This window comes from Mesorhizobium sp. YM1C-6-2 (assembly GCF_003666685.1).
Lineage (GTDB): Bacteria > Pseudomonadota > Alphaproteobacteria > Rhizobiales > Rhizobiaceae > Mesorhizobium_K.
Genome location: NZ_RCIZ01000009.1, coordinates 167,380 through 214,527, shown reverse-complemented (window position 1 = coordinate 214,527; position 47,148 = coordinate 167,380). Strand labels below are relative to the sequence as shown.

Below are 47,148 nucleotides of genomic sequence, written 5' to 3'. Positions count from 1 at the left end.
GTGCCTTCCCAGCCGGGACCGGTGATGGCGTATGTCTGCGCCCCGGTGCCGGTGGTGCGCTTTCCGGGAACGTCGAAGACCGTCGTCCAGCCGTCCAGCATCGGGAACAATGCATAGCGGTCGTTCAAGTCCGGAAGGCTGACGATCCAGGGCTCGTCGCCGACGTCGAGGAAGACGGTCGTATAAAGCGTATCCGCATTCGGGGCGGTGACATCCCGGAACTGGGCGTTCGGATATTCACGCAACTTGATGAGATGGCCCATCGGGGCCCTTGTTCCCTTGGGCTCTGCGACATTGGTGATGACGCGGCGGGTCATCTCCATCGTTACCAGTGGATAGCCGTAGATATAGGCTTCGAGCGCGGTCCCGAACTCGTCGGAGCCTTCCATCAGGTCTGTGATCAGCCCCTCGGCCAGCGCGGCCGACGAGCCGAACGAGGTCGCGGTCAGGAGGCCGGCGCCTCCGAGGGAAACGGTGCGACGTGAAATCTTCATCGTGCGATCCTTCATGATCCAGCGGCGTTCCTTGCCTGCGGTATGTTTGTTGCAGATCGGTTGACGCTAGGGAAGTGTGGAGGACGGCCTTTTTCAGCGACCCGCGAAAAATCGACAGCGTGCTTGCGGAAAAGACGCATCGACAACTCCAAAGCTGCCGATCTGGAACCAGCCTCCTCCACCAATCTGCGAATGTCTGCTATCCGGCGGGCTTGCACCGAAGCGGACTGACGGCTTTCCACCCCACGACGGTCGGAGCAACCCGGCATTCCGTGTAGCACGAGCGGCCATCCACGCTGCATCGGGTGGTGCCGACCGTTGCGCGTTGCGCCCAACATTCCGTTCGAATGATCGCCAAGGCAGGTTGTACATGATGAACGTGGGCGGGCTGGACGCGGTCGCGGAGCATGCCACCGGGCGCTGCAGGTGCCACTTGCTCTACTGCTCCCACTTTTCCATCCCGCCTCACTACCGCGAAGCAGATCACCACTAATCTAGCAGTTACCAAATCCTACCAGCTGGACTAATCACGAGGAGGAAGGCTGCCCTTCCGACTGCCGGCCGCTTGCCATTCAAGGAATAGGCTGTATCCAACAGCCAAGAGCACCGGGCCAAGGAACACACCTATAAAGCCGAAGGCTAAAATGCCGCCCAGAAAACCGAAGAAACTGAGCAGCACGGGCAAGCTATTCGCTTGCGTGAGGAGATAGGGTCTCAATACGTTGTCGATGCTGCTGACCAGCAGCAAACCCCAACCAGCAACGAAGATGCCCCAGCCAACCTCGCCCTGAAGAAACAACCAGAATGCGACGGCCCCCCAGACCAAGGGAGGAGCGGCGGGCACAAAGGACAGAAGGAATGTGAGGAACCCCAGCAGCAGGGTCTGAGGGACATCTGCGATCCAGAACCCAAGTCCAGCCAGCAGTCCTTGCGCAATTGCGGTCCCGATCACACCGTAAACCACCCCGGTGACTGTTGAGCCCACGACTGAGAGCAGATGCCGTGCACGAGTGCCACCGATCCGCTCGGAACTGCCGCGCACGGAAGCTGCCATCTGGCGGCCGTACCGATAAAAGAAGAACGCGATGAACACGCTTAGGGCCAGTTCGAGGAGTCCGACGCCGAGAACCGCACCGCTGGCCACCGCAATGTCTGTCGCAGGACCTATAAGCTTCGTCAGCTCGATAAGGAAAGCCGGTGCATTGTAGGCCAAGCCCTGCCAGTAAAGCGCCAGGCGCTCACCAATAAGGGGGATTTTGACTACCCAACCGGGTGGCGCAGGCGGGCCTTGCTCAAGCAGGCTGTTCACGGCCTGTGCGACGACCGCTACACTATCGGCCAGTGTTGCTACCAAGATCGCAAACGGCGCCACAACAACAGCTGCTACAACCAGGGTCATGAGAAGCGCGGCAAGCGTCCTCCTTCCTCCTAGAAGTCGCTCAAACCAAGTGTAGATTGGCCAAGTGGAAAAGCAGAGCACCGCTGCCCAGGTCAGGGCGGAGAGGAATGGCCAGAGCACGACAACGCAGCCGATGCCCAGAAGCACAAGTGCGCCAATTCCCAAGATCCGCTCGACCGATGGGTCAAATGCCATCATGTCCACCTCGCAGCCTCACTCACCATTCCACTCGGACTGACCAGATGTCGGTTACATACCTCGAAAGCGCATAGCTACTTGGCGCCTCCCGCGCCACACGGACTGTCACGTCCATGGTAATGAAATCTTCCGGCAGGCCTACATAACCCCCGGTGATTGGCATGATCTGTCGATTGCTGCGAGCCACAGCTACCGGAACGAGATTAGCGTTGCCTACATGGCGATGTGTCGGATCGAAGGCGATCCATCCCGAGCCAGGTAGATAAATCTCAGCCCACGCATGTGTCGAACCAACCCCCGGAGATGCATCGGCATCATAGAGGTAGCACGAAACTGCCCGAGCGCCCAGACCGAGAAGACGGACAGCCTCGATGAAGAGCGCGGCGATGTCCCTGCAAGAGCCGCTAGCAAGAGAAAGAGTCTCAAGTGGCGTCTGCGTGCCTTCCTCATCGCGAGTCCGGTAAGCCACTGCATCGAGCATGCCCGCATTGATATCCTTCAGCAGAGAGAGCGTATCTGTGGTGTGCCGTGAATGAAGGCCTGCGCCCACGCTCCCAGCCTGCCTTCAGGATCGTCACTTTCAAGGGCGACGAGGGTTCCAAGAGCGGCAAGATCGTCGGTTGAATATTCGAACGGAAATGAATGGGCTTCCGGCGCGATCCGAAAGACCGGCCATGCCGCGGCAGATTGCTCGACAGTCAGATCGTTGACGATCACGAGTTCGGCCGTAGCTGCGAGAACGTCGCCGTCGCGATCAGATTGCCGAAAACATCCTGGGTCCAGTCTAACTCCGCCTCTGGCGAGCAGCTAAGCGAGCTTGCCAGCACTGCAATTTCGTGGCTGCCGCGGGGCCGGAGCATCATGCGGTGAGGCTGGAGCAAGACGGGACGTGCGTAGCGGTACGTGGTTCTGTGATGCACCGTCAGCTTCATCTTTGTCTTCTAGCGTTTTGTCGACTCCCGTCGAGATTCTCGAACAGCGAATGGTTGGACGTGTTTGAACACTCGGGGCCGCTTTCGCGGCCCCGCTATCAAAATTACCTTACTATGTAGACGATTTGCCTGGTTTTCGCGTCGACGAGAACAGGCTGGCCGTTCACATAGACGTACCGGTACTCGTACTCAGGGATCTCGCGCAGTTCGACGGTATCCGGGAGCCCGGCACCAACCACGACTTCGCCATCCAAATAAACGGGATCGATTCTGTTAGTGGTGACGTAGCGGCGTACCTTTTCAGGGGGATCAATAGCAGTACCTGCTGCGCCGCCCGCCACGGCACCGGCCGCACCGCCAACCACAGCGCCGATGGGACCTGCGATCAGCGCACCCGCGACGACTCCGGTGACGCCACCGGCGACTGCTCCGGCATCGCCGCCGCCCTTGTCGGCAGGCGGCGTTAATACTTTGACCCCGGAATTGGCAGGCCGCTCGGTCAGCACGGCTTGAGTGCCCCCGAAATCCCCCGTCAGATAGTCGGAATATACCCATCCGTCGCCAGCGCTTGTTGCCACCAAGCACCATTTGCCACTTTCTAGGCAGCCATTCAGGGCGGTGGCCTGTCCTGCCCCGAGCACCCCAACCACAGGATATTGGGGGCCGGGACCCGCTCGAACATTGAGATCAGTTGTCGCCGCAACACTGGTTTGGGCGCTGGCTAAGCCAGACGACACCAAGACCGTTGCCGCAGTTGCGGCAATCGCCAAAAATATTCTCATCTTAATTCTCCGTTGGATGTCCCTCGCAACATGAACGGAGCAGAGTGGCTTCCGTTCCGAAGACGGGACCATCGTCCCCATGCAGAGTGAAACATACTTACCAGAATTAGCGCCGAATGGCCGCTCGTGGCGCAACCGCGACCTCCGGCATGGTCGCCCGAAATGTCCGCTTTAGGCGGTGTCAAAGCTGACCTCAACGGCCGAGATGAGGGCGCAACGCGGTCATTTGAATTTGGCTTCCCGACCTTTGTGAGCAGACTGCAAACGGTGGTTTGCAGTCTGAACACCTCGGGAGGTTTCATGTCGCAGTGCGCAATCGCCTACTACAGGGTCTCCACGCAACGACAGGGCCGGTCCGGTCTCGGCATCGAGGCGCAGCGGGCGCGTGTGGAGCACTTCGCAATAGCGGAGGGTTTCCATCTGATCGGCGAGCATGTCGACGTCGAGACCGGCAAGGGCTGCGACGCGCTGGACAGGCGCCCTCACCTCGCCCAGGCTCTGGCTGCGGCCCGAAAGGCCCGCTGTCCGGTAATCGTCGCCAAGCTCGATCGGCTGTCGCGCGATGTCGCCTTCATCTCCGGCCTTATGGCCAGCCGCGTCCCCTTCATCGTCGCGGAACTTGGCGCCGATGCCGACCCGTTCATGCTGCATCTCTACGCAGCACTCGCCGAGAAGGAACGCCTGCTGATCTCTGAGCGCACGAAGGCAGCCCTTGCCGCCCGCAAGGCCCAGGGCGCCCGGCTCGGCAACCGCCGGTCGCCAGCCGTTGCCGCAGCCAAGGGACGCGCGGCAAGTCTCGGACATGCCGATTGCTTCGCCGGCGAAATCATCCCGATCATCCGCGGCATCCAGCGGGCGGGTATCACGAGCTTGCGGGGGATAGCGGCAGCGCTGGAAGCACGCGGCGTCCGCACCGCCCGCAACGGCAGGTGGCAGGTGTCGAACGTTCGTAACATCCTGAAGCGCAGCGGTGCGGTTTTATAGACGGGAAATACGACTGGTAACCTTTTCGTCTGCCCCTAGCCTAGCAGCCTGTTGAAGAATTCAGTCCCGTTCGCAGATGAAGCCTGAATCGTCGCCGTTGTGAATGCAGAATTGCTCGATGAGGCGGCTGGCGGTGCCCATCATCGCCCCCCTCGACCGGACGGGTCATTCTCGTCGTGTCCCTCCCCGAGAGCTCCGCGCAGGCTGACCCGTCGCGGGCGCCGTATCGAACGTCGATGAAGTGGTTGTCCCAGACGTCCATTTCGACGATGCGCCAGCGCCTAGTGAAGGCCTTGGCGAACGCGCGAACCCCTTCCATCAGCCGGTCTCCGCCATGAGCTTGGGGGAAGGCCCCCCGACGCGGTCGCGGCCGTGAAACTTCTCCTGTCCGGCGACCGCCTTGATCCAGCCGAGGCTTCCTCGATGCGCTTGCGGACACGTTGGCTGACGGCGTAACCGCCGTGTCGGGTCGTGGCCGTCTATCGCTGAAGCTCGGCCCCTAGTGATCCGCCACGTCCGGCGTCACCCAGTGGGCCGGGCTGATCGTGGGGAGTGGATGGACAGCTCTCTGTGTCTCGGCGGACGCATACATTGCAACGACGCACAGGGTTTGTTAACGCACGCATGGGCAGCGACTGCAAGCGCGTCAGTCCATCGGCTGGCATCTAGAATGCATCTGCGCGCTTCGCGCGTTCGTGTTTCACACCTGTTGCGGTCGCTGCCTGATTGGTTAGAACGATATTTTGAGGTCGTCTTCGATGGCCCACGAGGAAACGGCGTTGACCGTATGATCTGCTATAGCTTCGCGTCGCTGTAGTTGCCTCATACGGTGCTTCAAGTTGTACAATTCTGGATCGTCGGGCGTGGTCCCTTGCCAATGCGCCAAATAACCCATGACACGTGGCGAATGCCGTTCCATGCGCTTTGGATAGGTTTCGCTCATCCTCACCAGCGCTGCCGCTTTTTTTCGAAAGCTGCGAGGTGGGCGGATAACCTCGCCGGAAACATCAAGACCCGTAACGATCTTACGACAATTTGGTCCAAAGCAACGTGTCTTCGCAGGATGTTGTGCAAGCCCCAGCTCGGCGAAACCTGAACGGATCGCACCCGCCGCTATGGACAACGCGTATTCGTCCTGAGCCGAAACAGTGACGTCATCTGCATAGCGCGTATAGCGAGCTCCGATTTCATTGCACAGTCGGGAAAGGCTGTCGTCGAAGTCATAGAGCGCGAGATTGGCCAAATGCGGACTGGTAGGCGCGCCTTGTGGCAGAGTTCCCTCGTGCGTAGTCAATCGGATGATTTCATCGATCGCGGATTGCGATAGATGCGGAAAATGACGTTCCAGCACGACCCGAACCATTCCGGTCGTTACTGATGGGAAGAAGTCGCTGATGTCAGTCTTGTACAGATACCGACAGCCATGATGTTGACGGGCATTCGAAACGATCGAGCGGCCCGCAAAGAATGCCGTCGCTGCGGGATGAGGCGAAACGTGGGATAGCAATTTTTCTAGAATTGCCCTCTGAATTGTTTTTAGTTCGTCAATCGGCGCTAAAATTTGGCGGGCCTTTCGGCCCCTTCTTTTCGGCTTGACATCAAATGAGTGGTAAAACATGGGACCATACCACCCCATGACAGGCTTAATCGCGGTTGAATCGAGACCAAGTACACTTGATAAGACGCTCTGCTCGCTGCTCAACTTTCCGCCCCTCTATTTCACGCGGCAATTCTCTGTCAGCGCGGCATACATTTTGCAAGCGCGCTACAGGCGGTTGTCTCAACTTTGGCAAGCGGCTAAGTCTTCAGAGTATGCCCCCCTCGCGGCACCATCCCAACCGCGCTGCGGGGGCTGGCCAAGCCGCTGACCAGCGCAGCATTATCGCAGCCTGAGCAAACCCCCGCGGTCGGCGGCGCTACCCAGTCGAAACACTTTGACCGAGCAGCCTTCGACAATACCATGGGACCACGATCCGGCCGCCTGCGTGGTGGCGGCGGGAAAGGCGAGTTCCTCGGCTTCGGCTGAGCGGCAGGGCTTCGTTGCAGGTAGATAGTGGCAGGCGCTATCATGCCGGCCGTGCCTGGCGATATCCGCGACTGCACCCACGTCACGCTCTGTTCCGGCGTCGCGGCTTCGAGACTGCAGACCTGCCACGGCTCAATATTCTCGCCTTCCCCAAGCAGGTCGGATAGCGGACGCAGCCAAGGAACTTTCCATAGCTGCCGCTGCGTTCGACCAACCAGCCATCTTCGCACTCCGGGCACGTCGGATAGTTGACACCGCACCCACATCGAACCTCGGCCGTTCCATCCGCGCGGCGTGGCAGAGCGGTTCCGCAGGATTGGCAGGCGGGCAGCAGGTTTCCGCAATGCTGGACATGCTCGCAGCGATACCAAGTGCGGCCATCCTTCCCTGTGACGCCCAGCAACCGCCCACCGCATTCGCCGCAGCCATGTTCCTCCAACTCTACGCCAGGTGGAGCGGCGATGCCGTAGGCGGGATCCTTCTTCAGCTCGGTGACGAAGGACGATGGCCGGGCGTTCGAGGCAAGGATTGTCAGTGTGTGTCGGGTGCGGGTCATCGCGACATACATGACGCGCCGCTCTTCGGCGTTCTGGTACGCCTCCTCCTCCGGCGACACTAGAGACAGCAGGGGGTCGTCGACGATCTCTGACGGGAACCCCGTGCGCCCGCTGTCGGCGTTCAGCAAGACGACGTGATCGGCCTCTAGACCCTTGGATGCATGGATGGTTTTGAAACTTATCTTCAGCCGCGGAAAGCGCCGCCTCAGATCCTGCAGGTCTGGTTCGACGAAGCGGTAACGGCCGAGAAGCAGCACCGTCGCAGGCTTCGTCTCCGGTGCCACAGAGGCTGACAAGCCGGCAAGAACCTCGGACAGTTTCGCCTCATCCTCGCCCTTGGACACGGTCACGACCCTGATGGCGGGTTCGGTCGCGGTCCCCGCCGGGACGATCTGCTTCTGGATCTGGGCCGGGTTCCGCAGAACGAAGGTTCGGGCCGCAAAGGCGATCTGGTCAACCGATCGGAAGGTGCGGCCGAGATCGACGGTCCGGTGCACGCCAGCCTCACCATTGAAGCTGCCCCCAAACTCCCGGCCGAAATGACGCATCAGATGGATGTCGGACCCGGCGAAGCGAAAGATCGACTGCCAGTCGTCACCAACGGCAAAGACGCGCACATCCGGATGCTGAGCCTTGAGCGCCTTGACCAACCGCGCTCGGCTTTGGGAGATGTCCTGGAATTCATCGACCAAGATGTGGCGGAACGGACTGATGTAACGTCCCGTCTCGGTATAGCCCGCGGCGCGCAGGATCATGTCCTCGAAGTCGATCCGGCCTTCCAGGCGCTTCTGGTATTCCTCGAAGACCGGCGCGAAGACGTCGAGGAACGCGCGGGCGCGCTTGCCTAGCTTCATCTGGTCGGACTTGATCTCGCAGTCCTGCAGGCTGTAACTGCCGCTCTTGAACTTGCGCAGGAAGGTTCCGAGCAGCTTCGAGAAGTCATCGACCTGCTTCAACTCAACGATCCTGTCGTAGATCGTGTCAGCTGGGCGCGGTTTCAGGGCGACATGCGGCGCTAGCTTTTCAGCAAGGCCGGTCAGCAGGCGCCCCTCCTGCCGCTCATAGCTGTAGGTTTCGATCAGGGTGGTTTCATGCTCGGCATGGACCTGCCGCTTCCATTCCATGCCAGCCAGATATTCGTGGCGGTCGATGAAGGGCGCCGTGACTAGCTGTTCACTGCCATCGGCCATCTTCTGACGGCGCACCCCAAAATGCTCGATGTAGATGCCGCTTTCGGTCAGGCGGAAATCCGGCTGGTAATCGCGCCTGCCAGTTTCTGCGATCTTGTGTTCGTAGACGGGCTCGTATTCATATTCGACGCCGTTTTCATACAGCCAGTTGGCGATCTGCAGCTCTTCGTAACTTTTGACCTTTTCGCCCTGCAGGGTGCGCAGGTCTTGCGCTTCCATGTGGGTGTAAAAGTCGTGCTTGGTCTGAAAGTCCCATTCGCTCTTCGGCTCAACCAGGAAATGCGCGAACCACCGGATGATCGCCTCCGACACATCAGAACGCCGGAGGACTAGGTCTTTTAGGATCTGTTTGATCAGATTGGTGAAGGCCATGTCATCGGTGGCGTGGTCGGCCAGCGCGGGCTTTGACCCTTCGACGATGCCGATGATGTCATAGGCAATCGCGTGGAAGGTCCGCGCGACAATGGGCACGCCGGATCGGGCCTCGACACGTTCCGACATCTCTTCCGCCGCATTCTTCGCAAAGGCGAGAAGCAGGATTTCTTCCGGCGACCGTATGCCCGCCTTGACCAGATAGGCGGCCTTGGCGGTGATCACGCTGGTCTTTCCCGATCCCGCCCCGGCTAGAACGAGCGTCGCGTCCTCATCGACCACGACCGAAAGGCGTTGTTCCGGCGTCAGCGGCTTGCTCTCAATGGTGTCGAAGAAATCCTTCCAGCGATCCAGTTCGGCGGCGACGAAGGCCGCTATGCCGTTTGCCCGCAATGTGCGCGGATCGCATGCAAACTTCCGGACAGGCGCAATGTGTGCGACGATCTCGCGACCGATGGCTTCGGCATTCAGCTTCGACAGGAGTGAAGCATCTAGAGCACGGGCTTTTTCGAGCAAGGGCGCGATCTGACAGACCGCAGGATATCGAGACGGCGCCACCAGCGACTTCACTTCAGCGAGAATCCTGTCCAGTTGCGCCGCTTCTTTCTTAAGGGCCGCGAGATTGAAGCGAGTCCACGCTTCCTTGATCCGTTCCGAGAATTCATGCGCATCTTGGTGGCCCGCGCCCTTCAGCGTGACATCGTCAAACTGGCCTGAACTGAGGGTCAGTGCGGTCCCGAGCATCCCCTTTCTAAGGGAAGGCGCGCTTGCCAGCGACTGCAACGACATGGACGAGACCAGGCCGCGGCGCGTTATCCGGATGTAATCCCCATCCAACTCCATGGCGCGGGCGGACCTGCCGAGGGGATCAGTCAGAAATTTGAACAATGGGCGTTGTTGTAGTCGAAACAATGAACCGGGCTTTCCGCTTGCCAATGTATCAAACTGCGCTTCGGCAGCTACGGACGGCAACTTTCATTCTGCGTCTACGACACTGTGCCGGAGAGCGAGTAAACGAATGTCACACTCCCTCTCTGAAGATCCGATCACGGCAAGGCATCGATGATAGTTCCCCTGTAGAGGCTGAAGTCGCTGTGGCGGGGGCACCCAGTCGTCAGTGTTGTCGGCGATCGACGGTATCCATGGTCATGACGTTGGCAAGGCGGCGTCCAGCGCCTCGGTTATCCGTTGTGCGGTGCGAGACCCTGGACTCGGCGCAGATGTCCTCAAGGCTGACGCCGCCAAGCTGCGAGGGCTGCCTACTGGGCAAGCCGAAGCAGATCCTGAGCACTGGAGAGAGACTTTTGACCTCTGTGCCACAACTTGGCACCGTCAGAAACTATGATCGGCCGGCGGTCGCCGAGACGATTCCCTGCGGTGTGATCGCGGTTGCGGAGGATACTATAATGGCGGGACGAGTGATTACGATCGAACGTGCTGCTCCAAGGGACGGAATTATTGAAGAACCGGAATGGAGCGCGAAAGGGTATTGCCTCGGCGATCCGAAATTCGCTGAAAAGCACCACGCGAAGAACGCAATCTTCGTGAAGACGCTCGATGAGGCAGCAGACCTCGTATCCAAAGGATTTTCGCTGCGAATGGTGAGTCCGGGGAAGCGAGCCTCGCTGGTTTCACCCAAGAGCCTACGCATCGTTCGCAACTAGCGGCCTGGCGAAGCTGGTCATTGAGCGGAGCGGCAGATCCCGTCGCGAGTTTAAGGTGTCGGCAAATTCGGCAGGCGTCATCCTGCCGGTTGTGAACGCCACCCCCGAAGCGTCGATCGCGCCGATCCCATGGGATCATCTGCTTGGCTTCGCCGGTCCCCGGCTCTCCATCTATGGCGGCGGCCATACGATCAAGTCGCTTTTTTGGCACGCTAGCTGTGGAGCCAAGCGTGCCGGAGTGTTGTGGCTCATGCGGACTTGTCTGCAGCCGCCGTGCCGCGATCAACGATAACTGACTTCGCAGTCTCTTCCGACTGAACGCGCGCCGTATCAGGAAAGCTATACCCTCGCGCGCGCGCGCTAGGAGCTTGAATATTCGCCTTCAGGCCGGCTTGTCAATCGATATGACGCCAACGTACTCTCGACAGAGTAGCAGGGGGATAGTCATGAATGCGCCGTTAGCGAACGACGATCTGAGCAAGCGGCTCTTCCGCGATTTGGGGAACGCGGAGGCGGCTGTACTCGGGGCGCAGGAAGAACTCTCTAGATTTCGCGCGCCTGTGCTCTCAGATCAGGGTCTACACGGGCCCAGTGATCACGATCTTGCTCGTATCGCTCATGCAGAGAAGCGGTTCGCTGCACTGGAGGCAATCATAGCCGATCCATTCCAGGTGATGGTCGAAGTTTATACTGAGGTGATTGGGGACGGTGGCAAGCTCGTAGAGAAGGAGCAACTTTGGTACGCAAATGTGGACTCTTCAGCCAATGAAGTGTTTCGCAACGGCTCCTCGAACGTTGCCGTGCTTGCATGGACCCATCCCGGCATTCAAATTGCTCTCTCCACCGACATTGGTGACTGCCGGGATGTGCGAGCGAGCGGTCTGAAGCTGCGCAGTGTTGAGCCAGTAGCAAAGGCGCGCTTCGACTCCGCCATCCCGGCAATTTCTGCAGTTTATCAACCCGGCGGCGCGGTCAGACCCCGGCCGGCGGCACAGCAGAAGACCGGATTGAAGGCCGTCAAACTGCACATGACGAAGGATCAGGTGCAGGCTTTTGTTTCCCGAATGTCAGGCTTGATGGTTGTCACGGGCGCGCCGGGATCCGGCAAGACGACAGTGGCATTCCAGCGCATTCGCTTCTTGTTTGACCAACAGGATCAGCGCGATCCTGGAGGTCGCATGGTGCCGTACACGCCGAATGCGACGCGCGTGTTTCTCGCGAATGAGAACTTGGCCGGGCAGGCAAGAGACCTTCTGGTCAATCAACTCGCCATTCCGTCTTTCGTGGTGGAAGGCGTTGGTGATTTCCTGAGCGGTTATCTAGAGCAAACCTGGCTGTACAAGCACAACGCAAGGCCGCGCCAACGTAAGCTAGAAAGACTTGAATTAGCCGCTCGAACCGCGGTGCTCGGTCTGTCTGATCACCACGACTTACTTCGCCTCTGGGAGCATTACGAAAGTCAGATTGCAGATCGTTTGCAAAAGGCACCACAAGCGGACTGGGCTGTGAGAGCTGAATACGTCGAGGCCGGCGCTCCCAAGTTCGCATCAGCCCTGGTGCGGTCAGCGTTGGATGCCAAGATTGGACAGGATCCTGCCTCATCCAACTTGTCGATGGATGCCCTGTTCACGAAAGTGGAGCGCGCCTACACCCAGACACGCAGCAAAATGAACGCTGTTGCACGTCGTGAGTTCGATGAGGCGTTTCAGCAGTGGCTCTACTGGGCGTACGACCCGCTGACTGTCCTCGCCAATTACTTCGGCGCGAGAGAGTCCGAGGCAGCGCACCGGATAAGGCGCGGCACCGGCGGTCGTGTGACTGAGGCCAAGATCATCGAGGACGCTAGGAAGGAGTGGAGTGACCGCGGCTACGGACCAGAGGACGTTCCATGGCTCGCATGGCTCCTGCGCTTCGCCCTTCCCACGTCAACAGATCCACAGGACAGGTTCCGGGAAATGCCCTCTTCGTTGGCACCCGCCAAAACAGAAGGCATGCGCTGGACCCATATTGCGATCGATGAAGCTCAGGACCTTTCCGTTGCCGAGGCGTCTCTGTTGGGATCATTGGTTGACCCTGATGGTGCCCTGACCGTCTCCGCAGATTTCAGGCAGATCGTCAGTCCAGTCCACGGCATGCGAAATGCAGAAGCCTTCCATATCGGCCGATCCTTGCGCGGTAGAGGTGCTGAGCAGATTTACCCGTTCGCGCGCAACATGAGACAGAGCAAGCAGATCGGCAAATTCCTCCAAGGGTTCTACGAGGTCTCATTCCGGGAGCGCCCGACCTTTGACGTGAATTCTGACCTTGAAGACAAGAAGCCGCAGGTCATCATTGCACCACCGCAAGACCATGCTTTGCGAATTAAGCAGCTCGTCTCGGTGTTGCGGCGCTCGCATATAGTTTCCACCATCGCACTCTTGCAGATCAACGAGGATCAGCAGGCACTGAACACACTGCGCCAGGAGCTTGAGGCGATCAACGTTCCGCTCGCGCCTTTGTGGGCTGCTTCAGGTGAAGGTCTGCTCACTACTTCTGTCGAGCGCATCAAAGGACTCGAGTTCGACGCTTGCATCGTCTTGGGACTCGAAGGCGTGGAGAGCGCTGCGCTGAATTTCACACTGAATCGAGCGTACGTCGCGCTGTCTCGTCCCGCACGACGCTTGGCTCTGATTTGCAGCGAATACCCACCGCTGCTCCGCAAACTGGATAAGTCACTTTTCGATGTGACCCAGTCCTGATCGAAAGAAGGCATATGTCAGATACCGCGAACGCGCAGTTGTTTCCTGAGCTGGAGAAATACCTCGATCGGAGTGGCCTCCTTTCCAATGCGAAGGGAATACTTGCAGCGCGTCTTCCACGAATACTAGGGCAAGGCAAGACCCGCGCAGAGGGACTGGACATGCCTCCCGCCGCGATCGAGCGGCAGCAGGAGCTTCTGGCGCTCTCGTTACCAGAAGACGCATCCAGGGAACCGGGCGTTCAAAGGGAAATAGAGGCGGCTCGAAAAGCTGTTGATGCCCATGCGGAACACATGCGGCACCCAGAGAATCGCCGGCGCTTCGCGCTTCAGGTACTGCGCGAACTTGAGGGAGTGAGCACCGGAAACAAGGATAACCACTTTTATGCGGGTGATTTCGTACTCGTTCCGGACAAGAGCGGCCAAAGCTGGTCCTGGTCGATGACCCCCCATTACCCGATGATCCCAAAGATACCGGCCGACATCGAGTACGTGGTAAAGGCCTATGCCGCCTCCGAGCGGATAGTCGAAAAGTGGACGATGCCCGTTGAACGGTTTGTCGAGAGACTTTCTCTCGCCTGGAGCATCGCTCGACATCTTGGAGATAGCGAAAACGTCCTGATTGCGGATGTTGCACGTGTATTCAAAGTGGCTGTGCAGGATGATCGGTTCTGGGGAACCCCGGCACGGCGCAACTTCGAAGACGTCCCAGAGGCAGTTTTTATCATCAACCTCATCAATTGGCGGCGCAATCGTGACGCCGTCGCGAATGCTAACTTCGAACTTGTGCCGGCTACTCTAAACCAGGCGCATGGTTCTAAGTCTCGAGCGTTTTTCGTGCCGGGAAACGCCGAGGGCACCGTGGTTCGGCCAATGATTTACATTCGCCGTCTTTCAAAGTGATCGGAGACCACCTTGGACATTGCTATCTCTGCAATTGATGCGCGCCGCCTTGTCAGCACACTCCTCAACTCGCCGATCGCTCCCGGGCGCTACTCTCATTTCATTAACGTCGGTACCGAACACATAATTGATGCGTTGGATCAGAACTATTTCCGCGGTGAATTAGCTGATGGGATTGGATGCTTCAAATACCTTGAGGGCGATTATGGAAGCGGAAAAACCCAATTTATCAATAGTTTGGCACAGCGTGCAAGTGAGCAAGATGTAGTCACGGCGCTTGTTACTGTCGGAGCTGAATGCCCCTTCAATTCTCCTGCTGCGATCTTCCGCGCGATCATGGAGTCTTTTCAGCCACCGGCTGATGCGGAGGGGGCCGATAGGAAGGGCATTGAGGTGCTTATCGACAGCTGGATTAGCACCCGCATACGTCAACTCGGCGCTGAACCCGGCGAAGACGTTCCGGACCTTGTTCAACGCCAGATCGAGGAACAGCTGGGAGGGCTCTGGAAGGGAGCCCCGGATACTCAAATGGCCGGCGCGCTCACTGCGTTGAGCAAGCGACTCCTCAAGATCAATTGCGGGGCAAAGGAGTCCGTTGCTGACAGCGAACTAATTGCGTGGATACGGGGGGACAATCTCCGCTCCACGACGCTAAAATCGTTGGGGCTTTTCGAACCGGTTCGGGATGACAACGCCTTCCGTAGGCTCAAGACCGTTGTGGCCTTTCTTCGCACCCGCATGGCTTACCGCGGGTTCCTGATCGCTTTCGATGAGGGCACGCGGACATCCTCGTTCAGGCGAGGATCCGCCAAGCAAAAACAGGCAATCGAAAACCTCCTAACAATGATCAACCAGAACGCCGAGGGCGAGTTTGGTGGCGTGATGTTCGTGTACGCTGCTACTCCCGATTTTCGATCGGAGGTCATAAGCACCTATCGCGCGCTTCAGGATCGCATCGGAACTGTGGCGTTCTCGCGCGGAAGCCCGTTAGTTCCTCTTATCAACATCGAGGAGGCAAACTCGGAAGAGGTCATCTTTCGTATCGGAGAGCGGCTCCTTGATGTCTTCAGCAAAGCCTATAGCATTGATTGGCAGATGGCGCTTCAGAAGACCAATATGAAGGCCCTCGTTGAGGCGCAGAAGGACCGGCTGTTCGAAACTCCGAAGCCCCGCTTCTTTGTCTATCAATACTGCCGCTTTCTAAGCAGCCAGCGCGACGCGCAGCGCGCCATCAGCAGTGAACAGGCGAGTGATTTCGTAAACGATAACGAGCCGCCGCTCGAGGGTGAAAACGAGTGATCAAGCCGGGTGATCAGGTGGAGCACGCGGAATTTGGCATAGGCCAAGTCCTTGCGATGCTCGGCACAACGGCAACTGTCGAATTCTTCGGCGAAAGCTTCGATGTGGACGTGGGAGAGCTTCGATCTCGCTCGAACGGAAGCAGCCCTGTTCTTGGTGCTGCCTTGGTTCGAGGAAGTGCTGACCTGGCATTCCGTCGGTCCTTCGAGGCGGTGAACCTCGGGGTAGTGCCGTCGGACCCGGATCAGCTTATCTACCTGACGATCGGCGGAAACGAAATATCGCAGGAAGTGCGGGGCATCCTGGATAAGGCACCGCAAAGCGGTGCTTGTCGTATTTTCATGGGATACTATGGATCCGGGAAGTCGCACCACCTGAAGCTGGTCAAGGCTATTGCCCTACGTGAAGGGTGGGTGACTGCCTCCATTGAGCTGGATCCAAAAGCTGCCGACCCTGCGAAGCCCTCCTCGGTCTACCAGGAACTTATCAGCGGTCTTCAGTTCCCGATGCGCAGCGATGGAAGCCGGAACGAGGATTTCTTTGATTTGATCAAGGAAATCCGGGACCGGTGGCTGGAAGTCCGTAACCTGAAATATTTCAAAGCATCGGGGTGGTTTCGTAATGGGCTTGAGGCCCTTCAGCATCTAGCTCATCGGCGGGATGACCAAGAGTACGTTTCAGCAGTGAATTGGCTCGCGGGACAGGTAAAGCTCATCAGTGCCATCCGGCAGGTGACCTGGCGAGAAGGATACAGAGGCAAGATTCCAACGATGCCTCAGACCAAGGACACGGGTGCACTTTATGCATTCCATTTGGTCGTTCTGCACGAAGTCCTGCAAGCCCTCGGCTACCGAGGACTCGCTCTGATCATCGATGAGGCTGAGCACGTTCGGACGTATTCGATAAACCGATATTTGCGCGCCAATAACTTTTTCGACGTTCTCGCACGGTGTGCTCATCCACCGCGCAAAGGTCTCAAAGATCCTCATTGTGACTACGACATGACGGGCATCCCATCCTTCTGGCGCGAAGGTCCCCACTTCGGCCTTTTTGTGGGTTTGACCGAAGGCGAGGACACGCAGGACCTCAAGAGAAAGGCTGGAGAAATGAGCGTGCTCATTCACTCTGCTGACGAAGTTGTACATCTCGTGCCCCCAACCGCCTCCGATTACGAGGCGTGGGCGCTACAATTCTTGACCGAGGCTTCGAGCCATCTCGGACCGAAGGTCGACCTGCTTTCCGACCCGGAACTCCGCGCGCGGATTGCTGGCGTTCTGCGCGAACGGTTCGAGCAAATCCCGGATTCTGAAAAGTTGCTTCGAAACTGGACAAAGATGGCGGGTCTTCCCCCGGCAGTTCTCCTGAGCCAGTCGGCGAAGGTGGGCCACAACGAATTAATCGCGATCGTCGACGATGCGGCCAAGCAAATTTCAGGGGAGGTGATGCCCTGGGATGAGTAACAGCCGAGCCAACCTGGCGCGTATGTTGCCCGATGCCTTTCCGATCTTCTTCGCCGGACGGCAGCCATATCCGGGCCAAGCGTCCGTGATGCCGGAGATCGTTCGTGGTCAAAACGTGCTGTTCGCCGCGCCGACAGCTTCTGGCAAGACGGAAGCGGCCGTCGCGCCGCTCTATCAGCGGCATGTAAGTTTCCGACGCGGGGCTTTGTCCACTATCTACGTGGCGCCGACCAAGGCACTCGTAAATGACCTCTACGAGCGTCTGGTCACCTACTTGGGCATCAAGCACCCCGGGACGATCGCTCGCTACACTGGCGACCGCCATGAGTACTCACGCGCAGAAGGGGCCTTCTGCGTCGTGGTGACCCCGGAGGCGCTCGACTCCTTGCAGCTTAGGCACCCGGAACTTCTGCATTCGGCGCGATCGGTGGTAGTGGACGAAATTCATCTGCTCCATGGCCAGGCGCGTGGCCAGCAACTGCGGCACGTGATCTCTCGTATCCGGAGTGCGGCCAAGCCGCCACGGTCTCCGCGGGACAACTTTCAGATCGTTGGAATGACCGCAACGCTGGACGACATGCCGGCAGTTGCAGCGCTCTGGCTCGGCGAAGACGCGAAGGTATTGTCTCATGGTTCGCCGCGCGAAATCGATCTGGAGCTCGTCGATGTCGTCGTTGAGGAGCCCGGACAAGCAGACCGGGCTAAGGCCCGGCAGCTCGCTCGGTGGCTCGACAGGGCGGGCGCTGAGAAAGTGCTCGTCTTCACCAATTCCCGCAATGGTGCGCATGCCATGGCGGCGCATCTTCACGAGGAGCTCTCCGGCACCCGGTGGCCGGTTCATCTCCATTTCGGGGCCTTGCCTGCCAGTCAGCGGGAGCGAGTAGAGGAGCAGATGCGAAGCGATCGATTTGGCGTCTGTGTGGCCACATCGACGTTGGAAATCGGGATCGACATCGGAGACGTTGATACCGTCGTACTCGCTGAGATGCCGCGAAGCGTTAATGGCTTTCTACAGCGGATAGGTCGCGGAAACCGTCGAACTGGGACTTGCAGAGTGGTCAGTTTCCGGAGCTCAGACGACGACGAACAGCTCATGCAGGCGTTGCTGGACTGTGGTCGCCGTGGAGACCTTGACGACGTGTATGAGTACGATCGCCCATCAGTGCGGTTTCAGCAAGTGCTTAGCCTTGCCTGGCGCGCAACTCGTGAGGACCGCTCCTTAACGGAGAACCATTTGGCTGCAGAAGCCGGAACAGACGAGCACACTCGGGTCGTGCATGACATGCTGGCGACGGGCTGTCTTGTCGATTTGCGCGGAGCCCTCGTGCCGTCTGATCGGCTGATCGATGAGGGAGATGCGGGCCGGATCCATACAGTCATCGCCGGCGGTGTCAGCAGCTCTGTCGTCGATATGCGTACCGGCGACACGGCATTCCGCGACGCGGACGCAGCTACCACAGGTGGCGCCCTGTTCCACGCCGGTGCAATGCGACGGCTGCTGGCGGGGGGCGATGGGGCGGCTTACCTCGGAGATAACGCCAAAAGGTCTCATCCGCTTGCGAAGATCAAGGCTACTGGGCCTGCTCTGCCAACGAGCCGTAGTATTATATGGGCGCTGGCACGTCTCAATGGGTACGACCCGGCTCGTTGGCAATTGAACGGCGGAACGCTTTTGACTTGGGGCGGGCAGACACTGAATGCTCTGCTTGCTGCAGTTTTTCGAAGGTCAGCTCCTGACCGCAACTTCTCTCCGAGCCCAACCGCAGTTTCCGGGGACATGTTTGCCATCGATCTGTCGATTGAGTTTATCCGGGACTTGGCCAAGGGTATCGAGACGGCAAACGATCTCCCCCTTTCCGTCACTTCGAAATTCGTCGGCCCAAGCCGTTTCATCGGGGAGCTGTCAGACGCGCTTGTGGCAGAGGAGAAGCGACGTGCAGTCCCGTGGGCGCTCTTGCATCGCTGGCTTGATCGGGTCGAAGGCATCGACCTCGGAGGATCATTGCCCATGGAAAAGCGGAACTGAGTGCAGGTACTCTGACGCTGCGTACTAGGAATTTTCAATTGCGTTATAAAACAGAGGCTTAGACTAGAGAAGGTTGGATACCAGGCCCATCCCCTCCGCCAGCCCTGCCCGCGTCCTCAGCTCAAAGCAATGCGCCTGCCCCTTTCACGGCGGATTCCCCTTTGTCGTACCAATAAAATCAATCACTTAGCGTCCATTTGAAATCTCTGGTCCCGAAAACGGTCCCGAATTTCATTGGTGGGTTGTCGACGACCGCACCCGGGACCTGCGGGTGCACGCTCGATCAGCAAACTATCGAATCTCAGTTCGAGGGAGAGCGTCACCGGCTCGGCGCCGTTGCCACGCTCGTTCCATGCCTGGTACTTCGCCGGCCGGAAACAAAAGTGGTTGGCAATATTCACAGAGCGCGGGATTGGCTCAAGGCGATGATGCCGGCATGCATCGTCGCCAGCGACCAGGGGGCGCGACCGGCTCCTCCGGAACAGAGCCGGTCGACGCCCTACGTCATCCAGCAGTTCCGCGACGCCGCCGACATGCTCGAACGCGGGATCGTCATCAAGTACGAGAACGGGATGAATTGATGGCCGGCCACTGGTGCAACGACCGATTCGTTTTGTCGCATTCCACACGCAAGCTTGACGGGTCAGACTACCCCTCTACCTGGGAGGGGTAGTCATCGGACGTTTAGAGTTCTTCACTATCCGGCTGCTTCGGCATCTGCCGATTTCCAGCGCCTTTGACGCGCATCTCACCAGGTGCGCTTTTGCGTCCTCGCTGTTTGACGAGGATGTGACTCTTGGCAAACTGTTTGGATGGACCGCTCTGGAGAGCAGCATCGGCGAGACGGATGCGGGTAACGAGGCTGTTGAAACCGCCATGCTGCAGAGTGTAGCTTCCTCGGTGGGTGTAAGGATCGGTGTCGTCAACTCTTGCCCCTCGTTGCGACCGCGGGCCAGCATGCCGCCAGCACCGCGACGTATCTGAAGTCCTTGGCGTCTTCGCAATTCTGACTTAGCTCCGCTGCATCGATACCCCTGAGCCGGACCCTCTCGTGACCGATGACGAACGTATCGCCGTGTACAACCTTGGCTTGACCCGATACCGGACCTGGATTGCCGGTGCGCTGTTTGCGTGCGGCCTTCTGCTGCGACTTGGAACGCTCGCCAGGTACGATGACAGATTCCCCAACAGTTGGTTCAGAGCCAAAGAGGCGATGATAGGCCTCGTTCTGCTTCTTGAAACAATATTCGACCATGCGCCAATCTTGTTGCCATTGAGCCAGACACCGCGAAAGGATGCCCTGCTGGTCGTTGCCGCGCGCTTGGCGATTTATGGTCGCGACGCTCTGGAACGCCTAAATCTGCTTGTTGATGCAGTCTTCCTGCATTCGGTAGTCTTGCGGCCATTGCGCCCTGCAAGCTCGCCGAATGTCAGAAAGTGTGTCGGCTGTCGCATGTGGAATAGCGGCAGCAAGAAACAATGCGACCCAGAACGATCGCATTACCCCCCGTAGCTCTCCCGAGCACATGATTGTCCATTGCGTGAATAAGCACAAGCCTTCCCCCCGGAGGACGATACATGAGTTATCTTGGTCAATTGGGTAGCAGACCTTCACTATTCGCGTAAGCTGGAGTTCTTAGGGAGGAGCGCGGTGATGCAATTTTCGTTGGATGAACTCGAAGATTTTCACGCGCCTGGGCGCGGACGATCCGCCCAGGCTTCTGGTTCAGCCGAGCGTCCGCGTCTGCACCTGAAATCCACGAAGCCGAAAGCGTGACTGCCCGCCTACGCTTCATTACCGATCAGCTACAGGGTTGAGGAAAACACCCATCACACCGTCGACGAGAAGGCTTCGTCCGAGAGCGCACTTGCGTGGGTGCAGTTCGGCGGCCATTCGTTCTGCGCATGGAACGAATGACACTAAATTCGGTGTCTTTGAGTCTTCGTCGTTCAGTTCGGTCAGCCCGCCTCGCGCAGCTGTGGCAAATCCCTGAAGAGCTCCAGCGCCTCGGGGTTCGCCAGAGCTTCCTTGTTCTTGACCGGGCGGCCGTGGACGACCTCGCGCACGGCGATTTCGACGATCTTGCCGGACTTTGTGCGCGGGGTGTCCGAGACGGCGACGATCTTCGCCGGCACGTGACGCGGGCTGGCGCCTGACCGGATCACGCTCCGGATCCTCGCCTCCAGGGCGTTGTCCAGCACCACGTCCTTCGCCAGGCGCGCGAACAGCACCACACGCACGTCGCCGTCATGGTCCTGGCCGATGCAGAGAGCCTCCAGCACCTCCGGCAGCTTCTCGACCTGGCTGTAGATCTCCGCCGTGCCGATCCGCACGCCGCCGGGGTTCAGTGTGGCATCCGAGCGGCCGTGGATGATCAGGCCGTCATGCTGCGTCCACTCGGCGAAATCGCCATGGCACCAGACATTGTCGAAGCGCTCGAAATAGGCCGCGCGATACTTCGCGCCGCCCGGATCGCTCCAGAAGCCGACCGGCATCGAGGGGAACGCCCTGGTGCAGACGAGTTCCCCCTTCTCGCCGCGCACCGGCCGCCCCTCATCGTCCCAGACGTCAACGGCCATGCCCAGCCCCGGCGCCTGGATCTCGCCTTCGTAGACGGGCAGCGTCGGCACGCCCAGTACGAAGCAGGACACGATGTCCGTGCCGCCCGAGATCGAGGCGAGGTGAACGTCGCGCTTTATTCCCTCGTAGACGAAGGAGAACCCCTCCGGCGACAGCGGCGAGCCGGTCGAGAAGATCGAACGCAGGCTCGACAGATCGTGGCTCCGCGCTGGCTGCAAGCCGGCCTTGCGCACGGAATCGATGAACTTCGCCGAGGTGCCAAACTGCGTCATCCGCTCGGCCTCCGCGTAGTCGAACAACGTGCTGCCATCCGGGTGAAAGGGCGAGCCATCAAAGAGCAGCAGCGTCGCGCCGAAGGCCAGGCCGGAGACCAGCCAGTTCCACATCATCCAGCCGCAGGTCGTGAAATAGAACAGCCGGTCGCCGGGGCGCGCGTCGCCGTGCAGCCGGTGTTCCTTCAGGTGCTGCAGCAGCGTGCCGCCGGCGCCATGGACGATGCACTTCGGCACGCCCGTGGTGCCCGACGAGAACAGGATCGCCAGCGGGTGCGAGAAGGGCAGCCGCGTGAAGCTGACCGCGCCCGGCGCGAAGGGCGCCAGCGCCACCGACAGGGCTTGCGCGCCCGGCACCGTGGCGGCCACGGCCTCCGCGTCGCCGAGATAGTCGATCACGAGAACCCGCTCGAGGCTGGGCAGCCGGGCCGCGATGGAAGCTACCTTGCCCGCCACCTCGATCCGCTTGCCGCCATACCAATATCCGTCCGGCACGAGCAGCACCTTCGGCTCGATCTGGCCTAACCGGTCGAGCACGCCCTCCACGCCGAAGTCCGGCGAGCAGGACGACCACACCGCGCCGATGGCGCTGGCCGCCAGCAAGCCGGCGATGGCTTCCGGCATGTTGGGCATCATCGCTGCGACACGGCCGCCTTCGCGCACGCCTAGCGACACGAACAGCCGCTGCAGCCGGGAGACCAGGGCGTGCAACTCGTCCCAAGACAGGCGGCGCTCGATCTTGTCCTCGCCGCGAAACACCATTGCCTCGCCGGCGCCGCGCTGGCGCAGCAGGTTCTCGGCGAAGTTCAGCCGCGCCTCCGGGAAGAAGATCGCGCCCGGCATGCGGTCGGCGTTGTCCAGCAGGCGCCCGCCCTTGTCGCCGACCACGTCGCCGAAATCCCAGACGAGTGACCAGAACGCGCCGCGATCCTCGATCGACCAGCGGTGGAGGTCCGCATAGGAGCCGAGCGGCCGGCCTGCCACCTGTTCTGCCTGCCGCGCGAACGCGGTCAGCTGGCTTCGCGCCACATGCTCGGCGTCTGGCGCCCACAGCGGCACTGATGGATCACTCGACATCGGACCTCCCAGTCAGTCAATCAATCGAACTCGGCGTTCCAGGCACCAGCCGCGTCCACGGCTGGCTTAGGCCGCGCGACACTGAGAACGATATATCCGCGCGACGCAGCGGTCTGCCAATGTCGCCGTCAGGCGGATCGTGCGTGAGCCCGACGACTAGGCGCTTCTTGCCACGGAGTGCTGGACGTCGGCATCCTCGTCGCTGACGATATGCTCCTGATACCACAGTGCGGTGTCGGAGATGTCCCTGAGCAGCGCCTGCTTAGCCTGTTCGCCGTCGTTCTTCTGCAAGGCGTCGAGTATCTCCCTATGCCGTTCGATCCCGTTGCGGAAGACGATCGGATCGTAGGTCTCTGCCCGGAACGGCGTGCGCATCATCGGTCCAGCGCGCACCCACAGCGTTTCGATCATGCCGTAGAGCATCTCGCCGCCGGCAAGGCGATACAACATGAAGTGGAACTCCATGTTGGCGTCGGTGACCGCCTCCGCGTCACCCCGGTTTACGGCGAGTTCGAACTTGCGGTTGGCCAGTTCTAACGCGTCAAGCTGATCGGGCCGCGGTGGCAGCGGGATGGACCGCATCGCCTCGCCTTCCAGCATGATGCGGATGCGGGTCAGTTCGGCGAAGTGCTCACGGTCTATCACCGGCACGCAGGCGGACCGGTTGCCACGCAGTTCCAGGGACCGTTCGGCGACAAGTCGCTGTAGCGCGTCACGCACCGGCACGATAGATGTGCCCAAAGCTTTCGCCAGAACACGGATAGTCAGCTGCGCGCCGGGTTCGAAATGGCCGCGGATCAGCGCGTTGCGCAGGGTCAGATACACTTTGTCCTGAAGATTGACCTTGTTCATCAGGGACGTGTCGACGCCGAAAAATGCGTTCGAAGCCGCCAGCTCGCCTGCATGCCTACCCAAACTTCCACTCCTTCAAGTGTTCAATGCGTGACGGTCAGGCCGCCGTCCACGACCATCAGGTGACCGTTGACGAAAGACGAGGCGTCGGAAGACAACATCAAGAGAGGCCCGCGCAGATCATCCACGAGCCCCCATCGATTCAGCGGCACGCGGGCGTGAAGCTTGTCATTGAACGCCTGGTCCTGCTGAAGTACTACATTGATCTCCGTCCTGATATAACCTGGACACAACGCATTCACGCAAATCCCGTCTCCACCCAGCTCCGCGGCCATGCTGCGGGTCAGGCCGGCGACCGCATGCTTCGTCGCGGCATAAGAGTGCGCGTTCGGCTTGCCATGTAGGGCAAGGATCGAGGCCACGTTGACAATCCGGCCCCAGCCGCGCTGCCGCATCGCGGGCCCGAACGCCTGAGCCAGCAATAACGGCGCGGTCAGGTTGAGCGCGATCACGCGGTTCCAGTCGTTGAGCGCCACCTTCGCGAACGGGTTGCGGTCGATCGTGCCCGCACTGTTGATCAGGATGTCCGGCAGACTGTCGGCAGCCGCGAGGTCAGCGGCCAGTGCCGTGATTGCCGTTGGGTCGGAGACATCGCACGCATGCACGGAGGCACGCCCGCCAAGAGCCTCTATTTGCCCGCAAACGTCCTCCAGCCGCTCCTTACGGCGTGCGACCAGAACCAACTTCGCTCCCGCCTGCGCCAGCGTGTGCGCGGCATCCTTGCCGATCCCCGACGAAGCGCCGGTCACCAGGGCGGTGCGTCCCTCCAGCGAGAACAGCGAGCCCAGATCAGCCATGAGCGACCTCCTGGGTGACGAGGGGCGACCGATAGCTCTCGAAATTGCCGCAGATGCCGATCGACTGGCCGGAGATCGTCGCGCCCGTATCGGAGCCAAGGAAAACCGCCATTGCTGCGACATCGGCCGCGCTGACGGTTTTGTGCATGGACACGTTGTGCAGCAGCAGGTTCATGTAAGCCGCGCCATCCATGCCCTTTGACGCCGCCTGCTCGGCTATGACCCGGTCGAGCCGGGGTCCGGCCACCATGCCCGGCATCAGCGCGTTGACGCGAATGTTGTATTCGCCAAGCTCGATGGCCATCACATCCGTCAGGCCGCGAACCGCGTATTTCGAGGCCGAGTAAGGCCCGCGCAGCGGCATGCCCATCCGGCCGGCGGTCGACGACAGGTTGATGATGGCGCCGGATCGCTGGCCCTTCATCGTCGGGATCACCGCCTTCGCGCTGAGGAACTGGCCGGACAGGTTGACGGCCAGCGTCCGCTCCCATTCGTCCAGCGTCACATCCTCTAGCTTCTTCGTCGGCCCGGCGATGCCGGCATTGTTCACCAGCACATCGATCCCGCCCAATTCGGACAGGGCAAGCTGGAAGAAGGCCGCGACCTGCGCTTCATTGGCCACGTCGCACTGGCTGGCGATGTGGCGAGAGCGTGCGACGGCATCCGCGTCGGCATCGCAGATGGCCACGCGGGCACCGGCGTCGCGGAACGCGTCGGCAATGGCGAGGCCGATACCGGAGCCGCCGGCGGTCACCACCACGCGCTTGTCTGTGCAGTCGAGTCTCACCGGGCAGCCTCCACGATCTGGGTAGCCGCAAGCGGTGGCGACTTCCGCTTGCTGAAGGAAAGCTCGCGACCGCGCGTCAGGCCCTCCGGCCGCAGGATCAGCGCGAGCAGCATGCAGAAGCCGAGCAACACTTCACGGCTGCCGCCCGGCAGCACGAGCGTCTGGCCGAACACGTCGATGCCGATCTCGAGGCGGCGGAAGACCTCCGCCACGAGCGACAGCGCGAGCGTCCCGACCACCATGCCGGACAGGCTGCGCACCCCGCCCACGACCAGCATCGCGATGATGGTGAAGGACAGGTTCAGGTACACATTGTTCGCCGTCGTCAGCGCGCCATTGTAGTGACCCCACAGCGCGCCACCCAGGGCAGCCACGGCCGCGCTGAGGACGAAAGCGAGCAGGCGCAGGCGCTCGGCCGGGATGCCGGAGGCGCGCGCCGCCACGAGGTCCTCGCGCGTCGCCCGCAAAAGCAGTCCGTAGCTCGATCGCTGGAACAGCCAGGCGACCAGCAGCGCCACGCAGGCGGCGAGCAGCGCGACCTTCGGCCCGACATAGACCGGCAGTCCGACCAGGGAGGCCGTGCCTTTCGTCCACCCGGTCCAGTTGTTGTAGATCACCGAGATCACGACAAAGAAGGCGAAGGTGGCGATCGACGCGGCGATGCCGCTCAGCCGCATCAGCGGGATGCCGATCACCAGCGCGAGCAGCACCGCGAGCACGATCCCGCCGAGGAGCCCCAGCACCGGGTCCAGGTGGACGGTCTGCAAAAAGGCCGGCAGGCCCGGCAGGATCACCTTCTTCATCATCGGCGGAATGGTCAGCCAGGCCGAGGCATAGGCCGACACGATCAGGAACGCGCCGTGCCCGAAGGACAGGATCCCCGAATTGCCGATGAAGATGTAGAGCCCGGTGACCATCACGAGCTTGATCAGCGTGTCCGTCACGATGCGCGACATCGCGGGGCTGATGGACGACAGCGTGAAGGTCAGGACGACGAGGACGAGTATCCAGACCGCCAGCGGCGCCAGGAAGCGCAGGATCTCGCCCGGGGTCGAAGTCGGTTTGGCTGGCATCAGACACGCTCCCATGCGGACCGGACGGCGATCAGGCCCTGCGGCCGAACCAAAAGCACGATGATCACGGCGGCGAAGACGAAGGCTTCCCGGAAAGGCTGCAGGTGAGACGGCAGCATCATCTGAAGGAGCGTCGTCAGCGCCCCGACCAGGAAGCCGCCCAGTGCGCAGCCCGGCAGGCTTCCGAGCCCGCCGATGACCGTCGCGACGAAACCGATCATCGTCAGCGACACGCCGAAGAACGGCGTCATCGATCCGGTCTGCGCGACGAACAGCACGGTCACCGTCACCGCCAGCACCGCGCTGATCGCGAAGGCGGCCGCGACGATCCGGTTGCTGTTCACGCCCACCAGCCGTGCCATGCGCGGGTTCTCCGACACGGCGCGCATCTGGTAGCCGATCTTCGTGTAGTTGATCACCAGCGCCAGCGCCGTCGTCAAGATGATCGTGGCGGCGATCTGCAGGATGCTGACGCCCGCCACGCGCAGGCCACCGATCTCGATGCTGCGGTTGATCTCGGGCAGGAAGTTCACCGTCCGGGTCAGCGAGCCGAAAAGCACCACGTACAAGTGCTGGATCATGAAGCTCAGCCCGAAGGAAACGATCATCAACGTTTCCGGCTGGGCACGCCGAACCTGGCGGAACACGAGCCAGTCGCTCGCCAGCGCAAACAGGATGACGAAGATCAGCACCGCCAGGATCGCGAACGGCCAGTGCACGCCCGCGGTCAGCAGCAGCACGTAGGCACCCACCATAATGTACTCGCCATAGGCGAAGTTCACGAGGCCGATGACGCCGAAGATCAGCCCGAGACCAAGCGCGGTCAGCGCGTAGAGCCCGCCGACGCTGGCGGCGTCGATCAGCATCTGCAAGGCGTTCATGGGGTCACCTGTATATTGTTCGGGGTTCCGACGATGCGCGCTGCGGCGCGTCCGAACAGCGTCTGCTCGACAATTCCGTCCTGGGCGAGTTGCGCCGGCGCGCCCTCTGCGACCAGACGGCCGGCCTGCATCAGGTAGGCGCGGTCACTGACGGCAAAGGCGCGTTCTGAATTCTGCTCGACCAGCAGGATCGAGGTGCCGCCCTTCTTCAGTTCGCCGATCGCCTCGTAAACCTTGTCGGTGACCACCGGGGCAAGACCGAGCGACGGCTCGTCGAGCATGAGGAGTTTCGGATGGGCCATCAGCGCGCGGGCGATGGCCAGCATCTGCTGTTCGCCGCCGGAGAGGAAACCCGCCATGTGCTGCCGCCGCTCCGCGAGGCGAGGAAACAGCGTGTACATGCGATCGGTGTCGGCCTGGATCGCGGCCCGGTCCTTGCGCAGGCTGGCGCCGACCAGGAGGTTCTCGTGAACGTTGAGCTTCGTGAAGACCTCGCGGTTCTCCGGCACCACCGAGATACCATTGGCGACACGCGCCTCGGCGCTCATGCCAGCGAGGTCCCGGTCATTGACCTTAATCGTTCCGGATCGTGGCGCGACCACACCGGCGACCGTGAACAGCAGCGATGTCTTGCCCGCGCCGTTCGGGCCGATGAGCGCGACCGTCTCGCCCTGGCGGACATGGATGGAGATGCCGGCGATAGCGCGGACAGCGCCGTAGACGACGGTGAGGTTGTCGATCTGGAGATGGTTCACGCCGAGCTCCCCAGATAAGCTTCGCGCACCATCGAGTGGCTGCGGATTTCGTCGGGGGTGCCAACAGCAAGGGTCCGGCCGCTCTGCAGCACCTGGACGCGGTCGCAGAGCCGGAACACGACACCCATGTTGTGCTCGATCAGCAGCACGCCGGCGCCGGTCTCGCGGATGGCGCGGACGACCGCGAGGAAGGCCATGGCCTCTTCCTCGTTCATGCCTGCGGCCGGCTCGTCGAGCATGATGAAGGCGGGGTTGGAGACCATGGCGCGGGCGATGCCGACTCGGCGCTCGATGCCGTAGGGCAGTGCGCGGGCTTTGACGTCTACCCAGTCGCCGAGATCGAGCAGTTCGACCAGGCTGCGTTCGCGGTTGCGGACCTCGGCCCGCGAAAGGCCGATGGCGAGCCCGGCGGCAGCGATGTTTTCGGAAACGGTCATGGCCGAGAACAGCCGGACCGCCTGAAAGGTGCGGACGAGGCCCGAGCGGGCGCGATGTTCCGGCTTGGTGAAGGTGATGTCCGTGTCGCCGATACGGACGGAGCCGGATTTCGGCTTCTGGAACCCCGTGAGGACGTTGACGAAGGTGGTCTTTCCCGCCCCGTTCGGACCGATCAGGCCCAGCACCTCGGCCGGGCGGATGTGCAGGTCCACCTCGTGGATGACGGTCAGCCCGCCGAACCGAACGGTGATGTTGGTCGCGGCAAGAGTACGGTTCATGCGGCTGCCTCCGGTTGAAAGGGCTGCCGCGGGTTTCCCGCGGCAGCAGTGGGCTGCGGTCAGAACTGTGGCGGATAGACCGTCTGGGCCGCGCGGCGTCCGATCGACTCGAACTTGCCGCCAGTCGCCTTCATCATCAGCATGGGGCTGGTCAGGTTGATGTGAAGCTCGGGCGTGAAGGTGGCGCCACCAGTCAGCAACGGCTCGTTGTTGAACGTCTCCATGGCAGCCTTGATCGCCTCGGCATCCAGGCTGCCGGCCTTCTCGACGCCATGCGCCCAGGCTTCAACAGCGGTGTAGCCGGTGACGACGTGGCCCATCTTGGCGGGCTCGTTGAACTTTTCCTTGTAGCGCTCCATGAAGGTCTGGATTCTGGGCTCGGGGTCATTGCCCCAGATCGAAGCGTAGACCGCGATGTAGAAATCGGAAAGGTCCGGAACCGCCTCGATCCAGTGCGAGCCGTCCATCGATTCCGAGGCCAGGATCGGCAGGTCGATGCCGGCCGAACGCACCTGCCGCATCATCGAGCCATTGTTTGTAAAGCCGCACCACATGACGAACTTGGCGTCGCCGCCGGCCGACTTCATGCGCGAGATCTGGCCGGAAATCGCGTTGTCGTTGAGGCCGTTCCAAGTGTCTTCGCCGACGATGCTGTCTTCACCTTTCAAATCCACCCAGCGCTTGCGGAAGTTCTCGCAGAGCGACTTGGTGTACTCGATGGCCGTGTCCTGCATAATGTAGACCTTGTCCCATCCGGCCTGCTCCGCGGCGAACTCCGCCAGAAGCGCGCCCTGGCCGTTGGTCGCCAGCGCCATTGTGAAGGCGAGCGGACCGACGCCCTGGACGCCGAACTTGGGGTCGGCGGCGCAGCTCGCCATGGCGATCTTTCCAGCCGAGATCGTGGCCAGCGCGGCCGGCGCGCCGAAGTCATAGTCGCAGGCAACCAGCACCATCTCGGCGCCCTCGTCGAGCACTTCCAGCGCGGCCGTCGGGCCGAGCGACGGATCGGATTTGGTGTCGCGCACGACCAGCTTGAGGGGGCGTCCGAGCAGTCCGCCCTTGGCGTTGATGTCGTCGACAGCGAGCTCGGCACCGCGCGCCGCGCCCTGGTCCCACGGAGCGAGCGTGCCGGTCTGACCGGATGCGACGCCGATCACGATCGGATCGCCTTCAGCGACAGCACTGCCCGCGAGAGCGATCGACAGTGCCGCGGCTCCCACCGCTGCAAGAAGATGTTTCATGCGTAGTTCTCCTCTGTTGTCTATTCCCACTCTTCTTCTTCGATCAGGCCGAGCGGAGTTCCTCCGTCGCGGCCAGGTCAACGGCGAAGTCACCTTTCACGGTGACCCCGTAGACATCGCGAGCGCGCTGCTCGCTGATGAGCCCTTCGCGAAGGTCAGCGACGACCTTCTCCATGGCCCGGCTCTTAGGATCGCCGAACCCGCCGCCGCCGCACGAGTAGGAGACGACCCGCTCATCCGGAGCGATGGTCACCGACACGACAACTGGCAGTTCTTCCAGGGAGCCGTCCGCGCGCTTGCGGAACTGGCGGGCGCCTTGCGCCGCGCCGCCGCCGGCCGCGCCCTTGGCGGCGTTCACGGTGCCATCGCTGACGGCGTTTACCGTCATGCTGCAGCCGTGCGGCCCGTATTCACCCATCAGGCTCGGCGCGCCGGTGAACTCGCCGGCTCCCTCGGAGTCGGTCACGAGACGGCGCTGGTAGCAGCGGATCGGATAGGCGAGCTCGAGGATTTCGATGCTGTCGATGTAGAGCATGCCCGCATTGCCAGCGTGGGCGATGGTCATCCAGGAATCCTGCGTCGGCGTGCCGGCACCGCCGGTCGCGCCCAGGAAGATCTGGTTGACGAAGGGTCGGCCCTTGCGCGGATCCTTGCCGGAGATCACCGCCATGGTGGCAGGGCTGAGCGCGCCCGTCTCAGCCTGGCCGAAGCGGCTGTCCATCGAGGCGATCGCGGTCTGCACGGAGTTGCTGATGCGGTCCGCGACGTTGGTCGTCGCCACCGAGCAACTGGTTGGATGTTGCGGGATGCCGACCACCGCGCCTTCGCGAAGCTTCACGCGGACGCGGCTGAACGAGCCGGCATTGCGCGGGACGCGATGGTCGATCGAGTTGAACACCCCGATCAGCGCCGCGGTGCGCGTGCAGGCCTCGGACACGTTGATGCCGAGCTCGAGTGCGTCGATGTTGTCGGTGAGATCGATATCGATGTAGCCGTTCTCGGAATCGACCGCGACGGTGGCGTTGATCTTCACTCCTTCCTCCGGCGTGCCGGGCAGCGCGTCATGCGTGCTGGAGGCGGTCGCCGTCTTCTTCGGAAGCTGAGCGATGGCGGTGCGCATGCGCTCGGCGCTGTAGGAGAACCACTGCTCACCGAAACCGGCCAGCTCGTCCCAGCAGAACTCCTCGCCCATGGCGTGGATTTCGCGCTCGGCGATACGGCCGGCGCCCATCATGCCGAGATAGTCGCCCCACCATTGCTGCGGCACGCGGATGCGCATCTTGCACATCCGGATGATGTCATCGATGTCCTTGTAGTCACGCTGGACCTGCACGGCCGGGAAGATCAGCGCGCCCTCGTTGTAGACGTCGCGGGCGTGCCCGAAATAGGTCGTCGGGATCGAGTTGCCGATGTCGGCCTGGTGGGCCTTCACGATCGCAGTGTAGCGGTGCCGACCCGCCTGGTCGAATACGGGCACGAGCACGGACAGGTCCGCCGCGTGCGAACAGCCATGATAGGGCGAGTTGTGCAGGAAGGCGTCACCCGGGCGCAGATTGGGGTGAAGGTCGCACATGGATTGCGCCATCATGTCCGGCCCAACCAGAACGTGGATCGGAATGCTCTCCGCCGTCGCAAGCAGCCGGTTGTCTGCGGTCACAATGCAGCAGGAGAAGTCGCGGGCGGTCGCCAGCACGCCGGAGCGGCCGGTCCGCAGCAGGGTGTTCGCCATCTTGCGGGCGACCGCCTCCCACCGGTTGTTGAGGATCGCCAGCTTGACGCCGTCGATGGAGCCGCTCGAAGGCGCGCGATTGGCCGAGGTGCTCATGCGTTTTCTCCAGGGATATCGATGACGACCGAACCGGACGCGGCGCGCGAGGCGACGGAGCCAGGGAACACGACGATGGTCGTGAAGGGGGATTCCACAATCGCCGGGCCGGCGACCTTGAGGTGTTCCGACATGGCGGCGAAGCTCACCAGTGGCACGTCCGCCGTTTCGGTCTCACGGAAGTAGCAGCGCCGGGTCGTGGCGGTGTCGTCCGAGGCGATGTTGTGCATCTGGCCGATCTCGCCGGAGCGGATCTTGATCGCGATGTCGACGCGCCACCCGACGATCTCGACGGGTGAACCCTCGTCGCGCACCGCGAACAGCTTGTCGTGGACCTGGTGGAAGGCTTCCTCCAGCGCCACCACATCTTCGGCGGTGCTCAGCCGGTCCGCATCCAGCGGCACTTCGATGTCCCAGACCTGCGACGGATAGTGTCCCTCGATGCTGAACGAGACCTTGGTCTCGATCGCCTGTTCGCCGGTGTTGTTGAGGAAGGTCCTGGCCTTCCGGTTCAGCTCCGCGATGGCGTTGCGGGCAAGGTCGAAATCGAAGTGGTCGGTCCGCGTCGCCGCGATGACGCGGAAGTTGTTGGTCAGCTCCGAGATCAGGCCGCCGCCGGCCGAAAGCGCCGCGCCCACCTGCGGCATGATCAGCTTGCGGCAGCCGAGCCGCCGCGCGATCAGCACGCTGTTGAAGCCTGCCGCGCCGCCGCCGCCCACCAGCACCGCCTGCGCCGGGTCAAAGCCCTGCGCGACCGTGATATCGTCGATCGCATGGACCATGTTCTCGGTCACCACGTCGAGGATCGACGCCGCCGCTTCCTCGATTGACAGGCCGAGCGGCTTCGCGACCTTCTCCTCGACCGCGCGCTTGGCCGCGTCGAGATCGAGCGTAATCGCGCCGCCCAGGAAGTTTCCAGGGTTCAGATAGCCCAGAACCAGCGCCGCATCCGTCACGGTGGGTTCGGTTCCCCCATTGCCGTAGCACACCGGTCCGGGTACCGACCCCGCGCTTCGCGGGCCGACCGTCAGCAGGCCGCCTTCGTCCACCGAAGCGATGGAGCCGCCGCCGGCGCCGACGCTCTTCACGTCGATCGACGGGAAGCCGGTCATGTGGCCGCGGAACGGTTGTCCGATCCAGGTCTCCCTCGCCCACGGAATCGTCCCGCCGCGAATGAGGCTGACGTCGTAGGTCGTGCCGCCGGTATCCGCCACGATCGCGTCGGAGGTCGACGCGTCGCTGAGCGCGAAGTAGCGGCCTGCGACTGGCGCCATGGATGGTCCCGAATTGATGGAGTGGATCGGCTGCTTGGCAACGTCGGCGGCATCGAGCACGCCGCCCTGAGAGGTCAGCACGAGCACGCGCCCCTCGAAACCCGCATCCCGCAGACGCGATTCAAGCGTCTCCATGTAGGCGGTCATCAACGGCTTGAGCGAAGCGTCGATCGCGGCTGCCGAGGTCCGGCGGTATTCGCGCAGGATCGGGTTCACCTCATGCGACAGCGTGACCGGAACGCCGGGCAGATGCTTGGCGAGCAATTCGCCGACGCGCTCCTCATGCGCCGGATTGACGACCGACCACAGAAGGCTGACGGCGACCGCCTCAACCTTCTCGGCCTTCAGCCGCTCGATGATCTCCAGCACCGCCTCCTCGTCGAGCGCGACATCCACCGAGCCGTCGAACAGCACCCGTTCCGGAATCTCGAAGGTCAGGGCGCGCGGAATGTACGGCTTCGGATAGGGAACGGTGAAGTTGAACGGCTCGATGCGCCCCCCCTCGCGCAGCACCAGAACTTCGGAGTTACCCCAGGTCGTTAGCAGCGCGGTCTTGGCGACTGTGTTGGTGACGATCGCGTTGATCGCGCGGGTGGTGCCGTGAATGAAGAGGTCGCCCTTGCGCAGCATCTCTGCGCGGTCCAGACCGTACGCATCGGCTGCGACCTGCAGCACGTCAAGGACGCCGCGGATCGGATCGCCCGGGGTGGTCGAGGCCTTGAACATGCGCACATGGCCGTCGTCTCCTTCGACGACGAGGTCGGTGAACGTTCCTCCGGTGTCAGTGGCAAAACGCATGAACGCTCTTCTCCCTGCTTTCAGCTGTCTGCGGCCCTAGCGAGAGCCGAACTCGATCGGATGGCTTCAGATGGCGGTCTCAGATGAACCCTTGAGGTCGAGCATCGCCCGCGCTTCCGCCGGCGTAGCGACTTCGAGCGACAGCTCGCCCAGGATCCGCTTGATCTTCGCGACTTGTTCGGCGTTGGAGCGAGCGAGCTGGCCCTTGCCGAGGTACAGGCTGTCCTCCAGCCCGACACGCACGTTTCCACCCAGGATCGCGCCCATGGTGCAAAGGCTCATCTGGTGCCGGCCGGCGGCGAGGATCGACCACTCGTAGTGCGAGCCGAACAGCCGGTCCGCCGTGGCGCGCATGTGCATCACGTCCGCGGGTGTGGCGCCGATGCCACCCAGGATGCCGAAGATCGACTGCACGAACAGCGGCGCCTTCACCAGACCCCGGTCGAGAAAGTGCGCGAGAGTATATAGATGGCCGATATCGTAGCACTCGAACTCGAACCGCGTTCCGCAGTCCTCGCCGAGATGCTTGAGGATGTATTCGATATCCTTGAACGTGTTCCGGAAGATGAAATCGCGGGAATTCTCCAAGTACTTCGGTTCCCAGTCGTGCCGCCAGTTGGGATAGCGGGAGAGCATCGGGAACAGGCCGAAGTTCATTGAGCCCATGTTGAGTGAGCACATTTCCGGCTTGAAGCGCAGCGGCGCCGCGAGCCGATCCTGAACGGTCATGTTGTGGCCGCCGCCCGTCGTGATGTTCAGCACGGCATCGGTCTCCGACGCGATGCGCGGCAGGAACTCCTGGAAAACCTCCGGCGAGGGAGTCGGGCTGCCGTCATTCGGGTCGCGGGCATGAAGGTGCAGGATCGCCGCGCCGGCTTCTGCGGCGCCAATCGCGCCATCCGCGATTTCCGCCGGTGTGATCGGCAGATGTTCCGACATGGTTGGGGTGTGGATCGAGCCCGTCACCGCGCAGGTGATGATGACTTTGCGGTTCTTCTTGACTGTCTCGCTCATGACGTCTCCTGCCCAGGTATGCCGTTTTTTTCTTCCTTGAGCGCGCGCAGCGCCCTCAACCGCCCGACGAGCCATTGCTGCCGGGTCGGAATCTCGTTGATGTCGAGCAACTTCCGCCGGTGGTTCACCACCATCGACGGCGCCTCGCCGTTCCAGTTGCTGCTTTCCGGACCGCCGGGCGCGGATGCCGCCAGCGCTGGACCAAGTGTCTTGGCATAGGCGGCGAACCCGCCGGATGCGTTGAGGTCCATCGTCTCGAACGGGCCGGCAAAGGCCCAACGCAGCCCCAGCCCGGAGCGGACCGTGCGGTCGACGTCATCCGGATCGGCGATGCCACTGGCGACCAGCGCGAGCGCTTCCTCGACTAGGGCCGCCTGCAGGCGGTTCAGCACAAATCCCGGCGCGGCGCGCTTCACGCGCACCACGTCCTGTCCCAACGACGCCATCAGGTCGGCCGCGCGGTCGAGCGTCGTCTGCGATGTCGCGCTGCCGCCCACCAGCTCCACGATGGGAAGCACGTGTGGCGGGTTGGCCGGATGCGCGATCAGGCAGCGATTGGCCGCCGGCAACGCGCCGAAGATTGCATCAGGCAGCAGTGCGGAGGTTGATGAGGCGAAGAGGCAGTACGCTGGCGCGGCTTCGGCTAGCCGCACGAACAGGTCACGCTTCAGGGGAAGCTGCTCGGATGCGGACTCCTGCACGTAGTCCGCGCCCTCTAGCGCTTCCTCCAGCGAGGAAACGACGGAGATCAGGCGCATCGCCTCGGCCGGTAGTTCACGCTCCAACCAAGCCCGCGCTGCCGCGGCACTCGCCGGGGACCTCTGATGTAATGTTATGTCACTCATTTTCTGATGTTCGCGGGCTTGACTCGGAGTGACATGGAGTCGCGCAGATGACATCGTCCGAACGATGACAGATCACGGTGGAAACGTGGGGCGGCGCACGGTGGCCGTCCTCGGCGCCGGCTTAATCGGCCAGAGCTGGTCAGCACTGTTCGCCGCGTATGGCCATGACGTGATCGTCTGGGATCCGGCGGATGACTGGACTCCCGGGTTTCATGCCTTCGTCGACCGTGCTTTGCGCCAGATACGCGCGCTCGAATCCGGCGATATCCTTGAAGGAACCATCCGCTGTACGCCCACGATCGAGGAGGCCGTCGCCTCCGCGTCGTGGGTGCAGGAAAACGCGCCGGAATCGGTTCCGCTCAAGCATGAGCTCTACGCCCGGGTTGAAGCCGCGATCGGTCCCGAGACGATCATCGCCTCCAGCACATCCTCGCTGACCTGGTCGGTCCTGTCGGAGCCGCTCGCCCTCAAGGAGCGTTTCGTGACAGCGCATCCGTTCAATCCGCCGCATCTGATGCCGCTGGTGGAGATCTTCGCGCCGGACGCCCGGACCCGCGACGCGGCGCACCGGTTCTTCACCGGCCTCGAACGACGGCCCGTCTTCCTCGAAAAGGAGGCCGTCGGCCACATCGCCAACCGGCTCGCTTCGGCGCTGTGGCGGGAGGCGGTCCACATCGTCGACCAGGGCATCGCCAGCGTGGCGGATGTTGATGCCGCGCTCGTTCATGGGCCGGGCCTGCGCTGGTCGGTGCAGGGCGCACACATGGCCTATCATCTGGGCGGCGGCCCGGGCGGCCTCGACGCCTATCTGCGCCACCTCGGTCCCAGCCAGGTCCGGCGCTGGGCGACCCTCGGCACGCCGGACCTCACGGAGGCCTTGTGCCGACGCCTGGTGCAGGGCATCGAAGACGAGGCCGCAGGCCGCTCGGTCTCCGATCTCGAAAGCGAGCGGGACGCGGCCCTGATGCGCATCCTGCGCGCGCATCGGGGGGCAGGCCAGTGATCCCACCATCCGACTCACGCATCGCGCTTGTCCACGCGCTCGACGAGTCCGTCAGGCCGGCGCAGGAGGCCTTCGCGCGGCTGTGGCCCGAGGCCTGGTGCTTCGATCTCCTGGACACGTCGCTGTCCGCCGATCGCGCCCAAGCGGCGGGGAATCTGGCCGCCATTAATGGCCGCATCGCGGTGCTCGCCGACTATGCGCGCGACAGCGCAGGCGTTGGCGGCCGCACGGCCGGCATCCTGTTCACCTGCTCCGCCTTCGGCGATGCGATCGACGCCACAAAGCGGGGCAGCCCGATTCCGATCCTGCGGCCGAACGAGGCCGCGTTTTCGGCCGCGCTGGAACTCGGCGCTCGCTTCCTCATCGTGGTCAGTTTCGAGCCCTCCGCCGCAGTGCTGGAACAGGAACTACGTGCCATGGCCGATGACAAGGGCAGCGCCGTTTCGGTGGACTGCGTGGTCGCGCGTGGCGCGCTCGACGCGCTGCGGGCGGGCGACGGCGCTAGCCATGACGGGCTGGTCGCCGAGGCGGTCCGCGCGCATTGCGGGTCGCCGGACGCGATCCTGCTCGGTCAATTCTCCATGGCGCGTGCCCGAGCCACGGTCGAGGCGTCCGTCGGCGGCCTGCCGGTCATCACCACGCCGGACAGCGCGGTGCGCGAACTTCGGCGGCTCGTGGCCGCCAAAGCCAATCCGAAACAAGAACAGGGGAACGGATGAACATGGAAACCCACGGCAACTTCTCGCTCGAGGATATGGACCGCCTCAGCGTCTTTCACCCGGTCTCCTCGATCGCGGACGTGACCGCGAATGGCCCGACCATCGTCAGCAACGCCGAGGGCGCGACGGTGCGCAACCGCGACGGAAAGACCTTCATCGACGCTACCGCCGGGCTCTGGTGCGTCAACATCGGCTACGGCCGTCCGGAAATCGCCGAAACGGCGGCCAATGCGATCCGCCAGCTCAGCTATGCGCATCTGTTCGCCGGTCGCTCCAACGAGGCCACCATCCGGGTGGCCGACCGGCTGCTCGGCCTGCTGCGGGAGCATTCCGGCGCGCCGCAGATGGCGCGCGTGTTCTTCGGCTCGTCCGGCTCCGACGCGAACGACACGGCCTACAAGCTCATCCGCCACTACAACAATCTGCTGGGTCGCCCGCAGAAGAAGAAGGTGATCGCACAGCTCGGCGGCTATCACGGCCTGACCTATGCAAGCGCGAGCCTGACGGGCATCCCGGCCTATCACATGGCCTTCGACCTGCCGATCGACGGCGTGCTGCATGCGCAGTCGCCGCACTATTTCCGCTTCGCGCGACCGGGCGAGAGCGAGACAGCGTTCTGCGAGCGGCTGGTCGCGGGCCTAACCGCGACCATCGAGCGGGAAGGTGCTGAAACGATCGCGGCCTTCATCTCGGAGCCGATCCTGGGCACGGGCGGCGTGCTCATCCCGCCAGCCGGCTATTTCGAGAAAGTGCAGGCACTGTTGGCCAAACACGATATCCTTTTCGTGGTCGACGAGGTGATCACCGGATTCGGCCGGACCGGCAACTGGTTCGGGACTGGCACCTTCAACCTCAAGCCGGACATCCTCACCACCGCCAAGGGCATCACCAGCGCCTACTTCCCGATGTCCGCCACCATCGTCTCCGACAGGATCTGGACCGCGCTTGAGGAGGCATCGCCCAAGGCCGGACCGGTGATGCACGGCTTCACCTATTCCGGACATCCCGTCGGCAGCGCTATCGCGCTCGCCAACCTCGACATCATCCAGCGCGAGGGCCTCGTGGAGCAGAGCGCCGCCAACGGGCCCTACATGCTCGACCGCCTGCGCGCCGCGCTCGCCGACCATCCTTTCGTCGGCCAAGTCCGCGGGCGCGGGCTGATGATCGGCGTTGAGTTCACCGCCGACAAGGCCAGCCGCCTGCCGTTCCCGACCGGCAGCAATCCGCACCGGCTCACGGCCAAGGCGGCGGAGGCGAACGGGGTGCTGACGCGCGCGCTGCCCTTCCTCGACGCGAACTCATTCTCGCCGCCGCTGACGATCACCCGATCGGAGATCGATCGCGCCGTTGACGGTTACGCCAGCGCACTGTTCTCGATCACAGGCGAACTCCGCGCGCTCGCCGGAACCTGAGGCCAGCGAACTGAAAAGCCACACTTCCACTTACGTTTGTCCGATGGATACGGCGGCGGTGGCCTCCGAACTCCAGAAGACCTGGAACCGGCCGGACGCGCAGGAATGGGCGGAAGTCTACACCAAGATCTTCCCGTCCTACGCGCTGCTCATCGAAAGCTATCTCAAGGCCCAGGAGGTCGTCACCAAGAACGAGCAACTCGATTCCACTCGAAGCTGAACAGGAATGCGCAGCTAACACGAAAAGGAGCGGAGCCCAGGCTCCGCTCCTGCCGCCTGCGGTGCCGTCCTACCGGTTGTTGCCGCCGAACCGGGTTCCATCCAGGCATTTGCTCACGCGGCAGTTTTGCGTATCGGCGGTCGGGACGCTTTCCTTGATCGTATCCTGGCCGGCCTGGCAGAAGGATCCGTTCGCGACATAGCGGTCGTAGAGCGGAACGCCGCTCTTGCTTGCCTGCCTGTAGAGGATCGCCACGCCGTCGCGGTCCACCGAGTTCTGCACCTCGGCGCATGTCATGCCCTGCACCATGTAGCGGACGATCGCCGATGCCTCCACGGGCACAAGCGCCAAGATCACTGCAAAAGCGAATTTCCTCACGCGTCGGTCCCTCCCCGGCACGGCGGGATCGTAGCAGATGCTTTTTGCTCCCGACAATCCGCCGTCGGGCGCCTCGCGATCCTGCGAGTTGGAACCAGGCGCCTCCTGCCGAGTTTCCTTGCGAGGCAAAACAGGCGACGCATCATGGCATTGAACGGAAAAGGCAGCCGTCGACGACGCACCCCGGGCCGCGCGGAGGACCGCGAGACGCTTGAGGAGCAACTGAGCGAAGGGCTCGAGGACACGTTCCCTGCGAGCGACCCGATATCGGTCGTGTCCACTTTGATCGCCGGGCGCAGCAAGGCTATCGTCGGCACCGACGAAGTCATCCGCCTGATGCGTGAAGCCGCGCGGGCCGGAGGATGAGCGCGATGTCGGCGAGAGACGGCTGCGCAGGCTTGGGCGAAGCCCGCCGGGAGTTCTGAAAATGGCGTTGCGCGCGATCTGGAAGGGATTTCTGAAGTTCGGGTCGGTCTCCTGCGGCATCAAGCTGGTCAACGCCGCAAGCGAATCCGAAAAGATCCATTTCCGCATCCTCAACCGCAAGGACCGGCTGCCGGTGAAATCGACCTATGTCGACGAGATCACCGGTGAAGTGGTCGAAACCGAGGATCAGATGAAGGGCTACCAGCTCGAGGATGGCGACTATCTGCTCATCGAGCCGGAAGAGGTGAAGAAGCTGAAGCAGGCGACCGAGCATACGCTGGACGTCGACGAGACGGTGCCGCTTGCCTCGATCGACCAGCGCTATCTGGACAAGCCCTATTACGTCGTGCCGGCCGACGCCATGTCGCGCGAGCCCTTCGCGGTGATCCGCGAGGCGCTGGCGAAGAAGAAGGCCGCCGCCCGCGCCAGCATCGTGCTCTATCAGCGGGGCCGCGAGGTCGTCATCCGGCCCTACGGCGACAGCGGCCTCATGATGACGACGCTACGCAACGCCAACGAGGTGGTTTCCGAAAAATCCATCTTCGAGGACATCAAGGCGCCGAACGCCGATCCGGAGATGATCGAGATCGCTTCACTGCTCATCGACAAGAAGGTGGCGAAGTTCGACCCCTCCGGTTTCGAGGATCGCTACGAGAACGCGCTGATCGAGATGATCAACGCCAAGAAGGCCGGCAGGAAGCTGCCGAAACCCGCCGCGCCGCCGAAGGAGAACGTCGTCAACCTGGCCGACGTGCTGCGCAAGAGCCTGGAGAAGGAAGGCATCAAGCCGGCAGCCAAATCGAAGTCGAGAAAGTCGGCCGCCGCATCCCGCAGGAAATCGGCAGCCTGATCGGTTGGATGCCGGCCATGCGGGTCGGTGTCGCAATGCCTCAACCATGTGGAAATGCCAGTGATTGCCCAAGGTCCAAGCCGCTGTTAGCTATATCGCCGTGAGCAAGATCGAACTCCCCGACAACGCCGCTGGACGCCGAGCGATCGCGCGCCTGGCGGCCATCGTCGATTCTTCCTACGACGCCATCATCGGCAAGGATCTGAACAGCATCATCACCGACTGGAACCAGGCGGCGGAGAAGCTGTTTGGCTACACCGCCGACGAAGCCATCGGGCAGTCGGTGCTGATCCTCATCCCCGAAGGCCTGCATCACGAAGAGGCCGAGATCATCGACCGGGTGCGGCGGGGCGAGCGGGTCGCGAGCTACGAGACGACGCGGCGCCGCAAAGACGGCACTTACCTTGCCGTCTCGCTGACCATCTCGCCGATCAGGGACGAGGAAGGCAAGATAATCGGCGCCTCCAAGATCGCGCGCGACATCACGCTGGCGAAGGAGAACGAGCGCCGTATCCGCATGCTGATGCGCGAGGTCAACCATCGCGTGAAGAACCAGTTCGCGGTGATCCTGTCGGTGGTGCGCGAGACCAGCAGGCGCGCCGCCGATCCGCGCGAGTTCGAGGAGCAGATACGCGATCGCATCATGGCGCTATCCCGCTCGCACGACCTACTGGTCAGTTCGGAATGGGTCGGCGCCAGCCTGCTTGACCTGCTGCAGGAACATCTGAAGCCGTTCGGGCACGACGAGCAGATCTCCCTTTCGGGGCCGCTCGTCACCTTGCAGGCGAACGCCGTCCAGCATCTCGGCATGGCCTTCCACGAACTCGGAACCAACTCGTCGAAATACGGCGCATTGGCCACCGATGTCGGCCGCATAACGATCAACTGGCAGATCGTCGCCGCTGCCGAAGGCGGCCGCGAGTTCCAGGTGGTGTGGGAGGAAAGCTTTTCCGCACCGCCCGGCGAGGACGCGGAAGCCTCCGAGAGGAAGGGGTTCGGGAGTGTCGTGCTCCAGCGAGTCACCCCCCAGTCGCTGAGCGGCATTGCCGCCGTCGAGCGCTCGCCAGGCCATGTCAAATGGTCGCTGGCGGCTCCGGTCGAATCAACGCTCGTGCTGCCGCTCAACGAGCACAGCGAGCCGTCTCCGGAAGCACTGCCGGTGTCGGCCTGAGCCGGGGCGTCCGCAGAACTACAGCTTCGGCAGCCATTTCTTCTCGATGCGGCAGACCATCGTGTAGGCCGGATCGAAGACGTTGCCGACGTCATAGCGGACGACCTGCCCCATGAGGTGGCTCGCTGCCGCCGGGCTGAGGCCGTAATCGCCGGTCAGCCAGTTGAACATGTCGGTCGTCGCGTGCTGCAGAGCCTGGTCGAGCGGCCTCGCATTGCCGACCGAAAAGATGTCGGTGGCGCTTTCGCCGCGCGGCCAGACCAGATTGCGGCCCTTCTCGACGGTCAGGCGTACTTCCACCTCGAAGCAGGTCTCGATGCCGGTACCGACGATCTCGCCGTCGCCCTGCGCCGCATGGCAGTCGCCGAGGAAGAACAGCGCCCCCGGCACCGCGACGGGGAACCAGACCGTCGCGCCCGGACCAAAACCGCGGTAGTCCATGTTGCCGCCATTCTCGGCACTGGTCGCGGTGGAGAAAGCCTGTCCCAGGGCTGGCGCCACGCCGAAACAGCCGATCATCGGTTCGAGCGGCAGGACGAAATGCTCGAGGCCGGGCACGGCAGGCTCCGGCGTCACGGTCAGCCCCTGGCGATCGATCCGCCAGTTCGTCTTGTCCCTCGGCGGCAGGCCGCGCACGACTTCCGGCTCGACGACGTTGCCGGCGAGCGACGCGCGCGTCCAGCCGGTGGCCCGGATCGGCGTCATGCGCAGGATCTCGACCTTGAGTGCGTCGCCCGGCTCGGCCCCGGTCACGAAGATCGGCCCGTTCATCGGATTCGGCTCAGGGGCGCGCTGCACGCCGTCCTTGTCGATGCCGTGCGCGTCGATCGTTTCGGTGATCACCGTATCGCCGGAAGCCACGGTGAGAGCGGGAGGAAAGGTGCCGAGCACATTGTGCCAGGCAGTGGCGGTGAAGCTGTGTGTTGTCATGTTTGACGGCGTAGCCCGACTCGGCTGGTGGCGGCAAGTTGCGCTGGCGCCTCGTGCCGCCGCACTCAAAGGATGGTTGCGGCCACCAGCCATGCCAGGGCGCCCAGCCGTGCCGACGATGCCTTCGCCCTGTCCGCGAGATCGGCGGTTCGCCAGATCGCCCCGACGATGAAGAAATTGTAGGGAAGCGGCGCGTGGAAGATGAGGATCGCGACTGCGAGATCGGCCTTGAAGCCCAGTGCCATGAGGCCGGCGAAGGCCGTGGCGAGGTTCAGCGCCGTCCCGACGACGACCATGTCGCGCCAGAACAGCATTCCGAGCGGCACCTGCCGGCGCCAGCGGCGGACGAAGAACGCAAGCGGCGCAGCCGCTCCGGTGCCTTCCATCAGCATCTGCAACATTCCCGCTTGCCGCGCTCGGATCAGTCATGAATAGGAACGCCGTGGCGGCCCGACAAGGACATGACAGTGGAATTGTGGAAAATCTTGCATCCGTGCAAAACGCATTTCGCGGCACTGCACAACAAGGCTAGCATCACCCCATGAAGCCCTCCCGCGACATTTCCCGCCTCATCGAAATCATGGCCGCCCTGCGCGACCCCAGGACCGGCTGTCCCTGGGACATCGAACAGGACTTCTCATCCATCGCCCCCTACACGATCGAGGAAGCCTACGAGGTCGCCGACGCCATCGCGCGCGGGGAAATGGACGATCTGCGGGAGGAACTCGGCGACCTGCTTCTCCAGGTCGTCTACCACGCGCAGATGGCCGAGGAGGCCGGCGAATTCTCCTTCGGCGATGTGGTCCAGGCGATCACGGAGAAGATGATCCGCCGCCATCCGCACGTCTTCGGCGACGAGGAAGCCCGCAGCGCCGGCATGGCCAAGGGCATGTGGGAAAAGATCAAGGCCGAGGAAAAGGCGCTGAAACGCGAGGCGCGCGTCGCCCGAGGCCTCGACCCGGAAGACCATGGCAAAGGTTTCCTCGACGGCGTCCCGGTTGCCTTGCCCGCCCTCACCCGAGCCCTGAAACTGCAGGAAAAGGCCGCCCGCGTCGGCTTCGACTGGACCGAGCCGGGCCCCATCCTCGACAAGATCGAGGAAGAGATCGGCGAATTGCGCGAGGCGATGGCGAAGGGCGACCAGGCCTCCATCAAGGACGAGTTCGGCGACGTGCTCTTCGCGCTGGTCAATCTCGGCCGTCATCTGAAGGTCGATTCAGAGGCGGCGCTGTCGGGCACCAATGAAAAATTCCGCAGCCGCTTCCATCACGTCGAACGCGCGCTTGAAGCGTCGGGCCGGACCCTCGATGCTTCCTCGCTCGACGAGATGGAGGTGCTCTGGCAGCAGGCGAAAAAGGTGAGCTGAAGCCGACTACGCTTTGTTTTTGTTGCGTAACCGGCTGTCGATCTCTTCGCGCGTAGCCTCAGTCGTCCTGATCGAGATCGACACGCTGCCGTCCTCGTTGTCCTCGCGGGAGACGATGTCACCGTTGCGATAGAGCCAGTCGACCAGCCCGAGCTGGTGTGGACGGAGCGTGACCGTGATCTCCCGGAGATCGCCCGAAACGCGCTGCTCGATGAGCGCTGCGAGCGCGTCGAGCCCCTCGCCGGTCACCGCCGAAATCGCGATCGGCGGTTCGGCCTTGTCGGTGTCCTTCCCGGCAAGCAGCCTTGCCCGGTTGCCCTCGTCGAGCAGGTCGATCTTGTTCCAGACCTCGATCACCCGCTTGCGGTCGCCCGCATCGACGCCGAGATCGCCGAGGATGCGTTCGACGTCCTCCGCCTGCGCGGCGGTGTCGGGATCGGCTATATCCCTGAGGTGGATGACCAGATCGGCCTCGACCACCTCTTCCAGCGTGGCGCGGAACGCCGCCACCAGATGCGTCGGCAGGTCGGAAATGAACCCCACCGTGTCCGACAGGATGATCGGCGTGCCGTGCGGCAGCCGCACGCGGCGCAGCGTCGGATCGAGCGTCGCGAACAGCATGTCCTCGGCAAGCACGCCGGCGCCGGTCAAGCGGTTGAAAAGTGTGGACTTTCCGGCATTGGTGTAGCCGACGATCGCGACCACCGGAAACGGCACCTTCTTGCGCTTGGCGCGGTGCAGGTCGCGTGTCCGCCGCACCGTCTCCAGCTCGCGCTTCAGCTTGACGATCTTGTCCTGCAGGACGCGCCGGTCGGCTTCTATCTGCGTTTCGCCGGGGCCGCCGAGAAAGCCGCCGCCGCCCCTCTGCCGCTCAAGGTGGGTCCAGCTTCTGACCAGACGGCCCTTCTGGTAGTTGAGGTGGGCGAGCTCGACCTGCAGCGTGCCTTCCTTGGTCCGGGCCCGTTCGCCGAAGATCTCCAGAATCAACGCCGTCCGGTCCAGTACCTTGGCGTCCAGGCCCTTTTCGAGGTTACGCTGCTGAACCGGCGTCAACGGATGGTCGAAGATGACCACCTCGATTTTCTCCTCCTCAACGATCGCGGCGATCTCTTCGACCTTGCCGGAGCCGAGCAAGGTCGCCGGACGCGGATCGTTGACGACGACGACGGCGCTGTAGACGATATTGAGAGCGATTGCGCGCGCGAGGCCGACGGCTTCTTCGTGCCGCGCATCGGCCGACCGGGTCAGCCGCGGCCGGTTCTGGGCGGTTTCGTCATCCGCACGGAAGGATCGAGGCAGAACCGGGACGATGACGGCCGCGCGAGTCGGCGCCTTGGCGCGGTCTATACCGGCCTTGGCGGTTGATTCTTCGCTTGCCCCCGGGCCCGGGTTCTTCTGCCGTGCCAATCAGGCGCTCTGGCTGGCTTCCTCGCCATCAAACATCTGAACCGGCTGGCTCGGCATGATGGTGGAGATGGCGTGCTTGTAGACAAGCTGCGAGTGCCCGTCGCGGCGCAAGAGCACGCAAAAATTGTCGAACGAGGTGACCACGCCCGTCAGTTTGACGCCGTTGATGAGGAAGATCGTCAGTGGATTCTTGGTCTTTCGGACCGAGTTCAGGAATAGATCCTGCAGATTTTGCGAGCGTTCCGCCATTTTTCTTATCTTTCGCCGATCCCCGAGAATGCGCAGCTAATGCGCCAAATTTAACCGAGCCTGTCAAGCACACAAACCGCCCACTTGCCGTCAACAACGGCAGGCAGACGTGACATCAATATTTTCCGTCGCCTGCGGTTATCAGGCCAGCCTTTTTTCCGCAACGTCAAAAAAGGCCCCCCGCAAGGAAAGTGCGACGGTTCCCGGATGGCCGTTGGCGACCGGTGCGCCATCGATCTCCACCACCGGCAGGACGACGGTGGTGGCCGATGTGATGAACGCCTCGCGCGCCGCCTTGGCTTCGGAGACGGAGAAGCCCCGTTCCTCAATCTTCAGGCCGAGACTGGCGGCAACCTCGAACAAGCTGGTGCGCGTGATGCCGCGCAGGATGCCGTGCTCGGCCGGCCGGGTGACCAGCACGCCATCGGCGGTGACGATCCATGCGTTCGAGGACCCGCCTTCCTTCACATAGCCCTCGGTATCGACGAACCAGGCCTCCTGCGCGCCGGCGGCCCTCGCCTTCTCCTTGGCAAGCACGTTCGGCAACAGGCCGACCGACTTGATGTCGACCCGCTCCCAGCGGTTCTCCGGCACCGTGATGACCTTGATGCCCTGTTCAGCACGCCTTGCGTTGATGGCCGGGTCGATCTTCTTGGAGATGATCACGAGCGACGGTTTGGTGTCGGCCGGGAACAGGAAGTCGCGGCGCGCCACGCCCCGCGTCACCTGCAGATAGACCAGACCGTTCCTGACGCCGTTGCGCCGCACCACTTCGGCAATGACGATCTCCAGGGCTCCGCGGGACATCGGCGCGGCCATCTGCAGTTCCTTCAGCGAGCGGTCGAGCCGGCCAAGATGCCGCGGCATGTCCATGATATAGCCGCGCGCGACCTCGCATACCTCGTAGACGCCGTCTGCGAACTGGTAGCCTCGATCCTCGACATGCACGCAAGCGTCGGCGTGCGGAACGTAGCGTCCGTTCACAAAGGCTATGCGCGGCATGGATCCCCTCGGAAAAGTGAGCAGCGGATAGGGAGTAGCGAATAGGGCAAATCGGGAATAGTGAACAGGGACGAGGGCGACAAGCCGTTCCCCCTATTCGCTACTCCCCATTCGCTCTTCACACTCCCAAGGACTTCAGCTTGC

The 47,148-nt window shown here is 62.4% G+C and carries 45 protein-coding genes and 2 pseudogenes (1 of these 47 only partly in view); 17 read left to right on the top strand and 30 right to left on the bottom strand.

The annotated features are described in order from the left end of the window. The 6 genes from D8676_RS20925 to D8676_RS20910 all read right to left on the bottom strand — a co-directional run. On the bottom strand, positions 1–494 hold a 494-nt coding region (locus D8676_RS20925; protein ID WP_147448233.1), incomplete at its 3' end, for a DUF1254 domain-containing protein. Positions 495–1,017: 523 nt separating this feature from the next. Beyond that, positions 1,018–2,091: an AI-2E family transporter gene (locus tag D8676_RS20920; protein WP_121583018.1), complete on the bottom strand. Its 1,074-nt coding sequence runs from the start codon at positions 2,089–2,091 to the stop codon at positions 1,018–1,020. Between the two features lie 19 nt (positions 2,092–2,110). Then, a complete protein-coding gene (locus tag D8676_RS27955; RefSeq protein WP_348629031.1) occupies positions 2,111–2,572 on the bottom strand; it encodes a transglutaminase-like domain-containing protein in 462 nt (153 codons plus the stop codon). 17 nt (positions 2,573–2,589) lie between these two features. Next, the gene (locus D8676_RS27950; protein ID WP_348629030.1) at positions 2,590–2,808 is read right to left on the bottom strand and encodes a hypothetical protein; all 219 of its coding nucleotides are present in this window, start codon (positions 2,806–2,808) and stop codon (positions 2,590–2,592) included. Beyond that, positions 2,805–3,023 carry a transglutaminase N-terminal domain-containing protein gene (locus D8676_RS27945; RefSeq protein ID WP_348629029.1) on the bottom strand — a complete coding sequence of 73 codons (219 nt, stop codon included), beginning with the start codon at positions 3,021–3,023 and terminating at the stop codon, positions 2,805–2,807. Before D8676_RS27945 ends, D8676_RS27950 begins: the two co-directional genes overlap by 4 nt. Before the next feature lie 104 nt (positions 3,024–3,127). After that, positions 3,128–3,805, bottom strand: coding sequence for a DUF1236 domain-containing protein (locus D8676_RS20910; protein WP_121583017.1), 678 nt, complete (start codon positions 3,803–3,805; stop codon positions 3,128–3,130). Between the two features lie 300 nt (positions 3,806–4,105). On the opposite strand from D8676_RS20910, the gene D8676_RS20905 reads away from it, so the two are divergent. Next, positions 4,106–4,789, top strand: coding sequence for a recombinase family protein (locus D8676_RS20905; RefSeq protein ID WP_121583016.1), 684 nt, complete (start codon positions 4,106–4,108; stop codon positions 4,787–4,789). Between the two features lie 60 nt (positions 4,790–4,849). Here the strand turns inward: D8676_RS20905 and D8676_RS27940 are convergent. The 4 genes and pseudogenes from D8676_RS27940 to D8676_RS20885 form a co-directional block, all read right to left on the bottom strand. Beyond that, positions 4,850–5,108 (bottom strand): annotated as a pseudogene (locus tag D8676_RS27940) (hypothetical protein). A 38-nt stretch (positions 5,109–5,146) separates the two neighbouring features. Further along, positions 5,147–5,299: pseudogene (locus D8676_RS20895) on the bottom strand (IS5/IS1182 family transposase); the annotation flags it as partial. Positions 5,300–5,519: 220 nt separating this feature from the next. Next, complete coding sequence (locus tag D8676_RS20890) at positions 5,520–6,491, bottom strand: reverse transcriptase family protein (protein ID WP_121583015.1); 972 nt, start codon at positions 6,489–6,491, stop codon at positions 5,520–5,522. A gap of 406 nt (positions 6,492–6,897) precedes the next feature. Further along, complete coding sequence (locus D8676_RS20885) at positions 6,898–9,822, bottom strand: UvrD-helicase domain-containing protein (protein ID WP_245427000.1); 2,925 nt, start codon at positions 9,820–9,822, stop codon at positions 6,898–6,900. A 416-nt stretch (positions 9,823–10,238) separates the two neighbouring features. On the opposite strand from D8676_RS20885, the gene D8676_RS20880 reads away from it, so the two are divergent. From D8676_RS20880 to D8676_RS27070, 8 genes are all read left to right on the top strand, one after another. Continuing rightward, positions 10,239–10,598 (top strand): hypothetical protein, encoded by a 360-nt coding sequence (locus D8676_RS20880; RefSeq protein WP_245426997.1) that lies wholly within the window; start codon positions 10,239–10,241, stop codon positions 10,596–10,598. Between the two features lie 446 nt (positions 10,599–11,044). Continuing rightward, entirely contained in the window at positions 11,045–13,336 is a 2,292-nt protein-coding gene (locus tag D8676_RS20875; RefSeq protein WP_183097181.1) for an AAA family ATPase, read from the top strand. A gap of 14 nt (positions 13,337–13,350) precedes the next feature. Further along, positions 13,351–14,238 (top strand): hypothetical protein, encoded by an 888-nt coding sequence (locus D8676_RS20870; RefSeq protein ID WP_121583013.1) that lies wholly within the window; start codon positions 13,351–13,353, stop codon positions 14,236–14,238. Positions 14,239–14,250: 12 nt separating this feature from the next. After that, positions 14,251–15,537, top strand: coding sequence for a BREX system ATP-binding domain-containing protein (locus D8676_RS20865; protein WP_121583012.1), 1,287 nt, complete (start codon positions 14,251–14,253; stop codon positions 15,535–15,537). Then, positions 15,534–16,997 (top strand): BREX system ATP-binding domain-containing protein, encoded by a 1,464-nt coding sequence (locus D8676_RS20860; protein WP_121583011.1) that lies wholly within the window; start codon positions 15,534–15,536, stop codon positions 16,995–16,997. The genes D8676_RS20865 and D8676_RS20860 overlap by 4 nt, the downstream gene beginning before the upstream one ends. Beyond that, on the top strand, positions 16,990–19,023 hold the full coding sequence (locus tag D8676_RS20855; protein WP_121583010.1) for a DEAD/DEAH box helicase: 2,034 nt from the start codon (positions 16,990–16,992) through the stop codon (positions 19,021–19,023). Before D8676_RS20860 ends, D8676_RS20855 begins: the two co-directional genes overlap by 8 nt. A gap of 383 nt (positions 19,024–19,406) precedes the next feature. Then, on the top strand, positions 19,407–19,604 hold the full coding sequence (locus D8676_RS20850; protein WP_121583009.1) for a hypothetical protein: 198 nt from the start codon (positions 19,407–19,409) through the stop codon (positions 19,602–19,604). A 470-nt stretch (positions 19,605–20,074) separates the two neighbouring features. Continuing rightward, entirely contained in the window at positions 20,075–20,536 is a 462-nt protein-coding gene (locus D8676_RS27070) for a hypothetical protein (protein WP_147448232.1), read from the top strand. Between the two features lie 446 nt (positions 20,537–20,982). On the opposite strand, the gene D8676_RS20840 is transcribed toward D8676_RS27070, so the two are convergent. From D8676_RS20840 to D8676_RS20780, 13 genes are all read right to left on the bottom strand, one after another. Then, complete coding sequence (locus tag D8676_RS20840) at positions 20,983–22,953, bottom strand: acetoacetate--CoA ligase (RefSeq protein WP_121583007.1); 1,971 nt, start codon at positions 22,951–22,953, stop codon at positions 20,983–20,985. Between the two features lie 156 nt (positions 22,954–23,109). Next, positions 23,110–23,805: a GntR family transcriptional regulator gene (locus tag D8676_RS20835; RefSeq protein WP_147448231.1), complete on the bottom strand. Its 696-nt coding sequence runs from the start codon at positions 23,803–23,805 to the stop codon at positions 23,110–23,112. Positions 23,806–23,888: 83 nt separating this feature from the next. After that, positions 23,889–24,662, bottom strand: a complete 774-nt coding sequence (locus D8676_RS20830; protein ID WP_183097180.1) for an SDR family oxidoreductase — start codon at positions 24,660–24,662, stop codon at positions 23,889–23,891. Then, positions 24,655–25,449, bottom strand: coding sequence for an SDR family oxidoreductase (locus tag D8676_RS20825; RefSeq protein ID WP_121583004.1), 795 nt, complete (start codon positions 25,447–25,449; stop codon positions 24,655–24,657). The genes D8676_RS20830 and D8676_RS20825 overlap by 8 nt, the downstream gene beginning before the upstream one ends. Further along, a complete protein-coding gene (locus D8676_RS20820; RefSeq protein ID WP_183097179.1) occupies positions 25,446–26,522 on the bottom strand; it encodes a branched-chain amino acid ABC transporter permease in 1,077 nt (358 codons plus the stop codon). Before D8676_RS20820 ends, D8676_RS20825 begins: the two co-directional genes overlap by 4 nt. Further along, the gene (locus D8676_RS20815) at positions 26,522–27,403 is read right to left on the bottom strand and encodes a branched-chain amino acid ABC transporter permease (protein WP_121583002.1); all 882 of its coding nucleotides are present in this window, start codon (positions 27,401–27,403) and stop codon (positions 26,522–26,524) included. The genes D8676_RS20820 and D8676_RS20815 overlap by 1 nt, the downstream gene beginning before the upstream one ends. Continuing rightward, positions 27,400–28,158: an ABC transporter ATP-binding protein gene (locus tag D8676_RS20810; protein ID WP_121583001.1), complete on the bottom strand. Its 759-nt coding sequence runs from the start codon at positions 28,156–28,158 to the stop codon at positions 27,400–27,402. The genes D8676_RS20815 and D8676_RS20810 overlap by 4 nt, the downstream gene beginning before the upstream one ends. Then, positions 28,155–28,874: an ABC transporter ATP-binding protein gene (locus D8676_RS20805; RefSeq protein WP_121583000.1), complete on the bottom strand. Its 720-nt coding sequence runs from the start codon at positions 28,872–28,874 to the stop codon at positions 28,155–28,157. The genes D8676_RS20810 and D8676_RS20805 overlap by 4 nt, the downstream gene beginning before the upstream one ends. Before the next feature lie 59 nt (positions 28,875–28,933). Further along, positions 28,934–30,115, bottom strand: a complete 1,182-nt coding sequence (locus D8676_RS20800) for an ABC transporter substrate-binding protein (protein WP_121582999.1) — start codon at positions 30,113–30,115, stop codon at positions 28,934–28,936. A gap of 43 nt (positions 30,116–30,158) precedes the next feature. After that, positions 30,159–31,940: a hydantoinase B/oxoprolinase family protein gene (locus D8676_RS20795; RefSeq protein ID WP_121582998.1), complete on the bottom strand. Its 1,782-nt coding sequence runs from the start codon at positions 31,938–31,940 to the stop codon at positions 30,159–30,161. Further along, complete coding sequence (locus tag D8676_RS20790) at positions 31,937–34,012, bottom strand: hydantoinase/oxoprolinase family protein (RefSeq protein ID WP_121582997.1); 2,076 nt, start codon at positions 34,010–34,012, stop codon at positions 31,937–31,939. Before D8676_RS20790 ends, D8676_RS20795 begins: the two co-directional genes overlap by 4 nt. 66 nt (positions 34,013–34,078) lie before the next feature. After that, positions 34,079–35,026 (bottom strand): 3-keto-5-aminohexanoate cleavage protein, encoded by a 948-nt coding sequence (locus D8676_RS20785; protein WP_121582996.1) that lies wholly within the window; start codon positions 35,024–35,026, stop codon positions 34,079–34,081. Further along, positions 35,023–35,871: a 3-hydroxyacyl-CoA dehydrogenase NAD-binding domain-containing protein gene (locus D8676_RS20780; RefSeq protein ID WP_183097178.1), complete on the bottom strand. Its 849-nt coding sequence runs from the start codon at positions 35,869–35,871 to the stop codon at positions 35,023–35,025. The genes D8676_RS20785 and D8676_RS20780 overlap by 4 nt, the downstream gene beginning before the upstream one ends. Positions 35,872–35,971: 100 nt before the next feature. Here D8676_RS20780 and D8676_RS20775 point away from each other — a divergent pair, with 100 nt between their 5' ends. From D8676_RS20775 to D8676_RS20760, 4 genes are read left to right on the top strand one after another with little or no spacing between them, the layout of a single operon-like run. Then, positions 35,972–36,874 carry a 3-hydroxyacyl-CoA dehydrogenase NAD-binding domain-containing protein gene (locus D8676_RS20775; protein WP_245426990.1) on the top strand — a complete coding sequence of 301 codons (903 nt, stop codon included), beginning with the start codon at positions 35,972–35,974 and terminating at the stop codon, positions 36,872–36,874. Further along, positions 36,871–37,593: an aspartate/glutamate racemase family protein gene (locus D8676_RS20770; RefSeq protein ID WP_210210742.1), complete on the top strand. Its 723-nt coding sequence runs from the start codon at positions 36,871–36,873 to the stop codon at positions 37,591–37,593. The genes D8676_RS20775 and D8676_RS20770 overlap by 4 nt, the downstream gene beginning before the upstream one ends. After that, complete coding sequence (locus D8676_RS20765) at positions 37,590–39,005, top strand: aminotransferase (RefSeq protein ID WP_210210741.1); 1,416 nt, start codon at positions 37,590–37,592, stop codon at positions 39,003–39,005. The genes D8676_RS20770 and D8676_RS20765 overlap by 4 nt, the downstream gene beginning before the upstream one ends. A gap of 58 nt (positions 39,006–39,063) precedes the next feature. Beyond that, positions 39,064–39,225: a hypothetical protein gene (locus D8676_RS20760; RefSeq protein ID WP_245426987.1), complete on the top strand. Its 162-nt coding sequence runs from the start codon at positions 39,064–39,066 to the stop codon at positions 39,223–39,225. A gap of 69 nt (positions 39,226–39,294) precedes the next feature. On the opposite strand, the gene D8676_RS20755 is transcribed toward D8676_RS20760, so the two are convergent. Further along, complete coding sequence (locus tag D8676_RS20755) at positions 39,295–39,582, bottom strand: hypothetical protein (protein ID WP_210210740.1); 288 nt, start codon at positions 39,580–39,582, stop codon at positions 39,295–39,297. Between the two features lie 165 nt (positions 39,583–39,747). Between D8676_RS20755 and D8676_RS20750 the strand changes: the two genes are divergently transcribed. The 3 genes from D8676_RS20750 (at position 39,748) to D8676_RS20740 (ending at position 42,050) form a co-directional block, all read left to right on the top strand. Then, positions 39,748–39,969 (top strand): hypothetical protein, encoded by a 222-nt coding sequence (locus tag D8676_RS20750; RefSeq protein WP_121582992.1) that lies wholly within the window; start codon positions 39,748–39,750, stop codon positions 39,967–39,969. Between the two features lie 61 nt (positions 39,970–40,030). Continuing rightward, entirely contained in the window at positions 40,031–40,879 is an 849-nt protein-coding gene (locus D8676_RS20745; protein WP_121582991.1) for a Ku protein, read from the top strand. Between the two features lie 100 nt (positions 40,880–40,979). Next, positions 40,980–42,050 carry a PAS domain S-box protein gene (locus D8676_RS20740; protein ID WP_121583040.1) on the top strand — a complete coding sequence of 357 codons (1,071 nt, stop codon included), beginning with the start codon at positions 40,980–40,982 and terminating at the stop codon, positions 42,048–42,050. A gap of 18 nt (positions 42,051–42,068) precedes the next feature. Here D8676_RS20740 and D8676_RS20735 read toward each other — a convergent pair whose 3' ends face one another. Beyond that, complete coding sequence (locus D8676_RS20735) at positions 42,069–42,980, bottom strand: acetamidase/formamidase family protein (protein ID WP_121582990.1); 912 nt, start codon at positions 42,978–42,980, stop codon at positions 42,069–42,071. 65 nt (positions 42,981–43,045) lie between these two features. Next, positions 43,046–43,381 (bottom strand): hypothetical protein, encoded by a 336-nt coding sequence (locus D8676_RS20730; protein ID WP_245426984.1) that lies wholly within the window; start codon positions 43,379–43,381, stop codon positions 43,046–43,048. A 140-nt stretch (positions 43,382–43,521) separates the two neighbouring features. Here D8676_RS20730 and mazG point away from each other — a divergent pair, with 140 nt between their 5' ends. Continuing rightward, positions 43,522–44,346 carry a nucleoside triphosphate pyrophosphohydrolase gene (gene mazG, locus D8676_RS20725; RefSeq protein WP_121582989.1) on the top strand — a complete coding sequence of 275 codons (825 nt, stop codon included), beginning with the start codon at positions 43,522–43,524 and terminating at the stop codon, positions 44,344–44,346. Positions 44,347–44,352: 6 nt separating this feature from the next. Here mazG and hflX read toward each other — a convergent pair whose 3' ends face one another. The 4 genes from hflX to D8676_RS20705 form a co-directional block, all read right to left on the bottom strand. Further along, on the bottom strand, positions 44,353–45,693 hold the full coding sequence (gene hflX, locus D8676_RS20720) for a GTPase HflX (protein ID WP_183097183.1): 1,341 nt from the start codon (positions 45,691–45,693) through the stop codon (positions 44,353–44,355). 60 nt (positions 45,694–45,753) lie between these two features. Next, positions 45,754–46,002 carry an RNA chaperone Hfq gene (hfq, locus tag D8676_RS20715; protein ID WP_121582987.1) on the bottom strand — a complete coding sequence of 83 codons (249 nt, stop codon included), beginning with the start codon at positions 46,000–46,002 and terminating at the stop codon, positions 45,754–45,756. A 141-nt stretch (positions 46,003–46,143) separates the two neighbouring features. After that, on the bottom strand, positions 46,144–47,004 hold the full coding sequence (locus tag D8676_RS20710) for a D-amino-acid transaminase (protein WP_121582986.1): 861 nt from the start codon (positions 47,002–47,004) through the stop codon (positions 46,144–46,146). 118 nt (positions 47,005–47,122) lie between these two features. Next, positions 47,123–47,148 carry the 3' end of a sigma-54 dependent transcriptional regulator gene (locus D8676_RS20705; protein WP_121582985.1) on the bottom strand. It continues 1,336 nt past the right edge of the window, so the window shows 26 of its 1,362 coding nt (coding positions 1,337–1,362); its start codon lies beyond the right edge, outside the window; the stop codon is at positions 47,123–47,125.

What these genes read in the sequence shown, in the direction of transcription:
- D8676_RS20815 (WP_121583002.1), bottom strand. Translation starts at nt 27,403, where the DNA reads ATGAACGCCTTGCAGATGCTGATCGACGCCGCCAGCGTCGGCGGGCTC.
- D8676_RS20840 (WP_121583007.1), bottom strand. Translation starts at nt 22,953, where the DNA reads ATGTCGAGTGATCCATCAGTGCCGCTGTGGGCGCCAGACGCCGAGCAT.
- hfq (WP_121582987.1), bottom strand. Translation starts at nt 46,002, where the DNA reads ATGGCGGAACGCTCGCAAAATCTGCAGGATCTATTCCTGAACTCGGTC.
- D8676_RS20790 (WP_121582997.1), bottom strand. Translation starts at nt 34,012, where the DNA reads ATGCGTTTTGCCACTGACACCGGAGGAACGTTCACCGACCTCGTCGTC.
- D8676_RS20875 (WP_183097181.1), top strand. Translation starts at nt 11,045, where the DNA reads ATGAATGCGCCGTTAGCGAACGACGATCTGAGCAAGCGGCTCTTCCGC.
- D8676_RS20765 (WP_210210741.1), top strand. Translation starts at nt 37,590, where the DNA reads ATGAACATGGAAACCCACGGCAACTTCTCGCTCGAGGATATGGACCGC.
- D8676_RS20910 (WP_121583017.1), bottom strand. Translation starts at nt 3,805, where the DNA reads ATGAGAATATTTTTGGCGATTGCCGCAACTGCGGCAACGGTCTTGGTG.
- D8676_RS27955 (WP_348629031.1), bottom strand. Translation starts at nt 2,572, where the DNA reads ATGCTCGATGCAGTGGCTTACCGGACTCGCGATGAGGAAGGCACGCAG.
- D8676_RS20920 (WP_121583018.1), bottom strand. Translation starts at nt 2,091, where the DNA reads ATGATGGCATTTGACCCATCGGTCGAGCGGATCTTGGGAATTGGCGCA.
- D8676_RS20905 (WP_121583016.1), top strand. Translation starts at nt 4,106, where the DNA reads ATGTCGCAGTGCGCAATCGCCTACTACAGGGTCTCCACGCAACGACAG.
- D8676_RS20820 (WP_183097179.1), bottom strand. Translation starts at nt 26,522, where the DNA reads ATGCCAGCCAAACCGACTTCGACCCCGGGCGAGATCCTGCGCTTCCTG.
- mazG (WP_121582989.1), top strand. Translation starts at nt 43,522, where the DNA reads ATGAAGCCCTCCCGCGACATTTCCCGCCTCATCGAAATCATGGCCGCC.
- D8676_RS20855 (WP_121583010.1), top strand. Translation starts at nt 16,990, where the DNA reads ATGAGTAACAGCCGAGCCAACCTGGCGCGTATGTTGCCCGATGCCTTT.
- D8676_RS20835 (WP_147448231.1), bottom strand. Translation starts at nt 23,805, where the DNA reads ATGAACAAGGTCAATCTTCAGGACAAAGTGTATCTGACCCTGCGCAAC.
- D8676_RS20805 (WP_121583000.1), bottom strand. Translation starts at nt 28,874, where the DNA reads ATGAACCGTACTCTTGCCGCGACCAACATCACCGTTCGGTTCGGCGGG.
- D8676_RS20785 (WP_121582996.1), bottom strand. Translation starts at nt 35,026, where the DNA reads ATGAGCGAGACAGTCAAGAAGAACCGCAAAGTCATCATCACCTGCGCG.
- D8676_RS20735 (WP_121582990.1), bottom strand. Translation starts at nt 42,980, where the DNA reads ATGACAACACACAGCTTCACCGCCACTGCCTGGCACAATGTGCTCGGC.
- D8676_RS27945 (WP_348629029.1), bottom strand. Translation starts at nt 3,023, where the DNA reads ATGAAGCTGACGGTGCATCACAGAACCACGTACCGCTACGCACGTCCC.
- D8676_RS20830 (WP_183097180.1), bottom strand. Translation starts at nt 24,662, where the DNA reads ATGGCTGATCTGGGCTCGCTGTTCTCGCTGGAGGGACGCACCGCCCTG.
- D8676_RS20795 (WP_121582998.1), bottom strand. Translation starts at nt 31,940, where the DNA reads ATGAGCACCTCGGCCAATCGCGCGCCTTCGAGCGGCTCCATCGACGGC.
- D8676_RS20870 (WP_121583013.1), top strand. Translation starts at nt 13,351, where the DNA reads ATGTCAGATACCGCGAACGCGCAGTTGTTTCCTGAGCTGGAGAAATAC.
- D8676_RS20750 (WP_121582992.1), top strand. Translation starts at nt 39,748, where the DNA reads ATGGCATTGAACGGAAAAGGCAGCCGTCGACGACGCACCCCGGGCCGC.
- D8676_RS20745 (WP_121582991.1), top strand. Translation starts at nt 40,031, where the DNA reads ATGGCGTTGCGCGCGATCTGGAAGGGATTTCTGAAGTTCGGGTCGGTC.
- D8676_RS20710 (WP_121582986.1), bottom strand. Translation starts at nt 47,004, where the DNA reads ATGCCGCGCATAGCCTTTGTGAACGGACGCTACGTTCCGCACGCCGAC.
- D8676_RS20780 (WP_183097178.1), bottom strand. Translation starts at nt 35,871, where the DNA reads ATGAGTGACATAACATTACATCAGAGGTCCCCGGCGAGTGCCGCGGCA.
- D8676_RS20800 (WP_121582999.1), bottom strand. Translation starts at nt 30,115, where the DNA reads ATGAAACATCTTCTTGCAGCGGTGGGAGCCGCGGCACTGTCGATCGCT.
- D8676_RS20730 (WP_245426984.1), bottom strand. Translation starts at nt 43,381, where the DNA reads ATGTTGCAGATGCTGATGGAAGGCACCGGAGCGGCTGCGCCGCTTGCG.